Genomic DNA, 57,671 nt, shown 5'->3' with positions numbered 1-57,671 from the left:
GTCTGGCACGACGGTCGAACGCTTGTTCGATCCGGAGCGGCGGGACCGGCCGGCCGGCCTGGCGGGTCGCGCGGGTTCCGGTACAGACTGCACGCGCGGAGTCACCTGTCCGTCACGTCCTGTCGTCGGAGAGACCCGGCCCCGCTCAGTCCCGGTACCTCCCGAAGGGATCTCCGTGCGCTCCTCCCCCCGCACCCGGCGCGTGCTCGCGCGCCGGGCGGCGCTCGGCACCGCCGCCGCGTCCCTGGCCGTCGTCGGTCTCCCCGCGGTCGCCACGGCCGCCCCGCCGACCACGCCCTTCGTCTCCGAGATCCACTACGACAACACCGGCACCGACACCGGCGAGTTCGTCGAGGTGACCTTCCCGGCCGGCTCGGGGACGACCGGCTGGACGGTCGAGCTCTACAACGGCAACGGCGGGCGGCGGTACGCCACCGACGCCGTCGCGCCGGGCGAGGGGGGCGTCGGCGTCGTCCGCTACGCCAACAGCCTGCAGAACGGGGCGCCCGACGGCGTGGCGCTGTTGCAGGACGGCCGGGTCGTCGAGTTCCTCTCCTACGAGGGCGTCGTGACCGCCACCGACGGCGCCGCGGCCGGCCGGACGAGCACCGACATCGGCGTGGCCGAGTCCGAGGGCACCGGCGCGGGCCGGTCGCTGTCGCGCCTGTACGACCCGGTCGCCGACGAGTCGTTCTGGGAGGCCGGCGCGGCGACCCCCGGTGAGGTGAACCCGACGCCCCCGCCGGTGCCCGACGTCTGCGGCACCCCGGTCACCGCCGAGATCGGCCAGGTGCAGGGGACCGGGACCGCCACCCCGCTGGCCGGCCGCACGGTCACCGTCGCCGGGGTGGTCGTCGGGGACGTGCCCGGCCTCGGCGGGTTCTACCTCCAGGACCCCGACGGCGACGGGGACCCCGCGACCTCCGACGGCGTCTTCGTCGCCAGCAACGCGCCGGTGGACCTCGGCGACCGGGTGGCCGTCACCGGCCCGGCCGGCGAGGACTCCGGGCAGACGCAGGTCGCCGCCCGGCGGTCCGTCTCGGTCTGCGCCGAGGGCGGCCCGGCCGACCTGCCGGCGCCCGCGGCCCTCGACCTGCCGGCCGACGACGCCGCCCGCGAGCGGCTCGAGGGCGTGCTCGTGGCCCCCGACGCCGGTCTGGTGGTCAGCGACGTCTTCCCGCTCGTCGGCGGGGCGGCCGGCGGGTTCGGCGAGCTGACGCTGGCGGCCGACCGCGTGCTCCTGCAGCCCACCGAGGTCGCCCGCCCCGGCACCCCGGAGGCCGCGGCCGTCGCCGCGGACAACGCGCTGCGCCGGGTCGTCCTCGACGACGCCTCCACCGCCCGCACGTCGGCCACCGACCGGCCCCACCTGACCGTGGCCGGCCCGGTGCGCGTCGGTGACCCCGTGCGCTTCACCGCCCCGACGGTGCTCGGTTCCGGCTTCGGCGCCTGGCGGCTGCAGCCCGCCGACGGCACGCCGGAGGGCACCTTCGCCGCGCAGGACACCCGCACCGGGGCGCCCGACCCGGTGGGCGGTGACGTCCGGGTCGGCGCGTTCAACGTGCTCAACTACTTCACCACCCTGACCGGCCCGGACGCCCGCGGCGCGACCAGCCCGGCGGAGTTCGAGGAGCAGGCGGCCAAGATCGTGAGCGCCATCGGGGCGCTCGGCGCCGACGTCGTCTCCCTCATGGAGATCGAGGACACCGACTCCACCGGCGCCAGTCCCGGCGACGCCGACGGCGCCCTCGCCGACCTCGTCGGCCGGCTCAACGCCGCCGCCGGGTACGACGAGTGGGCCTACGTCCCGCTGCCCGACGAGCTCTACGACGTCGACCGCGACGTCATCCGCAGCGCGATCGTCTACCGCGACGACGTGGTGCAGCCGGTGGGCGACCCCGTCGGGCTGGTCGACGAGGAGGTCTGGGACAACGCCCGCGAGCCGCAGGCGCAGACCTTCGTCAAGGACGGCGACGCGTTCACCGTGGTGGCCAACCACCTCAAGTCCAAGGGCGCGAGCGGGGCGACCGGCGACAACGTCGACGCCCGGGACGGCCAGGGCGCCTACAACGGCGACCGCACCCGGCAGGCCGCCTCGCTCGCCGCGTTCGCCGACCGGCTGCGCGCCGACACCGGCGACGACGACGTCGTCCTGCTCGGCGACTTCAACGCCTACAGCCAGGAGGACCCGGTCGTCGCGCTCCGCGAGGCCGGCTACGGCGACCTCGGCGAGGACCTCGACCCGGGCCGCTACAGCTACGTGTTCGACGCGCTGTCGGGGTCCCTCGACCACGCGCTGGCCACGCCGGCCATGGCCGGGAAGGTGACCGGCCTCGCGCACTGGAACGTCAACGCCGTCGAGTCGGCGGCCTACCAGTACGACGGCGACCCGGCGCTGTACGCGCCCGACCCGTACCGGTCCAGCGACCACGACCCGCTGGTGCTCGGCATCGACCTCGCCGAGCGCTGCCGGGGCCTGGTCCCGACGATCACCGGCACCGACGGGGACGACGTCCTCACCGGCACCGACGGGGTCGACGTCGTCATGGGGCTCGACGGCGACGACGTGCTCAGCGGTGGCAACGCCGACGACGTGGTCTGCGGCGGCGCCGGCGCGGACACCCTCTCCGGTGACAACGGTGCCGACGTCCTGCTCGGCGGCTTCGGCCCCGACGCCCTCGACGGCGGCAACGGCGACGACACCCTCGTCGGCGGTCCCGGGGACGGCGACGTGCTGACCCAGGGCCGCGGTGCGGGCAGCGCCGAGCAGGAGGGCGCCGAGTCGTGATGGAGGACCCCCTCGCCCCCCGCGCCGAGATCGCCAGGCGTGGGGGGCGAGGGGGTCCTCACTCGGAGCGGGCCTCGCCGCCGGGCTGCTCGCCGAGGGCGTCCTCCTCCGGGTCGCTGGTGCGGGTCACGCCCTCGCCCAGCGTCCGGGCCACCTCCGCCAGCAGCGGGTGTCCTGCCAGGTCCTCCACGAGCACCGGCAGCGGCAGCGACCAGTTGGGCCGCTCGGTGGTGCCGGGCACGTTCGGCCGGCGGCGCTCGGCGACCGCGTCGTCCAGGGTGGCCGACAGCAGCAGCGAGGGCGCCCGCGCCAGCAGCTCGTGCGCCCGCCGGACCGCCGTCTCCGGCTTCGCGTTCCTCCGCAGCCCGGGCAGCCGCTCCAGCAGCGAGCGCCGGCCGCGCTCGAGCTCCTCGTCGGTGCCGGTCCCGTACCGCCGCTGCTCCTCGACGTCGGCGCCGCTCCACAGCCCGGCCACGGTGGGCAGGTCGTGCGTGGTGATCGCGGCCATCGCCGCGTCGGGCCACTCGGTGGGGTCGTCGTCCTCGAACCACAGCAGCCGGTAGGACAGCACGCCGTGCTCGGCCAGGGCCTCGCGGACGCCGTCCTCGACGGTGCCCAGGTCCTCCCCGACGACGACGGCCTGCGCCCGGTGGCTCTCCAGCGCGACGATGTCGAGCAGGTCCTCGGCCGGGTAGCGGACGTAGGCGCCGTCGGCCGCGCTGCCGCCGCTGGGCACCCACCACAGCCGGAACAGGCCCATGACGTGGTCGATCCGCAGCCCGCCGGCGCCGGCCATGGTGGCGCGGATGGACTCGACGAACGGCTCGTAGTCCGCCGCGCGCAGCCGCCAGGGCACCAGCGGCGGGGAGCCCCAGTCCTGGCCCTGGGAGTTGAACGCGTCCGGCGGTGCGCCGACGCTCACGCCCTGGGCGAGCACGTCCTGCCACGTCCACGCGTCGGCGCCGCCGCCGGCCACGCCGATCGGCAGGTCCTGGATGACGGTCATGCCCTCGGTGGCCCGCTCCAGCTGGCGCGACAGGCACCACTGCAGCCAGGCGTGGAAGGCGACGTCGCGCTCGTGCTCGGCGACGAAGGCGCCGACGGCCTCGCTGCGCGGGTCGCGCAGCTCCTCGGGCCAGGCGTGCCAGTCGGGGCCGTGGACGTCGGCCAGCGCGCACCAGGTGGCCCAGTCCTGCAGCTTCTGGCCCTGGAACCACCACCACTCGGGGAAGGCCGGCTCGTCGCGGCCGGTGGCGTCGAACACCCGGCGCAGCGCCTCGCGCTTGCGCGCCCAGACGGCGTCGCGGTCGATCAGCTCGCCGTCGGACAGCGCCCGCCCGGCGTCGCCGTCGACCTCGACGCGGTCGGCGCCGGGCACCTCCTCCACCCGCAGGTAGAGCGGGTTGCGGAAGCGGCGGGTGGCCGGCAGGTAGGGGCTGGCCTCCTGCTCCGGGGTGGGGGCGACGGCGTGCAGCGGGTTGACCAGCACGAAGCCGGCGCCCTGGTCGGCGGCCATCTCGCGGACGGCGCGCAGGTCGGCGAGGTCGCCGACGCCCCAGCTGCCGCGGCTGCGGGTGGCGTAGAGCTGCACCGCCCAGCCCCAGGCGCGGTCCTCGGGCAGCCAGCACCGGCCGGGCGAGACGACCAGCCGGCGGCGCGGGCCGCCGGGCACCTGCAGCCAGTGGTAGCCGAGCGGGAAGTCCTCGGGCAGCTCGCCGTCCACGTGGCGGGTCGAGCCGTCCTCGAGGGTCACCTCGGCCTCGTCGACCTCGAGGGCGTCGCCGGGGCGGGCGACGACGGGTGCGCGGTGGTCGAGGTCCTCCGGGGGCTCGCCGATCACCTCCCGCAGGCGCTCGATGGTGGCCTCGGCGACCTCGTGTTCCTCGTCCAGGGCGTCGAGCCAGGTGGCGTCGATGCCCCACCGGTCGGTGTCGGGGGTGCGTGTCACCCCTCGATCCTCCGGGGCCGAGGAGGTGATCGCAGCAGGGGACGGAGTGGTGCCGCTTACGTCTGGACCCTCCAGCCGGTGGAGGGTGCAGGGTCGGGCGTGTGGAGGCAGTCCTGCTCACCATCGGCGAGGTGGCCGCCCGCCTTGGCGTCCCGGTGCGCACCGTGCGCTTCTGGTCCGACGCCGGGCTGGTCGACCCGCCGGTCCGCTCGGCCGGCGGCTACCGGCTCTACGACGCCGCCGCCGTGGCGCGGCTGGACCTGGTGGCCACCCTGCGTGGCCTCGGGCTGGGACTGCCCGCCGTCCGCGAGCTGCTGGCCGCCCGCCGCACGGTGGCCGACCTCGCCGCCGAGCACGTGCGCGCCCTCGACGCCGAGATCGGCCTGCTGCGGTTGCGCCGGACGCTGCTGCAGGCCGTCGTGCACGCCGGCACCCCGACCGAGGAGATGAGGATCGTGTCCGACCTGGCCGCGCTGTCCGCCCGGGAGCGGCAGCAGATCGTCGACGCCTTCGTCGACCGCGCCTTCGCCGGCCTGCCCGACGACGCCCCCGGCGCCGGGCTGGCCGCGCCGATGCGGTCGCTGCCCGCCGAGCTGCCCGAGGAGCCCACCGCCGAGCAGGTCGCCGCCTGGCTGGAGCTGGCCCGGCTGCTGGCCGACGACGGCTTCGCCGCGCGGGTGCGGGAGATGGCGGTGGCCGGCGCCGGTGCCGTCCCCGGGGACCCCGACCCCGGGGTCGACGCCGGCCGCCTGCAGACGCTGGGCCGCCGCGCGCTCGCCGACGGCGTGCCGCCGGGCGGTGCCGCGGCGGAGGCGCTGGTCGCCGAGCTGCTCGACGACGGCCGGGACGGCGCTCCCGGCCGCCGGGCCGCGCTCGCCGACCGGCTGGCCACCTTCACCGACGCCCGCGTCGAGCGGTACTGGCAGCTGCTCGGCGTGCTCAACGGCCGGCCGCCGTTCGAGCCCTCGGTGCCCGCCGTCGAGTGGTGGGTGGCCGCGCTGCGTGCGGCACCCTGAGGCGGTGGACCGGCTGCTGCTCGTGCACCCGCCGCTGCTCGGCCCGGCGGTGCTCGCCCCGCTCGCCGCGCGGTTGCGTGCCGACGGCGCGTCGGTCGCGGTCCCCGACCTGCGGGCCGCGGTGCAGGACCCGGCGGCCGGCCGCCCCTCGGCCGCCGGGTGGGCGCAGCGCTGGGCGGCCGCGGTGGGCCCGGCCGACGTCGTCGTCGCCTTCTCCGGCGCCGGGATCGCGCTGCCGCTGCTGGCCGCCGCCGCGTCGGCCCGCCGGGTGGTCTGGCTCGACGCGGTCCTGCCGCCGGCCGCGGGGACGGCGGGGTGGCCGGCCGACGTGCGTGAGCGGGTGGCGCCGCTGGTGGGGGAGGACGGCCGGGTCGCCGACTGGACGACGTGGTGGGGCCCCGGCGCCATGGCGGAGCTGCTGCCCGACCCCGACCTGCGGGCCGCCGTCCTCGCCGAGGGGCACCGGCTGCCGGCGGACCTGTGGTCGACCGCCGTCCCCGTGCCGCCGCTGACCGCCGCCCCCCGCTACGTGCACCTCTCACCGGCCTACGACGGCGACGCCGGGGCCGCCCGGGACCGCGGCTGGCCGGTCGCCGGGGACGGCCGCGGCGCGCACCTCGACGTCACCACGGACCCGGCGCGGGTGGCCGCGCTGCTCGGCTGAGGGCGTTGCGGCACACCGCGGTCCCGTGGCCGCGAGCTCCGGGCTGCGGTAGGCACGCACGGTGACCGTGATCGGCTTCCACAACTCGCACGAGCAGGTCCACCCGGCCGAGCTGCTGGCCGCCGTCCAGCACGCGGAGGAGGTGGGCTTCACCGCGGCGATGTGCTCCGACCACTTCGCGCCCTGGAACTCCAACCAGGGGCACTCGGGGTTCGCCTGGTCCTGGCTGGGCGCCGCGCTGGCCACCACCGGCCTGCCCTGCGGGGTGGTCAACGCCCCCGGGCAGCGCTACCACCCGGCGGTCATCGCGCAGGGCGCGGCGACGCTGGCGGCGATGTTCCCCGGCCGCTTCTGGATGGCGCTGGGCAGCGGGCAGGTGATGAACGAGCGGATCACCGGCACCCCGTGGCCGCCCAAGCGGGTGCGCGACGCCCGGCTGCGCGAGTGCGTCGACGTCATCCGCGCCCTGCTGGCCGGGGAGGAGGTCACCCACCGCGGGCTGGTCGACGTCGAGCGGGCGCGGATCTGGTCGCTGCCCGAGCAGCAGCCCGCGCTCATCGGCCCGGTGATGAGCGTCGCCACGGCGCGGCGGCACGCCGACTGGGCCGACGGGTTCATCACCATCAACCAGCCGCACGAGACGCTGCGCGAGCTCGTCGGCGCCTACCGGGACGCCGGCGGGCAGGGCCGGCTCGTGCTGCAGGTGCACCTGTGCTGGGACCCCGACCCGGAGCGGGCCCGGCAGATCGCCTACGAGCAGTGGTTCACCAACACCTTCCCGCCGCCGCTGTGCTGGGACCTCGACGGCCCGGAGGCCTTCGAGCAGGCCAGCGCGTACACGCCGCAGGAGGCCGTCGAGGGCGCCGTCCGGGTGAGCTCCGACCTCGGCCGGCACGCCGCCTGGCTGGCCGAGTACGTCGAGCTCGGCTTCGACGAGGTCTACCTGCACCACGTGGGCAAGGAGCAGAAGCCGTTCCTGGACGCGTTCGGCGAGCGCGTCCTGCCGCAGCTCGGCGTCACCCGGCCCGAGCCCGCGATCGCCCTCGACGGCCCCGGCGGTCCGCGCCGTCCCCGCCAGGAGCCCGAGCCCGGGCCGCCCACGGTGCTGCCCGGGGGCCGGCCCGGCGACAACTGACCTCCGCCGCCGCCGAGTGTGCAGTCGGTGCCGCTCCCGCCGGCGTGTCCGCGCGTGTCGGCGGCCGCAACTGCTCACTCGGCCCGCACGCCGTCCTGAGGGGACCCGAACGTGAAGATCACCGACACCGCCGACGTGTGGTGGAAGACCGCCGTCGTCTACTGCCTCGACGTCGAGACCTACCTGGACTGGGACGGCGACGGGTGCGGTGACCTCGCCGGGCTGGCCCAGCGCATCGACCACCTGGCCGCCCTCGGCGTCACGTGCCTGTGGCTGATGCCCTTCTACCCGACCGCCGAGCGCGACGACGGCTACGACATCACCGACTTCTACGGCGTCGACCCGCGGCTGGGCACCCACGGCGACCTGGTCGAGGTCATCCGCACCGCCAACGACCGCGGCATCCGGGTGATCGCCGACCTCGTCGTCAACCACACCTCGATCGAGCACCCGTGGTTCCAGCGGGCACGGCAGAGCCGGGACGACCCGTTCCACGACTTCTACGTCTGGCGCGACGACGAGCCGCCGGACACCAGCGACCAGGTGGTCTTCCCCGACCAGGAGGACTCGGTCTGGACGTTCAACGAGCCCACGGGGGAGTGGTACCTGCACCGCTTCTACAAGGAGCAGCCCGACCTCGACGTCACCAACCCGCGGGTCCGCGACGAGGTCGCCAAGATCATGGGCTTCTGGCTGCAGCTGGGCCTGTCCGGCTTCCGCGTCGACGCCGTCCCCTTCTTCCTGGAGACCGAGGGCGGCGCCGACAGCGAGGACTTCCCCGACCCGCACGAGTACCTGCGCGCGCTGCGTGCCTACGTCGGCCGGCGCACCGGCAGCGGGGTGCTGCTCGGCGAGGTGAACCTGCCCCACGAGCAGCAGGAGGAGTTCTTCGGCGGGGACGACGGCGACGAGCTGACCATGCTGTTCGACTTCGTCGGCATGCAGGCGATGTACCTGTCGCTGGCCCGCGGCGACGCCGGCCCGCTCGCCACCGCGCTCACCTCCCGCCCCGAGGTCGATCCCGACAGCCAGTGGGCCACCTTCGTGCGCAACCACGACGAGCTCACCCTCGACAAGCTCAGCGACGACGAGCGGCAGGAGGTCTTCGCCGCCTTCGGCCCCGAGGAGCGGATGCAGGTCTACGGCCGCGGCCTGCGCCGCCGGCTGCCCCCGATGCTCGACGGCGACCCGCGGCGGGTCCGGATGGTCTACAGCCTGCTGTTCAGCCTGCCCGGCACGCCGGTGCTCTTCTACGGCGAGGAGATCGGCATGGGCGAGGACCTCCGCGCGGAGGGCCGGCTCGCCGTCCGCACGCCCATGCAGTGGACCCCCGGGCCCAACGGCGGGTTCTCGACCGCCGACCCCGACCGGTTGCCCGGGCCGGTGGTCGACGGCGGGTTCGCGCCGGAGTTCGTCAACGTCGCCGACCAGCGCCGCGACCCCGACTCGATGCTGTCCTTCGTCACGCTGCTCGTCCGGCGCTACCGCGAGTCGCCGGAGCTGGGCTGGGGCGCGTTCCGCGTGCTCGACCAGCCGCACCCGGAGGTGCTGGCCCACCTGTCCACGTGGGACGACGGCACCGTCGTCGCGGTGCACAACCTCGGCCCGGAGCCGCGGGTGGTGCCGCTGACCCTCGAGGGCTGCGACGCCTCCCACCGGCTGGAGGACCTGCTCGACACGCACACCACCCGGGTCGGGGAGGACGGGGCGGTGGAGCTCACCCTCGACGGCTACGGCTACCGCTGGCTGCGGGTGGTGGCCGAGGACAGCCGCCGCCTGCTGTGACGCCGCCGTGACGCCGGTGGGGACGGGCGGTGGGGACGGGCGGTGACGGGCGGTGCGGCCCGGACGACGTCGCGTGGCCGCGCGCCGGGACGCCCCGGTGCCGGCCGCCGCGCCCGGGGGCCTGAGCAGGTCGGTCGGTGGCCCCGCCTAGCGTGATCACCGATGTCCGATCCCACCGCCCCCGCGCCCTCCGCCCCCGCCGCCCCTGCCGGGTCCGTCCCGCAGCCGGGCCCGCCGTCGCCCGTGCCCACCGGCCCGGCCACCGCGCCCGTGTCGGCACCGGCCGGCCGGGCGGGCACGGCCGGGGCGAGCGCCGTCGGCACGGCCCCGGCCCCGGGCGCGCAGCCGCCCGGCACGCCGCCCGCGACCGCGGCCCAGCCCGCGGTCGCGCCCACCGCCAAGCCCACCGCCCAGCCCACCACCCAGCCCGGAGCCCAGCCCGCGGCTGCCGACGCCGGCCCGCACGCCACCGGCCCGGTGAGCGGGCGCCCGCCGGCGCCGCCGGTGGTGCGGCCCCGGCGGAGGGACCCGCTCACCCGCATGGGCCCGTGGGCGCCGGCCGCCGGTGCCGCCCTGGGGCTGGTGGCCGGGCTGGTCGCCGTCTGGGTGCTCGGAGGGCGGGCCGACGGCTTCGCCGAGGGGCTGGCGCTGGTCTTCCTCGTGGTCGGGCTGACCATGCTCGGCGCGGCCGCGGCGCTGCTGGCCGACGAGGTGCGGCTGGTGCGCCGCGGCGCGCGCGAGGCAGCCGTGCGGCCGGCCTGGGTCGAGGTCACCGCCGGGCTGATCAACGGGCTGACCCCGGCCCGGCTGCTGCTGGCCAGCAGCGCGTTCGTGCTGTTCCTGGCGGCCTACACGGGCCGCTGAGCGGGGCGCGGCGGCTCAGTCGCCGCTGACCGGCTCGCGCAGCTCCGCCGGGTCCAGCCGCCCGGAGACGATGTCCTCGGCGACGTCGTCGACCACCCGGCCGGTGGCGAAGGCGTGCGCCCGCAGGACCGCGAGGGTGTCCACGACGTCCAGACCCAGGGCGACCGTGGCCACGCCGGTGGCCTGCCACACCCGGCTGCGGCGCCGGGCGGCGGGGGAGTCCCACCAGCGGCCCGAGCCCTCGTCGCTGGACACCCCGCCGGAGGAGCGCACCAGCTCCTCGGTCATCGTCACCACGACCGCCTCGACGTCGTCGCGTGGCACCGCGGTGAGCGTGTCCAGGTCACGAGCGTAGAGGTCCATGATCACCGTCGGCCCCAGCGGCGGGGCCAGCGGCACCGAGTACACGGCCCGGAACGGCGTCTCGCCGAGCAGGGCCGCGTGCAGCGAGGGCCAGTTGCGGTTGATGTCCTCGATGTCGAAGACGATGGCGCGGCCGGTGTCGTGCGCGCGCAGGCACGGGCCGTCGCCGGTGGTGAACTGCAGCTGCTCGGCGTGCGAGGTGGTCGGGTCGCTGGCGCCGATCGGCGTCCGCAGGCCCGCGCCCTCGTGGATGCTCAGCGCCGCGCCGTCCACCCCGACGGCCTCGGCGCAGGCGCGGCACAGCCGCGAGGGCACCATCTCCGGGCCGTCCTCGCCGGGCTCCGCCGGCCCGCGCAGTGCCTCCAGGAAGCGCCCCGCCGCGTCGCTCATCGTCACCGTCCGCTCCCTCGTGCTCGCCCTCGCGCCCGTCCCCGCGCGCGCGGGGGGGACGCTGACAGCCTGCCCGCGGGGTCCCCGGTCGGTCCACCGGGGTCACCGGTAGGCGTCGACGGCGAGCACGACCGCCAGACCGAGCCCCGCCAGCGCGATCACCCGCCGCAGTGCCCCCTGGGGTGCCCGGCGCACCACCCGCGGGCCGAGCCGCCCGCCCACCAGGCAGCCCGCCGCCAGCGGCAGCGCGGCGCTCCACGCCACGGGGGAGAGCACCACGAAGCCGACCGCGGCCACCGCGTTGGCCGCACCCAGCGTGACGTTCTTGAACGCGTTGCCCCGCGGCAGCGGCTCGCCGGTGCCCAGCAGGAACAGCGCCAGGAGCAGTACGCCGGCGGCCGCGCCGAAGTACCCGCCGTAGACGCCGACCAGCGCGGTGCCGGCCACCAGCCACCAGGGGTCGCCCCGGCGGTGCGCGCGGGCGCCCTCCTCGGCCAGCTCGCGCGGCGGGCGCTGCAGCAGGATGGCCAGCGCCGCCCCGCCGATGAGCACCGGCACCACCCTCTCGAAGGCCTCGGCCGGGGTGAGCAGCAGCAGCGCGGCGCCCGCGGAGCCGCCGAGGACCGCGGCGCCCACCAGCGGCAGCAGCCGCCGGCCCTGCCCGGTCAGCTCCGGCCGGGAGGCGCTGATCGAGCCGACGCTGGTGAGCACCAGCGCGACGGTGTTGGTCACGTTGGCCGTCACCGGCGGCAACCCGGTGGCCAGCAGCGCCGGGTAGCTGACCAGCGAGGCCAGCCCCGCGACGCTGCCGGCCAGGCCCGCGCCCACGCCGGCCAGCACCAGGAGCACCGCCTCGACGGCGCTCACCGCGACACCAGGACGCCGACGGCGACGCAGCCGAGCACGACGATCGCCGTCCGCAGCACCACCGGGGGCAGCCGCCGGCCGTAGCGGGCGCCGAGCGTGCCGCCGACCACCGAGCCACCGGCCACCAGCGCGGCCGCCGGCCAGTCGACCCGGTCGGTGGCGACCACGACGTAGGCGAGCGCGGCGACCCCGTTGACCGCGGAGGTGAGCACGTTCTTCAGCGCGTTGAGCCGCTGCAGCGGCTCGGGCAGCAGCAGGCCGAACAGGCCCACCTGCAGCACGCCCTGGCTGGCGGCGAAGTAGCCGCCGTAGCTGCCGGTGGCGTAGGCGGCCGCGACCAGCCCGGCCAGCCGCAGGCCCCGCGGCGCGGTGCCGCCGGCGACCTGCCGCGCGGCCAGCCGGCGCGACAGCAGCGGCTGGACGGCGACCAGCACGACCGCGAGCCCGACCAGCGCGGGCACCACCGCCTCGAAGGCCGCCGCGGGCAGGTGCAGCAGCAGCACCGCCCCGGTGAGCGCGCCCAGCACGGAGGCGGGCAGCAGCCGCAGCAGCAGCGGGCGCTGCCCGGCCAGCTCGCGCCGGTAGCCCACCGCGCCGCTGACGCTGCCCGGGACCAGGCCGAGGGTGTTGGTCACCGTGGCGGTCACCGGCGGCAGCCCGGTGGCCAGCAGCACCGGGAAGGTCACCAGGGTCCCCGACCCGACGACGGCGTTGATGCTGCCGGCGGCCGCGCCCGCGGCGAGCACCGCCAGCATCTCGGGCACGGTCATGCGGTCACCGCCGTGGAGGGTGGCACACGGCCGGGGTGTGACCGCGCGCACGCACTCGCGGCGCTCAGGCGTCCTTGCGGCCGGCGTCCACCACCCGCAGCACCAGCTCCCCGGCCTCGTCGGAGGCGGCGAGGTCGACCTCGGCGTCGATGCCCCAGTCGTGGTCGCCGGCCGGGTCGTCGACGATCTGGCGCACCCGCCACACGCCGGGCTCGCTGCGGTCCCACACCAGCAGGGCCGGGCCGCGGGCGTCGGCGCCGGTGCCCAGCTCGGCGTGCTCGGCGAAGTAGCCGCGCACCACCTCGCCCCAGCGCTCGGCGTCCCAGCCGGAGCCGGCGTCGAGCCCGCCGAGGTCGTACCAGCGGCGCCGCGCCCACAGCTGGACCCGGGCGAACAGCGCGTTGCGGACCATCGCGGTGAACGCGCGCTCGTTGCCGGTGAGCGGCCGGGCCCGCGCCGGGACGGCGACCGGCTCGTCGAGCGGTGAGTCGGGACTGGTGAGCTGCTCCCACTCGTCGAGCAGCGAGGAGTCGACCTGCCGCACCAGCTCGCCGAGCCACTCGACCAGGTCGGTGACCTCCTCGGTGCGCGCGGCCGCCGGCACCCCCGACCGCAGCGCCTTGACCGCGTCGGACAGGTAGCGCAGCACCGCCCCCTCCGCGCGGGTCAGGCCGTAGGTGGAGACGAACTCCTTGAACGTCATCGCCCGCTCCCACATCTCGCGGACGACCGACTTCGGCGACAGGTGCGCGTCGGCGGCCCACGGGTTGCTGCGGACGTAGACCTCGAACGCGTGCCCGAGCAGCTCCTCCAGCGGCTTGGGGTAGCTCACCTCGTCGAGCAGCTCGATGCGCTCCTCGTACTCGACGCCCTCGGCCTTCATCTGCGCCACGGCCTCGCCGCGCGCCTTGTTCAGCTGCGCGGCCAGCACCTGCCGCGGGTCGTCGAGGGTCGCCTCGACCACGCTGACGACGTCGAGGGCGTAGGTGTCGGAGCCGGGGTCGAGCAGCTCGATGGCGGCCAGCGCGAAGGTCGACAGCTGCTGGTTGAGCGCGAAGTCCGGCGGCAGGTCGACGGTCAGCCGGAAGCGCCGCCCGTCGGGCTCGGGCACCTCCAGCCGCTCCAGGACGCCGGCCTGCAGCAGCGAGCGGGCGATGCCGACCGCCTCGCGGACCAGCCGCAGCTGCCGCTTGCGGGGCTCGTGGTTGTCGGTGAGCAGCCGGCGCAGCGCCGCGACCGGGTCGCCGGGGCGGTCGACGACGTCGAGCAGCACCCCCGTCGTCACCCGCATGTGGCTGGTCAGCGGCTCGGGCTCGGCGGCCACCAGCCGCTCCATGGTCGCCTTCGACCACGGCACCATCCCCTCGGGTGCCTTCCGGCGCACCAGCTTGCGGCGCTTCTTCGGGTCGTCGGCGACCTTGGCGAACTGCTTGAGGTTCTCCACCTCGTGCTCCGGCGCCTGGACGACGACGGTGCCGGCGGTGTCGAAGCCCGCGCGCCCGGCCCGGCCCGCGATCTGGTGGAACTCGCGGGCGTTGAGCAGCCGGGTGCGGCTGCCGTCGTACTTGCTCAGCGCGGAGAACAGCACGGTGCGGATCGGCACGTTGATGCCGACGCCGAGGGTGTCGGTGCCGCAGATGACCTTGAGCAGCCCGGCCTGGGCCAGCTGCTCGACCAGCCGCCGGTACTTCGGCAGCATCCCGGCGTGGTGGACGCCGATCCCGTGGCGCACCAGCCGCGACAGCGTCGTCCCGAAGGCGGAGGTGAACCGGAACCCGCCGATCGTCTCGGCGATCGCGGCCTTCTCCTCCCTGGTGCACACGTTGACGCTCATCAGCGCCTGGGCCCGCTCCAGCGCCTGGGCCTGGGTGAAGTGCACGACGTAGACCGGCGCCTGCCGGGTGTCGAGCAGCTCCTGGATCGTCTCGTGGGCCGGCGTCGTCGCGTAGTAGTGGTGCAGCGGGACCGGGCGCTCCGCGCTGGCGACCAGCGCCGTCGGCCGGCCGGTGCGGCGGCCGAGGTCCTCGCGCAACCTGGTGGTGTCGCCGAGGGTGGCGCTCATCAGCAGGAACTGGGCGCGGGGCAGCTCCAGCAGCGGCACCTGCCAGGCCCAGCCGCGGTCGGGGTCGCCGTAGAAGTGGAACTCGTCCATGACGACCAGGCCGACGTCGGCGTCGGCACCCTCGCGCAGCGCCACGTTGGCCAGCACCTCGGCGGTGCAGGCGATGACCGGCGCCCCGGCGTTCACGCTCGCGTCGCCGGTCAGCATGCCGACGTTGGCCGCGCCGAAGACGCCGCAGAGGGCGAAGAACTTCTCGCTGACCAGCGCCTTGATCGGCGCGGTGTAGAAGCTGCGCCGCCCGGCGGCCAGGGCGGCGTACTGCGCGCCGGTGGCCACCAGGGACTTGCCCGAGCCGGTGGGCGTGGCGAGGACGACGTTCGCCCCGCTGACCAGCTCGATCAGCGCCTCCTCCTGGTGCGGGTACAGCGGCGTGCCGCCCGCGTCGGCCCAGGCGGCGAAGGAGGTGAACAGCTCGTCGGGGTCGTCGCCGCGGGTCCGCAGCGCCGAGAGGTCGCCGGGGTCGTCGAGCAGGGGCAGGGGAGCGGTCGCGGTCATCGTGGGGGACAGCGTGCCCGACGCGCCGGACCTTCCCCGGAGGAGCCCGCCGGTCACGACACGGTCACGACGGGTCCAGGACGTGCTGGCGCGTGCCGACGTCCCGGGTGAAGATGAACGCCAGGTGAACGAGAGGTGGCGCGACGATGCGTGTCGAGGAACGTCCGATGGTCCGCTGGGTGCCGGTGACCGACCCGTCCGGCCGACGGCACATGGAGATGCGCTGGGAGCTGCCCCCGGTGGCGGCCACCCCGGCCCCGCGCACCGCCTGACACCGGGCGGCGGGTTCCCCGCGCGGGTGCACGGGTAGGCGGGACGGCGACGCGGTGCCGGGGGAGACGACCCCGGCGGCCGCGCGCGCCCCGACCTGAGGAGAACCCGTGTCGTCACCCCGCCCCGAGAGCCAGCCCGAGCAGCAGCAGACCCCGCCCGGGACGCTGGGCGAGATGGACCCCAAGCCCGACCACGGGGAGGAGACCTACCGCGGCTCGGGCAAGCTCACCGGCAAGGTCGCCGTCATCACCGGCGGCGACAGCGGCATCGGCCGCGCGGTCGCGATCGCCTTCGCCCGTGAGGGTGCCGACGTCCTGATCTCCTACCTCGACGAGCACGAGGACGCCGAGGACACCGCACGGTACGTCCGCGACGCCGGCCGGACGTGCGTGCTGGTGCCCGGCGACATCTCCGACCGGGCGCACACCAAGACGATCATCCCGAAGGCCGTCGAGGAGTTCGGCCGGGTCGACGTCCTGGTGAACAACGCCGCGTTCCAGATGACCCACGAGACGCTCGAGGAGATCCCGGACGAGGAGTGGGACCACACCCTGGCCACCAACCTCACCGCGATGTTCACCCTGTGCAAGGACGCGCTGCCGCACATGCAGCCGGGGGCGTCGATCATCAACTCGTCGTCGGTGAACTCCGACACGCCCAGCCCGCAGCTCGCGCCCTACGCGATGACCAAGGCCGCGATCGCCAACTTCACCGCGAGTCTCGCGCAGATGCTGGCCGAGAAGGGGATCCGGGCCAACAGCGTGGCGCCCGGGCCGGTGTGGACGCCGCTGATCCCCGCGACCATGCCCGAGGAGAAGGTCGAGAGCTTCGGCCAGCAGGTGCCGATGGGCCGCGCCGGGCAGCCGGCCGAGCTCGCGCCGGTGTACGTGCTGCTGGCCAGCGACGAGGCGTCCTACGTCTCCGGTGCCCGCATCGCCGTCACGGGCGGCAAGCCGATCCTGTGAGGGCCCGCGACGACCAGGTCACCTGATCGTCGCCGCGAGCGCGGTGATGCCGGCGGGGCCCACCCGGCAGCAGCCGCCGACCAGCCGGGCGCCGGCGCCGACCCACCCCGGGACGGCGCCGGCGTCGACCCCGCCGGTCCCGGTCCACCGCCGCCCGGCCGCGTCCCAGCCCTCGCCGCTGTTCGGGTAGGCCACCAGCGGCCGGCCCGACGACGCCGCGGCCGCCAGCGACGCGCCCACCGCGCCGGGCGGCACGCAGTTGACGCCCACGGCCACCACGACGTCGACGCCGCGGGCCATCGCGAAGACGTCCACCGCCGGCTCCCCGCGCCGGGTGCGGGCCACGCCGTCGGCGCCGACGGCGGTGGTGAGCGACAGCCACACCGGCACACCGAGGTCGGCGGCCTCGGCCAGCAGCGCCTCGGCCTCGGCGGCCGCCGGCACGGTCTCGCAGGCCAGCACGTCGGCCCCGGCCTCGGCGAGGGCGGCCATCCGCGGCCGGTGGAACGCCCGCAGGTCGGCCACGGACAGCCGGTCGCAGTAGGCGCCGGTGTACTCCGACCCGTCGGCCAGCGCCGCGCCGTAGGGACCCACCGAGCCGGCCACCCACCCGTCGGGCGCGCCGCGGCGGGCCAGCTCCACCGAGCGGGCCACCAGCGCCAGCGCCTCGTCGCGGGCCACCCCGGCGGCGGCGAACCCCTCGACGGTGGCCTGGTAGCTCGCCGTCGTCGCCACCTGCGCGCCGGCGGCGGCGAAGGCGGCGTGCGCCGCGACCACGGCCTCGGGCTCGTCGCGGAGCAGCCGGGCCGACCACAGCGCCGAGGACACGTCGTGGCCGCGCGCCTCCAGCTCGGTGGACAGCCCGCCGTCGAGGACGACGGGACCCGCGGCGAGGGCATCGGTGAGAGGGGGGAGCACGCCGTCCATCCTGCGCGCGGCGCAGGCGGCCCCCAGGATCGGGCGCATGGTGTTCATCTGGAGCAGCGGCTGGGGTCCCCGCCGTCGTCGCCGCGGGGGGTACGGGCCGCCGCCGGGCTGGGGGTACCGGGGCGGCTACGGCCCGCCCCGGGGCTACGGACACCGCCGCGGGTACGACCGCGACGGCAGCTGCCTGCGCGACCTGCTGTTCCTCAACACCGGCTGCTGCCTGGCCAACGCCATCGGCTGCGGCGTCGACGGCCTGTTCCTCGTGCCGACGACGGCGCGGCACGTGCACGCCGCCGGCACCGGCCCCCGCGGGTCCCGCCTGGCCGAGCGACTGGTGGCCGCCGTCCGCGTCTACCAGCGCGAGATCAGCCCGCGGCGGCCGCCGTGCTGCGCCTTTTCGCCCACGTGCTCGACCTACGCCGTGGAGGCGCTGGAGCGGCACGGCGCCCGCCGCGGCACCTGGCTCACCCTGCGCCGGCTGGCGCGCTGCCACCCGCGCGCGACCGGCGGCGCCGACCCGGTGCCCGCAGCGGCCTGAGCCGGCCCCGGCACACTGCACGCGTGCCCGCCAGCGACGACGCCTCCGGCGACCTGCCGGTCACCGGCGCGCTCGCCGTCCCCGCGGCGGCGCTGTCCTGGCGGTTCTCCCGCTCGTCGGGGCCGGGCGGGCAGGGCGTGAACACCGCCGACTCGCGCGTCGAGCTGTCGGTGGCCCCGCTGGAGCTGCCCGGCCTCACCGAGGGCCAGCGGGCCCGCCTCGCCGAGCGGCTGGGCCCGCGGCTGGTCGACGGCGTGCTCACCGTCGCGGCGAGCGAGCACCGCCAGCAGCTGCGCAACCGGCAGGCCGCCCGCGAGCGGCTGGCCGCCGTGCTGCGCGCCGCGCTCGCCCCGCCCCCGTCGGCCCGGCGCCGGACCCGGCCCACGCGCGGCTCGCAGGAGCGGCGGATCACCGCCAAGAAGCAGCGCGGGGAGCTCAAGCGCCAGCGCCGTCGCTGGGACTGACCTCGGCGCGGCGCCGCGCCAGGAAGGCACGCTCGGCGGCGTTCCCGGCCAGCGCGAGCGCCCGGTCGTAGGCAGCGGCCGCCTCGGCGCGGCGGCCCAGCCGGCGCAGCAGGTCGGCCCGGACGGCGGGCAGCAGGTGGGAGCGCGGCAGGTCGAGGGCGTCGACCAGCGCCAGGCCCGCGGCCGGGCCGGACACCTCGGCCACCGCCACCGCCCGGTTGAGCGCCACCACGGGGGAGGGGGTCAGCGCCAGCAGGTGGTCGTAGAGGGCCACCACCTGGCGCCAGTCCGGAGGCGGGTCGCTGTGCACCGCCTGGATCGCCGCCTGCACCTGGTAGGGGCCGGGCGCGTCCCGGCGCAGGCAGCGCCGCACCAGGTCCTGCCCCTCGGCGACCAGGTCGGCATCCCAGAGCCGGCGGTCCTGCCCGGCCAGCGGCACCAGCTCCCCCGACGGCGAGACCCGCGCCGCACGGCGGGACTCTCCCAGCAGCAGCAGGGCCAGCAGGCCGAGCACCTCCGGCTCGTCGGGCATGAGCTCGGCGAGCTCGCGGGCCAGCCGGACCGCCTCGGCGCACAGGTCGGTGCGCACCAGCCGGTCGCCGGAGGAGGCGGTGTGCCCCTCGGTGTAGACGAGGTAGACGACGGCCAGGACGCCGCCGAGCCGGTCGGGCAGGTCGGCCTCGCGCGGCACCCGGTAGGGGATGCGGGCGTCGCGGATCTTGGCCTTGGCCCGGACGATCCGCTGGGCCGTGGTCGCCTCCGGCACGAGGAAGGCGTGGGCGATCTCCGCGGTGGTCAGGCCGCCGACCAGCCGCAGGGTCAGCGCGACCCGGGCGGCGGGGGCCAGGGCCGGGTGGCAGCAGGTGAACAGCAGGCGCAGCCGGTCGTCGCGCACGGCGCCCTCCTCGGGCGGTGGTCCCGGGTCCTGCAGCAGCAGGGCGGCGCGGTGGCGGGTGTCGCGGGTGGACTCCCGGCGCACCCGGTCGATCGCCCGGTTCCGGGCGGTGGCCACGATCCAGCCGGCCGGGCTGGGCGGCACCCCCTCGGCCGGCCAGCGCTGCAGCGCGGTGGCGAAGGCGTCCTGCACCGCCTCCTCGGCGGCGTCGATGTCGCCGAGGAGGCGGGTGAGGACGGCGACCGCCCGCCCGTAGGACGAGCGGAACACCGCCTCGACGGCGGCCGGCCCGGGACCGGTCACACCCCGTTGCCGGCGACGGGGCGCACCTCGACGGGCAGCGTGGTCGCCCGCGCCAGCCGGCGGCCCCACTCCAGCGCGGCGTCCAGGTCGGGCACGTCGACGACGGTGAAGCCGCCGACGTGCTCCTTGCCCTCCGCGTAGGGGCCGTCGGTGACCAGCACGTCGTCCCCGGCCGGGCGCAGCACCGTGGCGGTGGCCGGCGGGAACAGGGCGGCGGCGAACACCCAGGCGCCGGCGGCCCGGATCTCGTCGTCGACGCGGGTCACGTCCCGCATGATCGGCCCGAGGACCTCGGGCGCGGGCGGGTCGCCCGCGGGCTGCTGGATGCTGAGCAGGTACTGCGCCACGTCGGCCTCCTGTGTCCGGCGGACGGCCGGTCGCCGGTCCGCTCACCCCCTGGACGAACGGGGACCGCGCGGATCGACACCCCGGCCGGGACTCACAGCTCCGGCATCGGGACGCCGGGCGGCCGCACGGCCACCCACAGCGGCAGCTGCCCGTCGGCCGAGCGGGTCGCCGCGGTCACCTCGAAGCCCAGCGCCCGCGCCCAGCGCACCACCGCCCAGGCCGGCGCCACCAGCGCGGCGGGTACGCCGTCGGCGTCGCAGCGGTCCAGCACCGGCGCCAGCACCGCGCCGCCCAGCCCCCGTCGCCGCGACCGCGGCCGGGTGGCCAGCGCGCGCAGCCGCCAGTGCGGCCCGTCGGGCAGCGCGGCGGCCAGCGCGGCGTCGGTGCGGGCGACGGCGTCGGCGCGGTCGGCGTGCAGCCGGGGCACCTCGCGCTCCAGCGCCGTCCGCACGTCGCGCGGCAGCGGTGCCGCCGCCCCCTCCGGCGCCTCCCACGAGGCGACGGCCTCGACGTCCTCGCTCACCCAGGCGGTGCCCGTGGCGACGGCGCGGTGGGCGTCGAGCTCGGCCAGCCGGGTCAGCCGCTGGGTCCGGCCGTCGACCGGCAGCGCCCAGCGCACCCAGCGGGACTCGGCGAGGGACACGGTGAGGGTGGCCGCGATGCGCGGCACGTCGCGCGGCTCGGCCGGCCGGACGACGGGGACGCCGAGGTGGACCGTCGGCCCCGTCTCGCTGCTGCCCGGCTCGCTCATGGCTGCCATGACACCACGGGCGCCCGGACCCGGCCGCACGGTCGGTCCGGGGGCGCCGTGAGGTCACCGGAACGCAGGGTTGACGTCGTCGTGGCGGTCGGGAAACCCGGCCCCCGCAGCCTCTACAGGCGTGCCCGCAGCCCTCGTCCCCGGTGCCGTCCCGGCCGGTCCCCGCACGCGGACCACCGAGACCCACTGCCCCTACTGCTCGCTGCAGTGCGGCATGGCGGTGACCGCCGGCGACCGGCCGCCGACCCTGGTCCCGCTGGACTTCCCGACCAACCGCGGCGGGCTGTGCGCCAAGGGCTGGTCGGCGCACGAGCTGCTCGACCACCCCGAGCGGCTGACCCGCCCGCTGGTCCGGGCGGTGCCCGGCGACCGCACCAGCCCACTCGTGGAGTCGACCTGGACGGAGGCCCTCGACCGGGTCGTGGCGGCGATCGGGGCGACCCAGGCCCGGCACGGCCGCGACGCCGTCGGGTGCTTCGGCGGCGGGGGGCTGACCAACGAGCAGGCCTACGCGTTCGGCAAGTTCGCCCGCGTCGCGCTGCGCACCAGCGCGATCGACTACAACGGCCGGTTCTGCATGTCCTCGGCGGCGGCCGCGGCCACCCGCGCCCTCGGCCTCGACCGCGGGCTGCCCTTCCCGCTGGCCGACGTCGCCGGGGCCGACGTCGTCGTGCTGGTGGGCAGCAACCCGGCCGACACCATGCCGCCGGCCGTGCAGCACCTGCAGGCCGGCCGCGAGCGCGGCGCGCTGCACGTCGTCGTCGACCCCCGGCGGACGGCGACCGCCCGCGCCGCCGGCCTGCACCTGCAGCCGCTGCCGGGCACCGACCTGGCGCTGGCCAACGGGCTGCTGCACACCGCCGTCGCCGAGGGGCTGGTCGACGAGGCGTACGTCGCCGCCCGCACCACCGGCTTCGCCGCCGTCCGCGAGGCCGTGGCCGGCTACTGGCCCGACCGGGTCGAGCGGCTCACCGGCGTGCCGGTGGACCGGCAGCGGCAGGTGGTGCGGGCCCTCGCCCGGGCGGAGAAGGCAGTCGTGCTCACCGCCCGCGGCGCCGAGCAGCACCGCAGCGGCACCGACACCGCCACCGCGTGGCTGAACCTGGCGCTGGCGCTCGGGCTGCCCGGCCGGCCCGGCAGCGGCTGGGGCACCGTCACCGGCCAGGGCAACGGGCAGGGCGGCCGCGAGCACGGGCAGAAGGCCGACCAGCTGCCCGGCTACCGCCGGCTCGCCGACCCCGCCGACCGGGCGCACGTGGCCGCCGTCTGGGGCGTGGACCCCGACGACCTGCCGCGGCCGGGCCGCAGCGCCTTCGAGCTGCTCGACGCCCTGGGCACCGACGGCGGTGTGCGCACGCTGCTGGTGCTCGCCTCCAACGTCGCCGTCTCCGCGCCCGACGCCCGCCGCGTCGTCAGCCGGCTGCGCGACCTGGACTTCCTCGCCGTCAGCGACTTCTTCCTCTCCGAGACCGCCGAGCTCGCCGACGTCGTGCTGCCCAGCGCGATGTGGGCCGAGGAGTCGGGGACGATGACCAACCTCGAGGGCCGGGTGGTCCGCCGCCGGCGGGCCCTCGACCCGCCCGAGGGGGTCCGCGACGACCTGCAGCTGCTCGCCGAGCTGGCCGAGCGGCTCGGCGCGCCCGGCTTCTCCGCCGACCCGGAGACCGTCTTCGCCGAGCTGGGTCGGGCCAGCGCCGGCGGCACCGCCGACTACTCGGGCATCACCTACGACCGGATCGACGCCGAGCAGGGCGTGTTCTGGCCGTGCCCGGCCACCCCGGACGACGAGCCGGCGCACCCGGGGACGCCGCGGCTGTTCACCGAGCGGTTCGCCACGCCCGACGGCCGCGCCCGGTTCGTGCCGGTGCACCACGTCGACGCGCACGAGCAGCCCGACGCCGGGTACCCGCACGTGCTCACCACCGGCCGGGTGCTCGCGCAGTACCAGTCGGGCACCCAGACGCGGCGGTCGCGCAGCCTCGCGCTGGTCGCACCCACCCCGCGGGCGGAGATCCACCCCGACCTCGCCCGCCGGCTGGGCATCGCCCACGACGACGTCGTCGAGCTGGCCACCCGCCGCGGCCGGGCCCGCTTCGCCGCCGCGGTCACCGACGCCGTCCACCCCGACGTCGTCTTCGTCCCCTTCCACTGGGGCGGCGGCTCCAGCGCCAACGCGCTCACCGACCCCGCGCTCGACCCGGTCAGCCGGATGCCCGCCTTCAAGGTCTGCGCCGTCGCCGTCACCCGGGTCGGCGGCCCCGCGGAGCGCATCCCCGCGCCGGACGCCGCGACCCAGCCCGCCCCGCGGCCGCACACCCGACCTGCACCGCACCAGCCCCGGCAGCCGTCCCGGAGCACGAGGAGGAGTCACCCCGTGAGAAGCAGCCCGAAGTTCCTGCAAGGCGTGTTCCCGCTGACCGGCGAGGGCCTGGGCAAGCCCGGGCCGGTCGACCCCGCCCTGCGCTACCAGGTGCCCGCCGGCGCCACCGCCCAGGCGCTGTACTTCCGCGGCGGGAACTCGACCGCGGAGCTGGTCTGCGTCCTGCTGGTGCGCGACGGCGAGCCGGTGCGCTGGTTCCCGATCGGCGCGAAGGGCGACGTGCACGTGCCGCTGCGGGTGGTCGAGGACCTGCCCGGCGGCTGCCTCGTCGAGCTGCACGCCGCCGCGCCCGAGGGCGTCACCGGCGAGCTGGTCGTCGACCTGGGCCTGGTGGAGGTCTGATGACCGTCCTCGGCGGCCGCCCGCACGGGCTCACCTCCCTGGCGGTGGACGACGACCTCGACCCCCGCCCGCGGCTCGTCGTCGTGGGCACCGGCATGGCCGGCGCCCGGTTCGTCGAGGAGGTGCTCGAGCGCGGCGGCGGGGAGCAGTTCCGGATCACCGTCCTCGGCGACGAGCCGCACGGCACCTACAACCGGATCATGCTCAGCCCGGTGCTGGCCGGGGAGACGGGCGAGGACGAGATCGTCCTCAACAGCCACGACTGGTACGCCGACAACGGGGTGCAGCTGCGGGCCGGCGTCCGCGTCGAACGGCTCGACACCGCCGCCAAGCTCGCGTACGCCTCCGACGGCACCGCCGCCCCCTACGACCACCTGGTGCTGGCCACGGGCTCGTACTCCTTCGTCCCGCCGATGGCCGGGGTCCGGCGCGGGGACGGCGAGCTGCTGCCCGGCGTGCACGGTTTCCGCACCATCGACGAGACCCGCGCCATGCTCGACGCGGTCGGCCGGTGCCGACGCGCCGTCGTCCTGGGCGGCGGGCTCCTGGGCCTGGAGGCCGCCCGCGCGCTGCAGGGCCACGGCGTCGACGTCGACCTCGTGCACGCCGCGCCGTGGCTGATGAACGCCCAGCTCTCCCGGGAGGCCGGCGCGGTCCTCGAGCGCAGCGTGGCGGCGCTCGGCATCCGCGTGCACCTCGACGTGCTGGCCACCGAGGTGCTCGGCGAGGGGCACGTCGAGGGCGTGCTGCTCCGGGACGGGCGGCGGCTGGACTGTGACCTGCTGGTCGTCGCCGCCGGCGTGCGCCCGCACACCGACGTGGCCGTCCGGTCGGGGCTGGAGGTCGAGCGCGGGGTCGTCGTCGACGACCAGCTGCGCACCGACGACCCCGACGTCTACGCCATCGGCGAGTGCGCCCAGCACCGCGGCGAGGTGTACGGGCTGGTCGCGCCCGCCTGGGAGCACGCCCGGGTGCTCGCCGACGTGCTCACCGGCACCGACCCGGCGGCGGAGTACCACGGCAGCCGGACGGCGACCAAGCTCAAGGTGGCCGGGGTCGACGTCGCGACCATGGGGATGAGCGCCCCCGAGCGGGACTCCGACGAGCTCCTGGTCGTCTCCGAGCCGAAGCGGGGCGTGCACCTGTCGGTGGTGGTCCGCGACGACCGGCTCGTCGGCGCCACGCTGCTCGGCGACACGCGCAGGGTCGCGGCCCTGACCCAGGCGTTCGACCGCGGCAGCGCGCTGCCCGAGGAGCGCATCCGGCTGCTCGTCGACCTCGCCGACGGGCCCGCCGAGGTCGCCGTCGCCGACATGCCGGCCGACGCGCGGGTCTGCAACTGCAACGGCGTCACCAAGGGCGCGATCTGCGGGGCGGTCGCCGACGGCTGCGGCAGCGTCGGGGCGGTCATGGACCGCACCCGCGCCGGCCGGGGCTGCGGCTCGTGCAAGGCGCTCGTCGCGCAGGTGGTGGAGTGGGCCGCCGACGGCGACGTCGCCGAGGACCCCGCCGCGGCGTGGTACGTGCCGGGCGTCCCGCTGGCCAAGCCCGACCTCGTGGCCGCGATCCGCGAGCGCGACCTGCGCAGCGTCTCGGCGGTCTTCGCCGCGCTCGCCCCCGGCGGCAAGGAGGACGCGCGGTCGAAGACGGGCCTGACCTCGCTGCTCAAGACGGTGTGGGGGGTGGACTTCCTCCCCGAGAAGGACGGCGAGTTCATCAACGACCGCGTGCACGCCAACATCCAGCGCGACGGCACCTTCTCCGTCGTCCCGCAGATGAAGGGCGGCGTCACCACGCCCGCGCAGCTGCGCCGCATCGCCGACGTCGCCGAGAGGTACGAGGTGCCGATGGTCAAGGTCACCGGCGGGCAGCGGATCGACCTGCTCGGCGTCCGCAAGGAGGACCTGCCCGCGGTGTGGGCCGACCTCGGCATGCCCTCCGGGTACGCCTACGGCAAGACCACGCGCACCGTGAAGACCTGCGTGGGCAGCGACTTCTGCCGCTTCGGCCTGGACGACTCCACGGCGCTGGGCATCGCGATGGAGACGCGCTTCCAGGGCATCGAGAGCCCCGCGAAGGTCAAGATGGCCGTCGTCGGGTGCCCGCGGAACTGCGCGGAGGCCTACGTCAAGGACGTCGGCGTGGTCGCCGTCGGCACCGGGCGCTGGGAGGTGTACGTCGGCGGGGCCGCCGGGGCCTCGGTCCGCAAGGGCGACCTGCTGGCCACCGTCGGCTCCCCGGAGGAGGTGCTCACCGTCGCCGGCCGGTTCGTGCAGTACTACCGGGAGCACGCCAACTGGCTCGAGCGCACCTACGACTTCGTGCCCCGGGTGGGACCGGCGCGGATCCGGTCGGTGGTGGTCGACGACGCCGACGGCACCTGCGCCGACCTCGACGCCGCGCTGCAGCGCTCGGTGGACGCCTACACGGACCCGTGGGGCCAGGACGGGCCCGAGCCGGCGACGCCCGGGCAGTTCGCGACGTCGCTGCCGCTGCTCCCGCTGCCGCAGGTGCCGGTCCGGTGAGCGTCACCGACACCCGCCCCGTCGCCCCTCCCGGCGTCCGGGCGCACACCGTCGGGCGGGCCGAGGACGTGCCGCCGGGGGAGGGGCGGGCCTTCGTCGCGGGCGGCGTGCAGGTCGCCGTCTTCCGGCTGCGCGACGGCTCGCTGCACGCCACCCAGGCCGCCTGCCCGCACGCCGGCGGGCCGCTCGCCGACGGGCAGACCGACCCCGACGTGCTCGTCTGCCCGCTGCACCTCCACGGGTTCCGGTGGCGCGACGGGTCCTCGACGGGCGACGCCGGGCCGCTGACGGTCTACCCGGTCCGCGAGGTCGACGGCCTGCTCGTCGTCGACGCCTGACCCGATCCGGGCAACTCCGCGGACGTGCACGGGGCGACTCCGCGGATCTGCACGGAGGGGCGGTCAGTCCTCGATGACGTCGAGGCCCTGCTCCCGCAACCGCGCCAGGCCGTCCAGCATCGCCCGGACCGCCTCCGGCGAGTGCCCCTCCCAGTCCTCGACCTCGCCGACGACGCGCAGCGGGGACCGGGTGCGGTAGGACCGCGTCGGGTTGCCCGGGAAGCGCTTGTCGGTGACGTTCGGGTCGTCCTCGAAGGGACCCAGGGGCTCGACGACGTAGACGTGCCCCCGCTCCTCGCTCCCGGCCAGCGCCGTCGCCAGCTGCGCTCCCCAGGCGGCGGTCTCGACCAGCGCCGTGAAGTAGACGTGGTTCATCACCCGGCCGGCCTGGAAGTTCGACCCGCGGCCGGGGACCAGCTCGTCACCGACGGCGAGGTCGGCCCGCGTCCCGTGGAAGAACGGCCCCGGCACGTGGTCGCAGTGGTCCGGGGTCACCGGGTCGCGGGCGCCGTCGTCCACACCGGCCATGGTGCCCGAGGGGCCCCGCTCAGGCGGGGCGCGCCTCGAGCACGTGCACGCCGGCGTCGGTCGGCACGTCGCGGGTGAGCCGCAGCCCGGCCGCCGCGCACAGGGCGGCGTACTCGGTCGCGGTGCGCTCGCAGCCGTGCAGCAGCAGGAGCATGTGCAGGTCCATGCGCACCGCGGCGGCGTCGTCGGCGGCCCGCTCGGGCAGCACGGCCTCCACCACGAGCAGCACCGAGTCCGGCCGCATCGCCGCCCGACAGGTGCGCAGCACGCGCAGCGCGTCGCCGTCGTCCCAGTCGTGCAGCACCCGGGACAGCAGGTAGGCGTCGGCGCCGGCGGGCACCGCGGTGAAGAAGTCGCCGCCGGCGGCCGGCAGGTCGCTGCCGGCCACCACCTCGGGCAGGTCGAACAGGACGACGTCGGCGCCCGGCGCCCGCTCGCGGACGGCGCGCAGCAGCGTCCCGCGGCCGCCACCGACGTCCACGACCGAGGAGAACCCGCCGGCGTCGTAGGCGGCGACGACCGCCCCCGCCTCGCGGGCCGACCGGTCGGCCATCGCCGCCTGGAACGTCGCCAGCCGCGCCGGGTCGGCCGACAGGTGCGCGAAGAAGGGCAGGCCGTGGACCGTCTCGTACGGCGTGCTCCCGTCCCGCACCGCCGCGGGCAGCCCGGCGGCCGCGCCGAAGTAGAGCCCGCCACGCGTGGCCACCCAGTCGCGCAGCGAGCCGGGCACCCCGGCGCACAGCAGCCGGCCGGTGTCGGTCAGGGCGAACCGGCCGTCCCCGGTCTCGGCGAGCACCTCCTCGGCGGCCAGCCCGCGCAGCACCCGGTGCAGCGGGCCGGGCCGCGCACCGAGCTCGCCGGCCAGGTCGACGGCGTCGCGCGGCCCCCCGGCCAGCGCGTCGGGCACGCCCAGGACGACGGCGGTGTGCAGCAGCTGGGTGACCAGGTAGCCGTCGGCCTGCCGGGCCAGCCGATCGGCGGCGGAGCCGGACACGACGGCGATGGTGGCACCGCGCCGGAGCCGGGATCAACGGGCCGGCGCGCGGCGGGGCTCAGCCGAGGTCGGCCAGCGCGGCTGCGACGGCCTCGTCGCGGACGAAGTCCAGCACCAGCAGCCGGTGCACCAGCACGCCGCGGCGGGTCAGCCGCAGGTCGGCCGGGCGCAGCCGGGGGAGCGCCGCCCCGCCGGGCCGGGGCCGGGCCGGCGGGGGGTCGAGCAGGCCGCGGTGCTGCAGGTCGGTGAGGTCCTCGAGCGCGCCCCACGCCGTCCACCCGCGGGGGTCCTGCGGCACCGGCGTCATCGGCAGCGGCAGCCGCTCGCGCCGGCCGACGGCGGCGAGCAGCACCAGCTGCCGGCCGGTCAGCTCGCCGGCCAGCCGCAGCCCCAGGCGCACGACGGCGGCGTCCAGGTCGGGGGAGACGGCGGCCTCGGCCAGCAGGTAGCCCAGGTGCCGGACCCGCCACTCCTCGGTCGTGTCCGCGGCCGCCCGCACCACCGCCTCGGCCAGCTCGTCGGCCGGGGCGCGCTCGCCCGGGCCGGGGGCGAGGAAGCCGTCGGAGCGCACCGACCGGCCCTGCGCGGCGCGGGTGACCGACAGCTCGGCGGCGAAGGCCAGCGCCGCCCCGGCCCGGCAGCGCCCGCGGCGGGGGACCGGGGCCGGCAGGTCGGCGTCGGCCGCCGTCGCCGTCCGCCGGAGCCACGCGGCGAGCCGGTCGTCGAGGCGCACGCGCGCCGCCTCGCCGTCGAACAGCAGCCCGGCCGCCGAGCGCGCCATCGAGCCGGCCACCAGCTCACCGGACTCCACCAGCGCGCGCCCGGGCGCGACCTCCACGTGGTCCACGCACTGATCATCGTCGTTCCCGCCCGGTCCTGTCGGCCGGTGGCCGGGACCCTCACCACAGCGGGGCAGGGCCGGTGCGCACAACGGAACACGGGGTGCGCCCGCAGGCGACGGCGGGGAAACCGCGGCCCTCGACGCTGCTGGTCCATGGCCGCCCCCACCCGCACCGCAGCACCCACCGCCGCAGCACCCACCGCCGCACCACCCACCACCGCACCACCCACCGCCGCACCGCCCACCCGGCCGCGCCGCGGCCGCTGGATCGACGACTGGCGCCCCGAGGACCCCGCGTTCTGGGAGTCGACCGGCCGGCGGGTCGCCCGCCGCAACCTGGTCTTCTCGGTGTTCTCCGAGCACGTCGGCTTCTCGATCTGGAGCCTGTGGTCGGTCCTCGTGCTGTTCCTGCCGGAGGCCGTGTACGGCATCGACCCGGCCGGCAAGTTCCTGCTCACCACCCTGCCGACGGCGCTGGGCGCGTTCGTCCGGCTGCCCTACACCTTCGCCGTGGCCCGGTTCGGCGGCCGCACCTGGACGGTCGTGAGCGCCGCCCTGCTGCTGGTGCCGGCGCTCGCCACCGCCGTCGTCCTCGAGCCCGGCGTCTCCTACACCACGCTGCTGGTCGTCTCCTGCCTGGCGGGGGTGGGCGGGGGCAACTTCGCCAGCTCGATGGCCAACATCAACGCCTTCTACCCCGACCGGCTCAAGGGCTGGGCGCTGGGCGTCAACGCCGGCGGCGGGAACCTCGGCGTCCCCGTCGTGCAGTTCGTCGGCCTGTTGGTCCTGGCCACCGCCGGCGCCGAGCACCCCCGGGTCGTGCTGGCCGTGTACCTGCCGCTGGTCGTCGTGGCCGCCGTCGGCGCGGCCTGGGTGATGGACGACCTGGCGACGGCGCGCAACCAGCCGCGGGCCCTCCGCGAGGCCACCCGCGAGCCGCACACCTACGTGGTCTCGTTCCTCTACGTCGGCACCTTCGGCTCGTTCATCGGCTTCGGGTTCGCCTTCGGCCAGGTGCTGCAGAACCAGTTCGCGCAGGACTTCGCCACCCCGCTGGCCGCGGCGTCGCTGACCTGGCTGGGCCCGCTGCTGGGCAGCCTGGCCCGCCCGCTCGGCGGCTCGCTGGCCGACCGCCTCGGCGGCGCCCGGATCACCTGCTGGGCCTTCGTCGCGATGGCCGCCGGCGCCGGGCTCGTGTTCGCCGCCAGCCGGGCGGGGTCGCTGCCGCTGTTCCTCGCCGGGTTCGTGCTGCTGTTCGTGCTCAGCGGCCTGGGCAACGGCTCGACCTACACGATGATCCCGGCGGTCTTCCGCACCCGGGCGCGGCGGGCCGTCGCGGCCGGTGTGGACGGCGCCACCGCCGACCGGCACGCGCTGCGGATGTCGGGGGCGCTCATCGGCATCGCCGGCGCGGTCGGCGCCTTCGGCGGGGTGCTGGTGAACCTGGCGTTCCGCCAGTCGTTCCTCACCACCGGCAGCGGGGAGGCGGCCTACCTGGTGTTCATCGCCTTCTACGCCGCCTGCGTCCTGCTCACCTGGGCGGTCTACCTGCGCCCGGGCGCCCGCTCGGCCGGCGTGTGAGGGTGCGCGTCCGCGGACGTGCACCGGGCACCTCCGCGGACGTGCACCGGCGGTCAGGCCGCGAGGCGGTACCCGCGCTTGACCACGGTCTCGACCACCCCGGGCCCGAGCGCGGCGCGCAGCCGGGTCACCGCCATCTCGACGGCGTGGGCGTCCCCGCCGCCGGGCAGCCCGCCCACCAGGTCGGCCTTGGCGACGACGACCCCGGGCCGGGCCGCCAGCGCCCGCAGCACCGCGATCGGGCCCGGCGGCAGCTCGACCAGCCGGCCGTCGAGCACCGCCGCGTGCCCCCGCACCTGCAGCGTCGCCCCGCCCACCGCCAGCACCGGGCCGCGCTCGGGCAGCCGGGCCACCACCTCGCGGGCCAGCGCCCCCAGCCGGGACCGCTCCGGCTGCACGGTGCGGATCCCGGCCGCCTCCAGCGGCGCCGCCGTCACCGGGCCCACCGCCACGGGCAGCACCGGCCCGGTCAGCGCGGCCACCACGTCGGCGTGCAGCCCCAGCCCGCGCGCCTCCGACAGGAGGCTGGCCGCCGCCGGGGCGCTGGTGAAGGTCACCGCGTCCACCGCCCCGGCCGCCACCGAGCCGACCAGCCGGCGCAGCGGGCCGACGTCCTCGGGCAGCACCCACCGGTACACCGGCACGGTCAGCACGTCGGCGCCGGTGGCGCGCAGCGCGGCGACGAACTCCGGCAGCGGGTCGCCGTGCAGCTGCACGGCCACGCGCCGCCCGGCCAGCGGCCCCTCGGCCCCCGACAGCAGGTGCTCGAGCACCTCCGCCGACGACTCCGACGGCGGCGACCACGCGTCCACCAGCCCGCCGCCGCGGATGGCGCCGCGCGCCTTGGGGCCGCGGGCCAGCACCCGGGCACCGCGCAGGTGCCCGACCAGCGGCAGGTCCCACGCCTCGGCGGCCTCGAGCCACCCGCGGAACCCGACGCCGGTGGTGGCCACGACGAGGTCGACCGGCGCGGCCAGCACCGCCTCGGTGGCCGCGACCAGCTCCGCGTCGTCGGCCAGCGGCACGATCCGGATCGCCGGCGCGTAGACGACGCGGGCGCCCCGCCGGTCGAGCAGCGCGCCGAGCTCCTCCCGGCGCCGGGCGGCGGTGACGGCCACCGTGTAGCCGGCCAGCGGGGCCGGCCCGGCGGCCTCGTCGCAGGGAGGGACGGCGGGGGAGGAGGGCACGTCCCCATCGTCCGCGACGGTCGTTGCGGGCGTGTGACGTGCCCGCGCGGGTGGCCCCGGGGTCAGCGGGCGGCCCACGAGGCGACGAGGATGCTCGCGTCGTCCTGGAGCACGCCGTCCTGGTGCTCGAGGACGGCGTGCACCAGCCGGCGGACCGTCTCCGGCGGCGGCTGCCCGGCCGCCGCCGCCCGGGTCAGGAACTCGACCAGCCGCTGCTCGCCGAACCACCGCCCGGCGGAGTCCCGCGCCTCGGTGATGCCGTCGGTGTAGAGGACCAGCCAGTCCCCGGGCTCGAGCACCTCCTCGGCCACCGCGAAGCCGGCGGTCGCCAGCCCGAAGGGCACCCGCCCGCTGCCGCTGAGCTCCTTGACCACCCGCCCGTCGCGCAGCAGCAGCGGCGGCGGGTGCCCGGCCCGGACGTAGCGCAGCCGCCCCGAGGCCACGTCCAGCTCGGCCAGCACGCCGGTGACGAAGGCGCTGCCGGGGAACGTGGCGGCGACCACCTCGTCGATCGCGCGGGCCTGGTCGTGGATGCCGCGCCCGTCCCGCCGGGCGCTGCGGGCGGTGGCGAGCGTGGCGGCGGTCATCAGCCCGGCGCCCAGACCGTGTCCCATGGCGTCGAGGACGGTCATCCACACCGTGTCCTCGCCGAGGGCGTAGTCGAAGGCGTCCCCGCCGACGTCCGCGCTCGGCTCCAGCAGGCCGGCCAGGACGAAGTCGTCGGTCGCGGCGGTGAGCGGCGGCAGCTGCTGCCAGACCAGCTCGGCCGACGGCGACCGCGGGCGGCCGCGCCGGGTGCGCTCCACGGCGTCGCCGTGGAGCCCCAGCGAGACCACCAGGTGGGCGATCATCGCGGCCAGCCACCCGCACTGCTCCCGCAGGGTGGGGTCCTCGAGGTCGCGGGCCCTCGCCGTGCGCACCTCGAGCACGCCCACGCGGTCGGCGCCGTCGAGCAGCGGCAGCCACAGGCGGGGGACACCGCCGGCCTCCGAGGGCAGCAGCCGGCCGGACTGGAAGACGCGGCCGGGCAGCGTGCCGTCGACGGCGATCGGCTCGCTGCACGCCCGGCCGTGGGGGAGCCGGACCAGCGAGCGCTGCTCGTGGTCGACGACGTGCACGGCGACGTCGACGCCGAGGGCCCGGCCGGCCTTGGCGGCGAGCGGCGCCAGCCGGTCCGGGGGCGCGGTCCGGGCGGCCTCGAGCAGCTGCACCAGGGCGGCCAGCGGCCCGGCGGTGGGCCGCGGCGGGCGCAGCGGACGCGAGAAGGGCACCCGGCGGGCCGCGGAGAGCTCGTCGAGCCGCTCGTTGACCGCGACCGCCAGCAGGTCGCCGTCGACGTCCGGCAGGCACGCCAGCCCGTCGAGGTGCGTCTCCAGGTCGAACAGGTCGGCGTCGCCCCCCAGCTCGAAGTACCGCAGCCACAGCTGCTCGAGGGTGAGGTCGGCGTACCCGAACGCGGCCCGCAGCAGGGCCCGCCGCTCCTCGGCGGGGCCGTCGACGGGCCGCGTCATCAGCGCAGCCGGCGGACGGCCGAGTCGACCACCGCCCGGGCCGCCTGCCGCAGCGTGCCGGCGTCCCCTCCGGAGCGGGACAGCAGCATGGCCAGTGCCGTCTCCTCGCCGATGCCGTGCCGGGCCATCAGCACGCCCTTGGCGGTGCTCACCACGTCCCTGGCCGCCACGGCCCGCCGCAGGTCGTCGCTGGCCCGGCGGGCCCGCTCCCGGGCGGTGACGTGGGTGACCAGCAGCGCGGCCTGCGCCGCGGAGAGGGTGAGCACCCGGGCGTCGTGGGCGGTGAAGCCGCCCGCACCGCCGCGGTAGACCTTGAGCGCGCCGAGTGCACGGTCCCCGGCCACCAGCGGGGCGCTCGCGCACGACACCAGCCCCAGGTCGACGGCGGCCGCCGCCCAGCGCGGCCAGCGGCCGTCGGTGCGCAGGTCCTCGACGCGCACCAGGGTCCGGCCGGCGACGGCGGCCAGGCACGGCCCCTCGTCGAGCTCGTACTGCAGCGCGTCGGCGCGCTCGACCCGGGGGTCGGTCGCCCCGGACGTCCGCCGCCCGGACCGGTCGACGATGGTGACGCCGGCGCCGGCGGCCTCCGGGACGGTCTCGAGCAGGAGCGAGCTGACCAGGCCGAGCGCGGCGGCCACGGTCTCCTCGGACAGGAGCAGGCCCGACACGCGGGCGGAGACGACCGACAGCTCGTCGGCCAGCGGCATGGGTTGGGGGGCGTCCTGGCGCACGGGCACCTCGCGGGCAGCGGCCGTGGCGACCCCGTCGTCTCGAGGTCCCCGGCCTGCGGGACCCAGGCTAGTGCCCGGTCACCGCAGCCGCGCTGCGCTCCAGCGCGGCACCGCGCCGCCGTCCCCGGCCACCAGCCCCCGGCCGGCCAGCAGCCGCACGTGCGCGTCGGTCTCGGTGACGGCGAAGATCCGCATCCGCCGCTCGTAGTCCGCCCACGGGCGCGACCAGGTCAGGTGCGCGGCCAGGTCCCACGGCGTGCTGCCCGGGTGCTCCCGGACGGCGGCCAGCAGCTCGGCCAGCCGTCGCTCGTGGTGGGCGCGCAGCTCGCCGGTCCGCTCGGCCAGCCCGCGGAAGCGCCACTCGTGCCCGGGCAGCACCTCCTCGACCTCCCGCCCGGCGACCGCCTCCAGCGACCCGAGGTAGTCGCGCAGCGGGTCGGCCAGGCCACCGGCGTGCGTGGAGATGTTCGGGCTGATCCGCGGCAGCACGTGGTCGCCGGAGAAGAACAGCCCGGTCGCCTCGTCGGCGAAGCACAGGTGGCCGGCGGTGTGCCCCGGCGTGTGGACGGCGCGCAGCGACCAGCCGGGCAGGTCCGCCCGGTCGCCGTCCTCCAGCAGCCGGTCGGGCCGCACCAGCCGCCGCCAGGAGGCGCGCTCCTCGGGGGTGCCGGCGTCGGCGCGCGCGTCGTCCTCCGGCGCGCCGAGGGAGACCAGGAAGGCGACCTCGCGCTCCGTGGACTCCTCCGGGGAGGCGTCGGTCATCGACCGGAGGTCGGCGACGTCGGCCGGGTGCATCGCCACCCACGCGCCCGAGGCCTCGCGCACCCGCTGGGCCAGGCCGACGTGGTCGAAGTGCAGGTGGGTGACCAGCACGCCGCGCACGTCGGCGACGTCCCCGCCGATCGCGGTGAGCCCCGCGCACAGCGCGTCCCAGCTCTCGTCGGCGCCCCAGCCGGTGTCGACGAGACCCAGCCCGCCGCCGGCGAGCTCGAGCACGTAGGCGTTCACCCAGCGCAGCGGTCCGCCCATCGGCACGGGCACCGACCACAGGCCGGGCCGCACCGCCTCGACCGGCGGCACCGACCGCTGCTGCCAGGCCGCCCGCTGCGCGGCGCCGGTCACCTCCACGGCCCGCACTCTGCCAGCCGCGGCCCGGGACGACCGGCCTGGGACCCGATCGGCCTGGGACCATGGCGGGCGTGCCCACCCCGCCCGCCGCACCCGACCGCGTCACCGCCGTCCCGCGCCGGCTCCGGCTGGCCTGCGCGCTGGTCGCCGCGGGGATCGTCGCCGCGATGACCGTGGTCGCGCTGCTGCTGACGGAGTCATCCACCGGCGTGGTCGTCTTCGGCCCGGCCGACCAGGTGGCCATGGCGGGCCTGGGCCTCTTCCTCGGCGCCGGGGTCCTCGCGCTCGGCCGCCCCCGGGTGGACGCCGACGCCGCCGGCGTGCGGGTGCGCAACCTGCTCGGCCGCGCCGAGCTGCCGTGGGAGGCCGTCCGCGCCGTCCGCTTCGACCGCGGCGCCGCCTGGGCGAGCCTGGACCTCACCAACGGCGACGAGCTGGCCGTCGTGGCCGTGCAGGCCGTCGACGGCGAGCGGGCGGCGGTCGCCGTCGAGGGGCTGCGCGCCCTGCACGCGGCCGCCCGGGCCCGGCAGCCCGCGCCGCCGCCGCTGCTCTACGACGACTGAAGAAGGACCTCCTCGCCCCCCGCCACTCGCTCCGCTCGCGGCGGGGCCCTGCGAGGAGGCCGTTCCAGCACGTCACCAGGGCCGTTCCAGCACGTCGGCGGGGCCGTTCCAGCACGTCACCCCCGGGAATGACCGGGGCGGGCGCGACGCTGTAGCATGGGCGAGCCTCCCCGCTACACGAGGCGCGCGAACCACCTTCCAGCGGCCCTGCCCCGGGCCGCTGACCAAGAGGAGCCCGCTCCCACCTGGCGCCGCTGAGGCGCCCAGGTCCCGGATAGCGAGAGCACGGCCGGCCCCGGCCGTCGCTCCGCGACCGGCACGACCCCCGGGTCGTGCCGCACCGGCGGACGGGCCCTGTGAGCACCTGCTCACGGGGCCCGCGTCGTACCGGTGCCCGGTCGGGCGCGGCTCCTCCCGTGGAATGAGCAGAGGAGAGGCCATCACCGAGCCCCGTATCAACGACCGTATCCGCGTCCCCGAGGTCCGCCTGGTCGGCCCCGAGGGCGAGCAGGTCGGCATCGTGCCGATCGGCGAGGCGCTGCGCCTGGCGCAGGACTCCGAGCTGGACCTCGTCGAGGTCGCGCCGATGGCCCGTCCGCCGGTCGTCAAGCTGATGGACTACGGGAAGTTCAAGTACGAGTCCGCCCAGAAGGCCCGCGAGGCCCGGCGGAACCAGGCGCTCACCGTCATCAAGGAGATGCGGCTGCGCCTGAAGATCGACCCGCACGACTACGAGACCAAGAAGGGCCACGTCGAGCGCTTCCTCAAGGGCGGCGACAAGGTCAAGATCACCGTGATGTTCCGCGGGCGCGAGCAGTCGCGACCCGAGATGGGCTACCGGCTCCTGCAGCGGCTGGCCCAGGACGTCTCCGAGCTGGGGGTCGTGGAGTCCAACCCCAAGCAGGACGGCCGGAACATGGTCATGGTGATCGCCCCGCACCGGAACCAGGCTGCGACCGACGGCGCCCGCCGCCAGGCCAAGGCCGAGCGGGCCGCCGAGGGGCAGACCCCGACGGCCTGACCGGTCGCACGCGCAGGACCGCACCACCGACACGGCCGGTGCCGTGCGGCAGCTGGACGCTGCCGCGCGGCGCCGTGGCCGCTGAACCGACGGACGAACAGGACGACGAGGACATGCCGAAGCAGAAGACCCACAAGGGCACCGCCAAGCGGGTGCGCGTGACGGGCACCGGCAAGCTCATGCGCGAGCAGGCCAACAACCAGCACAAGTTCGAGCACAAGTCCTCGCGGCGCAAGCGCCGGCTGGAGAAGGACCAGGTCCTCGCCCCGGCCGACACCAAGACCCTCAAGAAGCTGCTGGGCATCTGAGCCCCCGCCTCCGCAACCTGTACGAAGGAGTTCTCACGTGGCACGCGTGAAGCGGGCGGTCAACGCCCAGAAGAAGCGCCGGACCGTCCTCGAGGCCGCCAGCGGCTACCGGGGTCAGCGGTCGCGGCTGTACCGCAAGGCCAAGGAGCAGATCCTCCACTCGGCCACCTACAACTACCGCGACCGCAAGGTGCGCAAGGGTGACTTCCGCAAGCTGTGGATCACCCGCATCAACGCCGCGGCCCGCCAGAACGACATGACCTACAACCGGTTCATGCAGGGCCTGAAGCTGGCCGGCATCGAGCTCGACCGCCGCGTGCTCGCCGAGCTCGCGGTCAACGAGCCGGCCGCGTTCGCCGCGCTGGTGGAGACCGCCCGCGCCGCCGTCGCCGCCGCCCCGGCCGGCGGCGAGCAGGCCGCCTGAGCCGTTCCGGCACGCTCCCGACGCCGCCGGCGTCCGGTCCACCAGGGCCGGCGCCGGCGGCGTCGGCGTGTACGGGACTGGGTGCTCCCGGTCGAGATCGCGCGGTGCTCCCGGTCGAGATCGCGCGATCTCGGCACCGGGAGGCCCCGGGAGCGCCGAGATCGCGCGATCTCGACCGAGACGGGAGGACGACGACGTGACCGAGCTGCTGACCGAGCGGTCGGGGCGGGTCGCCGCGGCGCGCAAGCTGACCCGGCGGGCCGGCCGCGACACCGCCGGCGCGTTCCTCGCCGAGGGCCGCCAGGCGGTGTCCGAGGCGCTGGCGGCCGCCGGGGAGGACGTCCGGGAGGTGTTCGCCACCGAGGCCGCCGCCGCCGCGCACCGCGACCTGCTCGCCGCGACCGCCGTCCCCGTCCGGCTGGTCACCGAGCGGGCGGCCGCCTCGCTGTCGGAGACGGTGACGCCGCAGGGCCTGGTCGCCGTGTGCGCGCTGCGCGACGTGCCCGCCGACGCGCTGGCTGCCGCGCCGCCGCCGCTGGCCGTCGGGCTGGCCGGCCTGGCCGACCCGGGCAACGCCGGCACCGTGCTGCGCACCGCCGACGCCTGCGGGGCGGGCGCGGTGGTGTTCGGCGCCGGGTCGGCCGACCCCTTCGGCGGCAAGGCGGTGCGCTCCAGCGCGGGCAGCCTCTTCCACGTCGACGTCGTCCGCAGCGCCCCGCTCGGGCCGCTGGTGGCCGCGGTGCGGGAGCGCGGTGTCACCGTGCTGGCCGCCGACGGCGGCGGCGAGACCGCCCTCGACGAGCTGGGGACGGCGCTGGCCGGGCCGGTGCTGTGGCTGTTCGGCAACGAGGCCCGCGGGGTGCCCCCGGAGCTGGCGGCGGCCGCCGACGCCCGGGTGCGGATCCCGATGCGCGGCCGGGCCGAGAGCCTGAACCTGGCCGCGGCCGCCGCCATCTGCCTGTACGCCACCCAGCTGGCCCAGGGTTGACTCACGGCGTGGACGACGACGCCGCCAAGGCCACCCTCCTGCAGTACCTCACCTCCGCCCGCGAGGCGCTGCTGTGGAAGCTCGAGGGGCTCTCGGAGTACGACGTCCGGCGGCCGCTGACGCCCACCGGCACCAACCTGCTCGGCCTGGTCACGCACCTGGCCTGCGTGGAGGCCGGCTACCTCGGCGGCGTCCTGGGCCGGCCCTTCCCCGAGCCGATGCCCTGGGACGACCCCGACGCCGAGCCCGACGACGACCTGTGGGCGCGCCCCGAGGAGAGCCGCGAGGACGTCCTCGGCCGGTACGCGCGGGCCACCGCGCACGCCGACGCCACCGTCGCCGCGCTCGACCTCGACACCACCGGCGAGGTGCCGTGGTGGCCCGAGGACCGGCACCGGCCCACGCTGCACACCCTGCTGGTGCACGTGCTGGCCGAGGTCGCCCGGCACGCCGGGCACGCCGACGTGCTGCGCGAGGGTGTCGACGGCGCCGCGGGCCTGCGCCGGGGCAGCGACAACCTCACCCGGCCCGACGCCGCGGCGTTCGCCGCCCACCGGGAACGGGTCGAGCAGGCCGCACGGCGGGCCGCCGGCCGCTGACTCACACGCCGGCGGTCTGCCGCTCCTCCAGCTCGGCGAACGAGGTGACCGTGCCGTCGCGGGCCAGCCCCCGGGTGGTCCGGGCGCGCAGCGCGAAGCGGGCCACCGCGAGCACCAGGTAGACGCCGGAGAGCACGAGGACGAGCACCCGGTCGGCGTCGGCGGGCAGCAGGATGCTGCCGGCGAACTGCACGGCGAAGAGCACGAACAGCGCGACCGCGCCGGTCGTGGTGAGCCGCAGGCCGACCAGCAGCGAGACGGCGAACAGCGACTGCGCCGCGGTGAGCAGCAGCTCGGTGCGCTGCTGGGTGTCCAGCGGCAGCCCCGAGAACGAGGTCGAGCTGAGCGCGAAGACCAGCGGGATGGTGCCCACCAGCAGCGTCCACTGGTTGACCTTGCTCGACAGCAGCGTGCCCAGGGAGTCCGAGGCGCGCAGCCGCGCGGCGTAGAGGCAGGCGACGATCAGCTCGGGCGCCTCGCTGGCCAGCGGCGCCACCCACTGCACCAGCAGGAACTCGTCCACGCCGAGGGTGGTGCCGGTCTCCACCAGCGACTCGGCGAAGTGCTCGGCCGACAGCAGGATCACCACGGCGGCCACCGCGAAGACGCCGACCACCCAGGTCCGCCGGCGCCGCTCCGGCTGCTCGCCGAGCCAGGCGGAGGTGCCGATGAGGTCGGGGTCCTCGGCCGGGGCCTGCGCCAGCCGCCGGGCGTAGAGCACGAAGACGGTGACGAGGACGACGGCGTCGACGATCGTCAGGCTCGAGCGCAGCGGGAGGTGCAGCGAGTACAGGGTGGCGATGCCGAGGAACACGACCTCCGGCGACATGGACGGCGCCAGCCGCACCTCCCCGCGGGGCAGCCGCTGCGCCTCGGCCTCCCCGGCCCGGCGCCGGCGCGCGACGGCGACCGCCGCCACCAGCACGACCAGCGGCCAGCCCACGCCGACGAGCACCCGGTTCGCGCCGGTCATGTTGGCCAGCGCCAGCCCGCAGGCGTCCTCCCCGCCGCCGGGGGGTGTGCACGAGCCGGTGTCGCCGAACGTCGTCCCGGCGGTCCAGGTGAACACGAAGTCGACGGCGTACTCGGGCAGCACGGCCAGCAGCGCGAGCAGTGCCAGCGCCAGCCCGGCGCTGATGTCGACCTGCGCGGCCTCGGCGGCCCACGACAGCAGGAACGCCGCCCCGACGATCGCCGTCCCGTAGAGCAGCGCCTGCAGCGGTGCGGGCAGGTCCGGCGCGGGCAGGCCCAGGTAGGCGGCCGCACCCAGGTAGACGCCGGGCAGGGTGACGAGGGCCGCGGCCGCCAGCGGCCCGGGCGGCCGCCGTCGGGAGGGCGCAGCGGGATCGGGCACGGGCGGACCTCCGGGGACGGCCGTGGGGACGGCAGCAGGGGACGGCGCCGGGCGCGCCGGCTCCCGCTCCTACCCCTCCCGCGCCCGGCTGCACGCCGGGCGGCCGGTCAGCCCAGCGGCACCGGGGACGCCGGGACCGGCACCTCCCGGCCCGCCGCCCGGCGCTGCGCCTTCTGCTCGTACATCCGCAGGTCGGCGGCGTGCAGCAGGTCGGCGAACGCCACGCCGTCGGCCGGGCAGACGCTCACGCCGACGCTCGCGCCCACGGTCACCTCGGTGCCGCGCAGCGCCACCGGCCGGCCGAGGGAGGCGGCGAGCTCCTCGGCCACCCGGCCGGCCTCGGCGACCGCGGTCTCCGGCGCCAGGTCGGGCAGCGCCACGAGGAACTCGTCGCCGCCGAGCCGGGCCACCAGGTCGCGGCGGCGGACCCGGTCGCGCAGCCGCCGCGCCACCTGCTGCAGCAGCTCGTCGCCGGCGGCGTGGCCGAGGCGGTCGTTGACCGCCTTGAACCCGTCGAGGTCGACGAACAGCAGCCCGAGCGCGTCGCCGCGGGCACGCGTCTCCCAGATCGCCGCCTCCACCTGCTCCTCCAGCCGGCGCCGGTTGAGCAGGCCGGTGAGCGGGTCGGTGTAGGCCAGCTCCTGGATGCGGGCCAGCGCGGCCGACGTGCGGTCGCGCTCGCGGACGAGCGCGCGCTCGGCCTCGACCCGCGCGGTGACGTCGACCTGCACGCCGATGTACTGCACGACCGTGCCGTCGGCGTCGTGCACCGGCGCCAGGTGCAGCTCGTTCCACCACGGCGTGCGCTCGGGGCCGCGCAGGTTGAGCACCGTCTCGCGGCAGGCCCGCCCGGCGGCGACGGCGGCGCGGATGCGGTCCACGGCGGCCGGGTCGGTCTCCGGGCTCTGCAGCAGCCGGCAGTTGCGGCCGAGGATGTCCTCCGACGGCAGCCCGGCGAGGTCCCGGAACGCCTGGTTGGCGTAGACGATCGGCTGGTCGGGCAGCCGCATGTCCACCACGGTCACCCCGCTCGGCGTGGCCTCCAGGGCGCGGCGCAGCAGCACCTCGGCGTTCGTCGTCCCCACGGCCAGGCCGGCGGCCGGCCGGCTCGCGGTCCCGGCGGGCGGAGGGCCTGCGGGGGCCGCCGTCGCGGGGGCCGGGCCGGTGCGCGGCGCGACCCGGGACAGCAGGGACGACGCCGCACGGGACACGGTGCCGCGCTCGTAGGTGAGCGCGTACTCGAAGGTGCGCTCCAGGTCGGGACCGTCGTCGCCCAGGTCGCGGGCGAGCAGGGCCGCGCTGAAGTGCGGGGACAGCACGGCGACGTCCCACTCGCCGCGCACCGGGTCCTCCGGCGACAGGGCGGCGCCGCGCAGGTCCGGCAGCGGCTCGACCGGCAGGTCCTCGCCGAGCGCGCACACGAAGCCGGTCCGCTCGACCAGGTCGCGGTAGCGCCGGGTGGTCGACGGGGTGAAGTGGCGGGCCTCCTGGAACGTCGCGGCCACCACGCAGGTCTCGCCCAGCCGCGCGGCCTCCCGCTCCAGCTGCTTGGACAGCTCGATGAGCAGCGCCTTGGGTGCCCGCCGCAGCGGGACGTCGTCGGGCAGGCAGGCGAAGGGGGACACCGCGCCGAGCGCGCCGCTGGTCCGGCCGGCGCCGGGCAGCACCAGCTCGCCCACCGGCAGCCCGTCGGCGGGGCCGGGCGCGGGACGCCCGAAGTGCCAGCCCTGGCCGAGGGTGGCGCCCAGGCCCCGGGCGGTGCGCAGGTGTTCCTCGTGCTCGATGCCCTCGGCCAGCACCACGGCGCCGGTGCGCTCGGCGTGGGCGTTGACCGCGTTCATGATCTCGGCGACGGCGGGACCGGGCCGCTCCTGCACCAGGCGCAGGTCGAGCTTGACGACGTCGGGGCTCAGCAGCGGCAGGAAGGCCAGCGACATCGACTCCGCGCCGACGTCGTCGACGGCGATCGCCCAGCCCAGCTCGCGCACCCGCTCCACGGTGCGCAGCAGCTCGGCCGGGCGCGCGGCCAGGGCGCGCTCGGTGATCTCCATGACCACCCGCAGGTGGCCGGGGGCGCGCTCGGCGATGGCCAGCAGGTCGGCCAGCGGCGCGGTGTCGAGCACCTCGGGCTCGACGTTGACGAACAGCGTCAGCGGGGCGACCAGCGCGGCGTCGACGGCACCGCGGAAGGCGGCGGCCCGGCAGGCCTCGTCCAGCTCGGCCAGCCGGCCGGCGGCGCGGGCGGCGGCGAACAGCGCGTCGGGGCGCTCGAGCGGGCCCACCGGACCCCGGGCGAGCGCCTCGTAGGCCACCACCCGGCCCGTGTCGAGCTCGACGATCGGCTGGAACACGCTGTGCACGCCGCGGACGGCGTCGGCGAGCACGGGGTCGGCGGGGAGAGGCGTCCGTGCCTCGGCGGGGGAGCTCACCCCGTCCTCTTCGGCACGCGGAGGCCGGTGGACGCATCGGGGCGGTGCCGGTCCACCCGGAAGGGGCAGTCCGCCGAGGCGGGCCGCGGCTCGGGGAACCCGGGGGCGGGGCGGGGCGCGTGCCGGGCAGAATGGCCTCCCGTGTCCGGCGCCAACGACCCCTACGACCCCAAGCAGGTCGCGGCCCTGTCGGCCGAGGCCCTCGACGCCGCGGTCGCCGCGGCCCGCGAGGCCTTCGCGACGGCGGCCGACCTCGACGCGCTGGCCGCCGTCCGCCCGGCCCACCTCGGCGACCGCGCGCCCGTCCCGCTGGCCCGCCGCGAGCTCGGGGCGCTGCCGCCGGCCGCCCGCGCCGACGCCGGCAAGCGGGTCAACGCCGCCCGGGTCGCGGTCACCGAGGCCCACGAGGCGCGCAAGGCCGCCCTCGAGGCCGAGCGGGACGCGCGGGCGCTGGCCGAGGAGCGGGTCGACGTCACGCTGCCCTGGGACCGCCGCCCGCGCGGTGCCCGGCACCCGCTGACCACACTGCAGGAGCGGATCGCCGACGTCTTCGTCGGCATGGGCTACGAGGTCGCCGACGGCCCCGAGCTCGAGGCGGAGTGGTTCAACTTCGACGCGCTCAACATCGGCCGCGACCACCCGGCGCGCACGATGATGGACACCTTCTTCGTCGCGGGCGGGCGGGACCGGGACGAGGACTCCGGCCTGGTGCTGCGCACGCACACCAGCCCGGTGCAGGCCCGGACGCTCCTGTCGCGCACGCCGCCGGTGTACGTCGTCGCGCCCGGGCGGGTCTACCGCACCGACGAGCTCGACGCGACGCACACCCCGGTGTTCCACCAGGTCGAGGGCCTGGCCGTGGACCGCGGGCTGACGATGGCGCACCTGCGCGGCACGCTCGACCACCTGGCGCGGTCGCTGTTCGGCCCCGAGGCGGTCACCCGCTGGCGGCCGTCGTACTTCCCGTTCACCGAGCCGTCGGCGGAGTTCGACGTGTGGTTCCCCGAGCACCGCGACGGCCCGCGCTGGGTCGAGTGGGGCGGCTGCGGGATGGTCAACCCGCGGGTGCTGGTGGCCTGCGGTGTCGACCCGGAGGAGTACAGCGGCTTCGCCTTCGGCGTCGGCATCGAGCGGGCGCTGCAGTTCCGCTCGGGCGTCGGCGACATGCGCGACATCGTCGAGGGCGACGTCCGGTTCACCGAGGCGTTCGGAGTGGAGCTCTAGATGCGGGTCCCCGTCGGCTGGCTGGCCGAGTACGTCGACGTCCCCGCCGGGAGGACCGTCGAGGAGCTCGACGCCACCTTCGTCCGGCTGGGCCTGGAGGTCGAGGAGGTGCACCGCCCGGCCGAGGTCACCGGCCCGCTGGTGGTCGGCCGGGTGCTCGACGTCGAGGAGCTCACCGGCTTCAAGAAGCCCATCCGCTGGTGCCAGGTCGACGTCGGCGAGGCCGCGCCGAGAGGCATCGTCTGCGGGGCGACCAACTTCGCGGTGGGCGACACCGTCGTCGTCGCGCTGCCCGGTGCGGTGCTGCCCGGCGGGTTCGAGATCGCCGCGCGGAAGACCTACGACCACGTCTCCGACGGGATGATCTGCTCCGCCCGCGAGCTGGGCATCGGCGAGGACCACGCCGGGATCCTGGTGCTCGGCGACGGCTTCGAGCCGGGCGCCGAGGCGCGGCCGGTCGTGGGCCTCGACGACGTCGTCGTCGAGCTCGCCGTCACCCCCGACCGCGGCTACTGCCTGTCGATGCGCGGCATCGCCCGCGAGGTGGGCACCGGCCTGGACGTCGCGTGGCGCGACCCGGGCGCGGCGGAGGTCCCCGGGTGGTCCGGCGAGCCGGCGTGGGAGGTCACCGTCGCCGACGCCGGCCGCTGCGACCGGTTCTCGATGGTGGCGCTGGAGGGCCTGGACCCGGCGGCGCCGAGCCCGTGGTGGATGCGCCGCCGGCTGGCCCAGTCGGGCATCCGCTCGATCTCGCTGGCCGTCGACGTCACCAACTACGTGATGCTCGAGCTCGGCCAGCCGATGCACGCCTTCGACCGGGACGCGGTGACCGGCCCGATCGTCGTGCGCCGGGCCCGCGAGGGCGAGCGGCTGACCACCCTCGACGGCGCCGACCGGCAGCTGTCCGGCGACGACCTGCTCATCACCGACGACACCGGCCCGATCGGCCTGGCCGCCGTGATGGGCGGGGCCTCCACCGAGATCGGCGACGGCACCCGCGCCGTGCTGCTCGAGGCCGCGCACTGGGAGCCCACCGGCGTGGCCCGCACCGCCCGGCGGCACCGGCTGCCCAGCGAGGCCGCGAAGCGCTTCGAGCGCGGCGTCGACCCCGCGATGACCGTGGCCGCGCTGGCCCGCGCCGCGCAGCTGCTGGCCGAGCACGGCGGCGCGCGGGTCGTGGGCGGGCTCGTCGACGTCGACACCCGCCGCCCGCCGCCGTCGATCCCGCTGGACGCCGCGCGCCCGGGCCGGGTGTCCGGCGTGCCGTACCCGCCGGCGCAGGTGGTCGGGCTGCTGGAGGCCGTCGGCTGCGCCGTGGACGCCGACGGCGACCGCCTCGCCGTCACCCCGCCGTCCTGGCGCCCCGACCTCACCGACCCGGCCGACCTGGTCGAGGAGGTCGTCCGGCTCGCCGGCTACGACGACGTCCCCTCGGTGCTGCCCACCGCCCCGCCCGGGCGCGGCCTGACCGAGACCCAGCGCCGCCGCCGCGCCATCGGCCGTGCGCTGGCCGAGGCCGGCCACGTCGAGGCCCCGGCCTACCCCTTCGTCGGGCTGCCCGCCCTCGACGCCCTCGGCCTGCCCGAGGACGACCCGCGCCGCGAGGTGCTGCTCGTGCGCAACCCGCTCCGCGAGGAGGAGCCGGCGCTGCGCACCACGCTGCTGCCCGGGCTGCTGGCCACGCTGGCCCGCAACCTCGCCCGCGGCCGCCGCGACGTCGCGCTGTTCGAGCACGGGTCGGTGTTCACCGGCGGGGTGCGGGAGCCCGCGCCGCTGCCCGGCGTCGACACCCGGCCCGACGAGGAGACGCTGGCCGCGCTGCTGGGCGCGGTGCCCGACCAGCCCTGGCACGTCGCCGTCGCGCTGACCGGTGCCCGCGAGCCGCGCGGCTGGTGGGGTCCGGGCCGCCCGGCCGGGTGGGCCGACGCCGTGCAGGCCGCGCGGCTGGTGGCCGCGGCCGCAGGCGTGCAGCTGTTCGTCCGCCCGGGTGAGCAGGCGCCCTGGCACCCGGGCCGGTGCGCGGAGCTGGTCGTCAGCGAGGCCGGTGGCGACCGGGTCGTCGGGTACGCCGGCGAGCTGCACCCGCGGGTGTGCGCGGCGCTGGAGCTGCCGGCCCGCACGTCGGCGATGGAGCTCGACGTCGACGCGCTGCCGCCGGCCGCCGTGCCGGTGGGCCCGCGGATCTCCACCTTCCCGCCGGTCTTCCTCGACCTGGCCTTCGTCGTGCCCGACGAGATCACCGCCTCGCACGTGGAGTCGCTGGTGCGCGGGGGAGCGGGGGAGCTGTTCGAGGCGGTGCGCCTCTTCGACGTGTACTCCGGCCCGCCGGTGCCGGCCGGGTCCCGCTCGCTGGCGTACTCGCTGGTGCTGCGCGCCCCGGACCGCACGCTGACCGCCGAGGACGTCGCCCGGGTGCGGGAGGGCATCGTCGCCGTCGTCGAGCTGCAGGGGATCAGCCTGCGCAGCGGTGCCTGACCTCACCGGCCTCGTCGCGCTGGTCACCGGGGCGTCGGCGGGCATCGGCCGGCACCTCGCCGAGGGGTTGGCGGCGCGCGGCGCCGCGGTGGCCGGGCTGGCCCGGGGCGCCGAGCGGCTGCGCGCCGCGATGGACGACGTCGCGGCCGCCACCGGCGCCCGCACGCTGGCGCTGCCCGCCGACGTCACCGACCGGGCCGCGGTCGACGCCGCCGTCGCCGAGGTGGCGCAGGTCCTCGGGCCGGTCGGCCTGCTGGTCAACAACGCCGGCCTGATCGACGCCGCCGAGGTGCCGCTGTGGGAGGCCGACCCCGAGCAGTGGTGGGCCGTGGTCGAGAGCCAGGTGCGCGGGCCGTTCCTGCTCGCCCGCGCCGTGCTGCCCGGCATGGTCGCGGCGGGCGGTGGTCGGGTGGTCGACCTGGCCAGCGGGATCAGCACCCGCGCGAACCCCCGCTACAGCGCCTACTCGGCCGGCAAGACCGCGCAGCTGCGGCTCACCGAGGCGATCGACCTGGCCGGCGCCGCGCACGGCGTGCGGGCCTTCGACCTGGCGCCGGGCGTGGTGGACACCGCGATGACCCGCGCCATGCCGATGCACGCCGGCCGCACCGAGTGGACCCGCCCGGAGGACGTCGTCGACCTGGTGGTGGCCATCGCCGCCGGCGAGCTCGACCAGTGGTCGGGCCGGTTCGTCCGCGCCGGTGTCGACGACCTCGCCACGCTGCGCGCCACCACGCCGTCCGGCGACGCCCGTCGCCTGCGGCTGGTGCCCTACGGCGACACCGACCCGCTGGGCTGACCCGCTCAGCCCGCGCCCAGGGAGCGCGCGGCGAGCACCAGGGCGGCGTTGCCCGGCGCGGGGCTCCCGTCGGGCAGGACGAGGGTGTCCTCGAGCCCGACCCGGGTGGCCAGCCCCCACCGCAGCGCGCACCGCAGCGCCGGCCAGGCGGTGCTGCCCTCCCCGTGCAGCTGCACCGGCACCCCGCCCGGGGTCCAGCCGTCCGGACCCGTGCCGACCGCGGCGAGCAGCTGCACGGCGAGCTCCTCGGCCGCCGTGGCGCCCGGGCCGTCGGGCAGCTCGACGAGCACCCGGCAGCACCGGTCGCGCAGCCGGGAGGCCCGCCAGGCGCGGACGGCGTCGGCGTGCCACAGGCCGGCCTCCACCCCGACGCCCCGGTCGAGCAGCGCGGCGGCGACCGCCTGCGCGCCGTCCTCGTGCCAGTTGACCGAGGCGGTGTCGGGCAGCGCGGTCCAGGACCGCACCGCGGCCACCCGGGCCACCGCACCGGGTGCGGCCCAGGCGCCGGTGGTGACACCGACCGGCAGCCCGGGCGCCGCCGCCCGCACCGCGGTGAGCGCGGCGGCCAGGGCGACCGCGTCCAGCGTGTCCGCGCCCGCGGCGTCCTTGGGGTGCAGGTGCACCGCGCCCGCCCCGGCGGCCCGGACGGCGACGGCGTCGGCGGCCAGCTCGTCCGCGGTGACGGGCAGCGCCGGGTGCGCGCCGGGACGGCGGGCGCCGTTGAGGCAGGCGTGCAGCACCGGCCCATCCTCGGCCCCGGGGTCGCCCCGAGCGCAGTCGTGCTCTGCCCACACCGGCGGGGCAGAGCACGAAGGTGGGCGGCAGGGGGTGTCCGGCCGGATCTCGTGCTCTGCCCACGTCAGCGGGGCAGAGCACGACCGCGCGCGAGACGACACCGAGCGCCCCTGCTGATGAACGGTCATGCACGGACATGTATGGTCATGCACCGTGAACACAGGGCAGACGTGGACGGTCGGGGTCACCGGCGCCACCGGGTACGCGGGGGGTGAGGTGTGCCGGCTGCTGGCCGGGCACCCGAGCCTCCGGCTGGCCGGGGTGCACGCCAACTCGAGCGCCGGTCGACGCCTGGGCGAGCTGCAGCCGCACCTGCTGCCCTACGCCGACCTCGAGGTCCAGCCCAGCGACCCCGGGCTGCTGGCCGGCTACGACGTCGTCGTGCTCGCCCTGCCTCACGGCGAGTCCGCGGCTGTCGCCGCGCAGCTGGCCGAGGACACCCTCGTCATCGACTGCGGCGCCGACCACCGGCTCAACGACCCCGCCGCCTGGGCGCGGTGGTACGGCTCCGCGCACGCCGGCACCTGGCCCTACGGCCTGCCCGAGCTGCCCGGCCAGCGGGAGCGGCTCGCCGGCGCCCGGCGGATCGCCGTCCCCGGCTGCTACCCGACGTCGGTGACCCTCGCCCTCGCCCCCGCGCTGGCCGCGGGCCTGGTCGCGCCCGAGGTCGTCGTGGTCGCCGCCAGCGGCACCTCCGGGGCCGGGAAGTCGGCCAAGCCGCACCTGCTCGGCAGCGAGGTGATGGGCTCGGTGAGCGCCTACGGCGTGGGCGGCGTCCACCGGCACACCCCGGAGATGGTGCAGAACCTCTCGCAGGCCGCCGGCCGGGACGTCACCGTCAGCTTCACCCCGACGCTGGTGCCGATGAGCCGGGGCATCCTCGCCACCTGCTCGGCACCGCTGGCCGCGGGCGCCGACGAGGCCGCCGTCCGAGCCGCCTACGAGAAGGCCTACGCCGACGAGCCGTTCGTCCACCTGCTGCCCGAGGGCCAGTGGCCGACGACGGCGCAGGTGCTCGGCGCCAACACCGTCGCCCTGCAGCTCGCCGTCGACCCCGACGCCGGCCGGCTGGTGGTCGTCGCCGCGGTCGACAACCTGACCAAGGGCACCGGCGGAGCGGCGGTCCAGTGCGCCAACCTCGCCCTCGGCCTGCCCGAGACCACCGGCCTGCCGATCGTGGGGGTGGCCCCGTGAGCGCCACCGCCCCGCAGGGGTTCCGGGCGGCCGGGGTCGCCGCCGGCCTCAAGTCCTCCGGCGCGCCGGACGTCGCGCTGGTCGTCAACGACGGCCCGCACGACGCCGCGGCCGCCGTCTTCACCACCAACCGATTCCCGGCCGCCCCGGTGCAGTGGAGCCGGCAGGTGCTGGCCACCGGCCGGGCGCGCGCGGTCGTGCTCAACTCCGGCGGGGCCAACGCCTGCACCGGCCCGGAGGGCTTCGGCGACACCCACGCCACCGCCGAGCACGCGGCCGCCGAGCTCGGCCGTGCCGGTCTGGAGCTCGGCGCGATCGACGTGGCCGTCGCCTCCACCGGCCTGATCGGCGTCCGGCTGCCCATGGAGAAGCTCACCGCCGGGGTCACCGCGGCGGCGGCGGCCCTCCGCGCGGACGGCGGGGACGACGCCGCCCGGGCGATCATGACCACCGACAGCGTGCCCAAGACGACGGTCCAGCACCGCGACGGCTGGACCGTGGGCGGGATGGCCAAGGGCGCCGGCATGCTGGCTCCCAGCCTGGCCACGATGCTCGTCGTCCTCACCACCGACGCGGTGGTCGACGCCGGCACCCTGCAGGCGGCACTGGAGCAGGCCACCGCGGTCAGCGTCGAGCGGGTCGACTCCGACGGCTGCCTGTCCACCAACGACACGGTGATCGTCCTGGCCAACGGCGCCAGCGGCGTCACGCCGAGCGCGGAGGAGGTCGCCGAGGCGCTCACCGCCGCGGCCACCGACCTGGCCATGCAGCTGCTCGCCGACGCCGAGGGCTCCACCAAGGACATCGCGATCACCGTCCGCAACGCCGCCAGCGTCGCCGACGCGCTCACCGCCGGCCGCGCCTGCGCCCGCAACAACCTGCTCAAGACCGCGCTGTTCGGCAACGACCCCAACTGGGGCCGGGTGCTCGCCGCGATCGGCACCACCGACGCCGCCTTCGAGCCCGACCGGGTCGACGTGACGATCAACGGCGTCACCGTCTGCCGCGGCGGCGCGATCGGCGACCCCCGCGAGGGCGTCGACCTCACCGGCCGCGCGATCACCATCGACGTCGACCTCCGGGCCGGCGACGAGCAGGCCACGATCTGGACCAACGACCTGTCCATCGCCTACGTGCACGAGAACTCGGCCTACTCCACATGAGCAGCGAGAACGCCCAGGACCCCACCCCGCCCGACGTGGCCGTCGACGAGGTGCCCCCGCCCCGGCGGCGGATCGGCACCAGCCGGGTCATGCGCACCCACGACCCCGAGGGCGACGCCCGCCGGATCGCCGTCCTCACCGGGGCGCTGCCGTGGCTCAAGGAGTTCCACGGCAACGTCGTGGTGATCAAGTACGGCGGCCACGCGATGGTCGACGACGAGTGCCGCCGCGCCTTCGCCGACGACATGGTCTTCCTGCGGACCTGCGGCATCCTGCCCGTCGTCGTGCACGGCGGCGGCCCGCAGATCACCGAGATGTTGACCCGGCTCGGCATCGCCAGCGAGTTCCGCGGCGGCCTGCGGGTGACCACCGAGGAGACCATCGAGGTCGTCCGCATGGTGCTCACCGGCCAGGTCACCCCCGAGGTGGTCGGGCTGGTCAACCAGCACGGGCCGCTGGCGGTGGGCCTGTCCGGGGAGGACGGTGGCCTGTTCACCGCCGAGCGCACCGCCGCGGTCGTCGGCGGCGAGCCGGTCGACGTCGGCCTGGTCGGCGACGTGGTCGCCGTCGACCCGACGCCGGTCACCGCGCTGCTCGAGCGCGGCAAGATCCCGGTGATCGCCACCGTCGCCCCCGACCGCGCCGGCGTGGTGCACAACGTCAACGCCGACACCGCCGCCGCCGCGGTGGCCGTGGCGCTGGGCGCGGTGAAGCTCGTCGTGCTCACCGACGTCGAGGGCCTCTACGCCGACTGGCCCGACCGCGACTCGCTGGTGCAGCAGATCGACGCCGCCGAGCTGGCCGAGATCCTCCCCGACCTGGACGCCGGGATGGTCCCGAAGATGGCCGCCTGCCTGCGGGCGGTCGAGGGCGGGGTGAAGCGGGCGACCGTCGTCGACGGCCGCACGCCGCACGCCCTGCTGCTGGAGATGTTCACCACCGAGGGCACCGGGACGATGGTCGTCCCGGCCGGGAAGGAGGCGGCCGAGTGACGCGCACCGAGGAGCTGGCCGGCCGCTGGTCGGCGGTGATGATGGGCAACTACCGGACGCCGCCGGTCGCGCTGGCCCGCGGCGAGGGCGCCACCGTGTGGGACGTCGACGGCCGCGAGTACACCGACCTGCTCGGCGGCATCGCGACGACGATCCTCGGCCACGCCCACCCGCGCGTCGTCGAGGCGATCACGAAGCAGGCGCAGACCCTCGGGCACGTCTCCAACCTGGCGATGCACGAGCCCGGCGTGACCCTGGCCGAGCGGCTGCTGGAGCTGGCCGGCCGGCCCGGGCGGGTGTTCTTCTGCAACTCCGGTGCCGAGGCCAACGAGGCCGCGTTCAAGATCAGCCGGCTGACCGGCCGGGCCGAGGTGGTCACCGCCGAGGGCGCCTTCCACGGCCGCACCATGGGCGCGCTCGCGCTCACCGGCCAGCCGAGCAAGGCCGCCGCGTTCGCCCCGCTGCCCGGCGGCGTGCGGTACGTGCCCTACGGCGACGCCGGGGCGCTGGCCGACGTGGTGTCGGAGCGGACGGCGATGGTGCTGCTGGAGCCGATGCTCGGCGAGGGCGGCGTGCAGCCCCCGCCGCCGGGCTACCTGGCCGCCGCGGCGGAGACCGCCCGGGCCGCGGGCGCGCTGTTCGCCGTCGACGAGGTGCAGACCGGCACCGGGCGCACCGGCCACTGGTTCGCCCACCAGGCCGACGGGCTGCAGCCCGACCTGGTCACCCTGGCCAAGGCGATCGGCGGCGGGCTGCCGCTGGGCGCCACGCTGGCCTTCGGCGACGCCGCGGAGCTGATGACCGCCGGCTCGCACGGCTCCACCTTCGGCGGCAACCCGATCGCCGCCGCGGCCGCGCTCGCCGTCCTCGACACCATCCGCGACGAGGGCCTCCTGGAGCGGGCCAAGGAGCTCGAGCACCGGTTCACCGCCGGCATCGAGGGCCTCGGCCACCCGGTGGTGTCCGGCGTCCGCGGGCGCGGCGCGCTGCTCGGCGTCGTCCTCACCGCCCCTGTCGCGGCGGCGCTGGAGACGGCGCTGCGCGACGCGGGCTTCCTGGCCAACGCCGTCGCCCCCGACGTGCTGCGGCTGGCCCCCTCGCTGGTGCTCACCGACGCCCAGGTCGACGCCTTCCTCGCCGCGCTGCCCGCGGCCCTGGACGCGGCGGCGCAGGAGTGACCCGCCACCTCCTGCGCGACGACGACCTCACCCCGGCCGAGCAGGCCGAGGTGCTGGCGCTGGCCGCCGAGCTCAAGCGCACCCGGCACACCGACGCCGCACCGGTCCCGCTGCGCGCGGCCAACGGCGTGCCCCGGGCGGTGGCGGTGCTGTTCGACAAGCCCTCCACCCGCACCCGGGTCAGCTTCTCGGTGGGCGTCGCGGAGCTCGGCGGGTACCCGCTGGTGATCGACGCCGGCACCAGCCAGCTCGGCCGCGGCGAGCCCGTGGAGGACACCACCCGGGTGCTCGACCGGCAGGTCGCCGCGATCGTCTGGCGCACCTTCGGCCAGGAGCGCATCGAGGCGATGGCGGCGGTCAGCCGGGTGCCGGTGGTCAACGCGCTCACCGACGCCTTCCACCCCTGCCAGATCCTCGCCGACCTGCAGACGGTGGCCGAGCACAAGGGCTCGCTGCCCGGCCGGTCGCTGAGCTACCTCGGTGACGGCGCCAACAACATGGCGCACTCCTACCTGCTCGGCGGGGCGACCGCCGGCATGCACGTGCGGATCGGCTCACCCGAGGAGTACCCGCCCGACCCGGCGGTGCTCAAGCGCGCCGCGGAGATCGCGGCGGAGACCGGCGGCTCGGTGCTGTGGACCGCCGACGCCGCGGCCGCCGCCGACGGCGCCGACGTCCTGGTCACCGACACCTGGGTGTCGATGGGGCAGGAGGAGGAGTACGACGCCCGCGTCGCCCCGTTCCTGCCCTACGCGGTGGACGACGCCGCGCTCGCCCGCGCCGCCGACGACGCCGTCGTGCTGCACTGCCTGCCGGCCTACCGCGGCAAGGAGATCGCCGCCTCGGTGATCGACGGGCCGCGGAGCGCGGTGTGGGACGAGGCGGAGAACCGCCTGCACGCCCAGAAGGCCCTGCTCACCTGGCTGCTGGAGCGGTCGGGGTGACGACGGCGCTGACCCGCTCGGCGCGCCAGGCCCGCATCCGCGAGCTCGTCGCGGCGCATCCGGTCACCTCGCAGACCCAGCTCGCCGCGCTGCTGGCCGCCTCGGGCATCGAGGTCACCCAGGCCACGCTCTCGCGCGACCTCGAGGAGCTGGGCGCGGTCAAGCTGCGCGGGTCCGACGGCGCCCCGGCGTCCTACGTGCTGCCGCCGGAGAACGCACCCCTGCGCCCGGCCCAGGCCGCGCCGGCCAGGCTCACCCGGCTGCTGGCCGACCTGCTCACCAGCGCCGAGGGCAGCGCCAACCTCGCCGTCGTCCGCACCCCGCCGGGCGCGGCGCAGTTCCTCGCCTCCGCCCTGGACAAGGTGGGCCTGCCCGACGTCCTGGGCACCATCGCCGGCGACGACACCCTCCTCGTCGTCTCGCGGGAGCCCGACGGCGGCGCCGCGCTGGCCGACCGGCTGCGGACGCTGGCCTCCCGCAGCACGCCGGCCGACCCCCCGGCCGACCCCTCCGGCGGCGTGGGGGAGAGTGCACCGTGACCTCGGAGACCTCCCCGGCCCCCTCCTCGACCCGGCTGTGGGGCGGCCGCTTCGGCGGTGGCCCCTCGCCGGCGATGGCGGCCCTGTCGAAGTCGACCGACGTCGACTGGCGGCTGGCGCCCTACGACCTCGCCGGCTCCCGCGCCCACGCCCGGGTGCTGCACCGCGCCGGGCTGCTCACCGCCGACGAGCTCGAGCAGATGGTCGGTGCGCTCACCGAGCTGTCGGCCGAGGTGGCCGCGGGCACGTTCGCGCCGGTGGAGGCCGACGAGGACGTGCACGAGGCGCTCGAGCGCGGCCTGATCGCCAAGCTCGGCACGCTCGGCGGCAAGCTGCGCGCCGGCCGCAGCCGCAACGACCAGGTCGCCACCGACCTGCGGCTCTACCTGCGGCACAACGTCCGGGCGCTGGTCGGTGAGCTCGCGTCGCTGGAGTTCGCGCTGATGGGCCTGGCCGAGCGGTACCTCGACGTCCCGGCGCCCGGGATGACCCACCTGCAGCACGCCCAGCCGGTCCTCGTCGCCCACCAGCTGCTCGCCCACGCGCACGCCTTCGCCCGCGACGTCGACCGCCTCCTCGACTGGGACCGCCGCGCCGCCGTCAGCCCGCTCGGCTCCGGCGCGCTGGCCGGCTCCTCGCTGCCGCTGGACCCCGACGCCGTCGCCGCCGAGCTGGGCTTCGACCGGGCCGCGGAGAACTCGATCGACGCGGTCAGCGACCGCGACTTCGCCGCCGAGTTCTGCTTCGCCGCCGCGATGGTCGGCGTCCACCTGTCCCGGCTGGGGGAGGAGGTGGTGCTCTGGACGTCGACGGAGTTCGGCTGGGCCCGCCTCGACGACGCCTGGGCCACCGGGTCGTCGATCATGCCGCAGAAGAAGAACCCCGACATCGCCGAGCTGGCGCGCGGCAAGTCAGGCCGGTTCGTCGGCAACCTCACCGGCCTGCTGACGATGCTCAAGGGCCTGCCGCTGGCCTACGACCGCGACCTGCAGGAGGACAAGGAGCCGGTCTTCGACTCCCTGGAGCAGCTCCTCCTCCTGCTGCCCGCCGTCACCGGGATGGTCGCCACGCTCGCCCTGCGCCCCGAGGTGCTGGAGGCCGCCGCGCCGCAGGGTTTCGCGCTGGCCACCGACGTCGCCGAGTGGCTGGTGCGCACCGGCGTGCCGTTCCGCTCGGCGCACGAGATCTCCGGCGCGGTGGTGTCCTTCTGCGAGGAGGCCGGCGTCGAGCTCGACCAGCTCGACGACGACCAGCTCGCCGGCATCGACGAGCGGCTCACCCCCGAGGTGCGCGCGGTGCTGTCGGTGCGCGGCGCCCTCGAGGCCCGCAGCACCCGCGGCGGGACGGCGCCCGACCGGGTCGCCGACCAGCTCGCCTCGCTGCAGGACGTCGTCGCCGCGCACGGGCGCTGGGCGGCCGGCTCGCCCGTGGCGGCCGCGCTCTGAGCACTCCCGGCCGGCTGCTCACGGCACCCGAGCTGGCCGGCCCGGTCGACGTCGTCGCGCCGGCGCTGCTCGGCTGCTGGCTGGTCGCCGACCGGCCCGAGGGCACCGTCGCCGTCCGGCTGACCGAGGTGGAGGCGTACTCGGGGGAGGGGATGGACCCCGCGGCGCACTCCCACCGCGGCCCCACCCCGCGGGCGGCGATCATGTTCGGCCCGCCGGGGCGGCTCTACGTCTACTTCAGCTACGGCGTGCACTGGTGCGCCAACGTCGTCGTCGGCCCCGAGGGCACCGGGTCGGCGGTGCTGCTGCGCGCGGGGGAGGTGGCGGTGGGGGAGGACCTGGCCCGCGTCCGCCGCCCGGCCGCCCGCGCGGCGCGCGACCTCGCGCGCGGTCCGGCCCGGCTCGCCGCGGCGCTCGGCATCGGGCCGGGCGACCTCGGCACCGACCTGCTCGACCCGGCCGCCCCGGTCCGGCTGCACGCCGGGCAGCAGCCGGACGCCGTCTCGGCCGGACCGCGGGTCGGGATCACCAAGGCCACCGAGCTGCCCTGGCGCTTCTGGGAGACCGGCGCGCCGTCGGTGAGCCCGTTCCGTGCGGGCGGTCCGCGTCGCCGCCGTCCCGCCGGGCAGGATGGTGCCCCGTGACCGACGTCCTCTCCGAGCTGCACCGCCGGGGCCTCATCGCCCAGTCCACCGACGAGCAGGCGCTGCGCGCGGCGCTCGCCGAGGGGCCGGTCACCTACTACTGCGGCTTCGACCCGACCGCGCCGAGCCTGCACGTCGGGCACCTGGTGCAGTTCATGGTGCTGCGGGCGCTGCAGCGGGCCGGGCACCGGCCGGTCGTGCTGGTCGGTGGCGCCACCGGGCTGATCGGCGACCCGCGGCCCACCGCCGAGCGGCAGCTCAACGACCGGACGACGGTGGCCGGCTGGGTGGACAGCATCCGCCGGCAGGTGGCGCCGTTCCTCGACCTGCCCGCCGAGCGCGACGGCCTGGCGACGCCGGTCTATGTCGACAACCTCACCTGGACCGAGCCGCTGTCGGCGATCGACTTCCTCCGGGACCTCGGCAAGCACTTCCGGGTCGGCCGGATGCTGGCCAAGGAGGCGGTCTCGGCCCGGCTGAACTCCGAGGCCGGGATCAGCTACACCGAGTTCAGCTACCAGATCCTGCAGGCCCACGACTTCCTCCAGCTGCACCGCCGGCACGGGGTGACGCTGCAGACCGGCGGCTCGGACCAGTGGGGCAACCTCACCGCCGGCATCGACCTCGTCCGCCGGGTGGAGGGCGCGAGCGTGCACGCGCTGTCGACCCAGCTGGTCACCAAGTCCGACGGGCAGAAGTTCGGCAAGAGCGAGGGCGGCACGGTCTGGCTCGACCCGCAGCTCACCTCGCCCTACGCCTTCTTCCAGTTCTGGCTCAACGCCGACGACGCCGACGCCCGCACCTGGCTGCCGCTGTTCTCCGAGCGCCCCGCCGAGGAGGTCGCGGCACTGCTGGCCGAGAGCGAGGAGCGCCCGGCCTCCCGCGCGGCGCAGCGGGCGCTCGCCGAGGAGCTGACGCTGCTGGTGCACGGGGCCGACGAGCTCCGCCAGGCCGAGGCCGCCGGGCGGGCGCTGTTCGGCCGCGACGACCTCTCGGCCCTCGGCGCCGACACCCTCGGCGCCGCGCTCCGGGAGGCCGGCAGCGTGACCGTCGACGGCGGGACGCCCTCCGTCGCCCAGCTGCTGCAGCAGACCGGCCTCGCCTCGAGCCTGTCCGACGCGCGCCGCACCGTGAAGGAGGGCGGCGCGTACCTGAACAACGAGCGGGTGACCGACGCCGACGCCGTCCCGGGGGAGGAGGCCTGGCTGCCCGGCGGGTGGCTGGTGCTGCGCCGGGGCAAGCGCGCGGTGGCCGGCGTCCAGCGGGCGACTCGGTAGGCGGTCCGCCGTGTGAACGGCGTGTGACACGCCGGTTCCGGAACGGTGTCCGTCGTCACGGCCGCACCGGTTTGACACGGTCCCGACAGCCACGTAACTTTCTCTCTGCGCGCCGCACAGCCCGGGAGGGCGAGCGGGGAGGCCCCAGCAGGAGCCGCCCGTTGGGGGCGCAGGGTAGGACAACAAGGCCTCCGACAGAGCCCGAGAGGGTCGAGTTGGTGTGCGTCCGCTCCTTGAGAACTCAACAGCGTGCCGAAAGTCAGTGCCAAGTAATACCCCGTCCGTGTCCGTCAGGGCGCGGTGGGATTCCTTTGGTTGATTGATATCGCGATCTGTCAGGTCGCGGTTCTCAGCTGGTATCAAGCATCTACGGAGAGTTTGATCCTGGCTCAGGACGAACGCTGGCGGCGTGCTTAACACATGCAAGTCGAACGCTGAACTCCGCTTGCGGGGGGATGAGTGGCGAACGGGTGAGTAACACGTGGGCAACCTGCCCCCGGCTCTGGGATAACTCCAAGAAATTGGGGCTAATACCGGATGTTCACCGGCT

General features: G+C 76.7%; 50 protein-coding genes and 1 rRNA gene. 32 read left to right on the top strand and 19 right to left on the bottom strand.

What is annotated here, in order from left to right; genetic code table 11:
- Positions 1-175: 175 nt before the first annotated feature.
- Positions 176-2,788 (top strand): ExeM/NucH family extracellular endonuclease, encoded by a 2,613-nt coding sequence (locus BLQ97_RS16140; protein WP_091367060.1) that lies wholly within the window; start codon positions 176-178, stop codon positions 2,786-2,788.
- Positions 2,789-2,846: 58 nt separating this feature from the next.
- On the opposite strand, the gene malQ is transcribed toward BLQ97_RS16140, so the two are convergent.
- Positions 2,847-4,736, bottom strand: coding sequence for a 4-alpha-glucanotransferase (gene malQ, locus BLQ97_RS16135; RefSeq protein ID WP_091367059.1), 1,890 nt, complete (start codon positions 4,734-4,736; stop codon positions 2,847-2,849).
- Between the two features lie 101 nt (positions 4,737-4,837).
- Between malQ and BLQ97_RS16130 the strand changes: the two genes are divergently transcribed.
- The 5 genes from BLQ97_RS16130 to BLQ97_RS16110 all read left to right on the top strand — a co-directional run bounded on the left by BLQ97_RS16130 (position 4,838) and on the right by BLQ97_RS16110 (position 10,200).
- Positions 4,838-5,752, top strand: coding sequence for a MerR family transcriptional regulator (locus tag BLQ97_RS16130; RefSeq protein ID WP_091367058.1), 915 nt, complete (start codon positions 4,838-4,840; stop codon positions 5,750-5,752).
- 4 nt (positions 5,753-5,756) lie between these two features.
- Entirely contained in the window at positions 5,757-6,416 is a 660-nt protein-coding gene (locus tag BLQ97_RS16125; RefSeq protein WP_139173709.1) for an alpha/beta hydrolase, read from the top strand.
- Positions 6,417-6,477: 61 nt separating this feature from the next.
- Positions 6,478-7,551: a TIGR03885 family FMN-dependent LLM class oxidoreductase gene (locus tag BLQ97_RS16120; protein ID WP_091367056.1), complete on the top strand. Its 1,074-nt coding sequence runs from the start codon at positions 6,478-6,480 to the stop codon at positions 7,549-7,551.
- A gap of 111 nt (positions 7,552-7,662) precedes the next feature.
- Positions 7,663-9,336 (top strand): alpha-amylase family protein, encoded by a 1,674-nt coding sequence (locus BLQ97_RS16115; protein ID WP_091367055.1) that lies wholly within the window; start codon positions 7,663-7,665, stop codon positions 9,334-9,336.
- Positions 9,337-9,498: 162 nt separating this feature from the next.
- Complete coding sequence (locus tag BLQ97_RS16110) at positions 9,499-10,200, top strand: hypothetical protein (protein WP_245692390.1); 702 nt, start codon at positions 9,499-9,501, stop codon at positions 10,198-10,200.
- Between the two features lie 15 nt (positions 10,201-10,215).
- On the opposite strand, the gene BLQ97_RS16105 is transcribed toward BLQ97_RS16110, so the two are convergent.
- From BLQ97_RS16105 to BLQ97_RS16090, 4 genes are all read right to left on the bottom strand, one after another.
- On the bottom strand, positions 10,216-10,953 hold the full coding sequence (locus tag BLQ97_RS16105) for an ANTAR domain-containing protein (RefSeq protein WP_091367054.1): 738 nt from the start codon (positions 10,951-10,953) through the stop codon (positions 10,216-10,218).
- 102 nt (positions 10,954-11,055) lie between these two features.
- Positions 11,056-11,820: a sulfite exporter TauE/SafE family protein gene (locus BLQ97_RS16100; protein WP_091367053.1), complete on the bottom strand. Its 765-nt coding sequence runs from the start codon at positions 11,818-11,820 to the stop codon at positions 11,056-11,058.
- Entirely contained in the window at positions 11,817-12,590 is a 774-nt protein-coding gene (locus tag BLQ97_RS16095; RefSeq protein WP_091367052.1) for a sulfite exporter TauE/SafE family protein, read from the bottom strand. The genes BLQ97_RS16100 and BLQ97_RS16095 overlap by 4 nt, the downstream gene beginning before the upstream one ends.
- A 64-nt stretch (positions 12,591-12,654) precedes the next feature.
- Positions 12,655-15,207, bottom strand: coding sequence for a DEAD/DEAH box helicase (locus BLQ97_RS16090; protein ID WP_091367051.1), 2,553 nt, complete (start codon positions 15,205-15,207; stop codon positions 12,655-12,657).
- Positions 15,208-15,587: 380 nt separating this feature from the next.
- On the opposite strand from BLQ97_RS16090, the gene BLQ97_RS16085 reads away from it, so the two are divergent.
- The gene (locus BLQ97_RS16085) at positions 15,588-16,445 is read left to right on the top strand and encodes a glucose 1-dehydrogenase (RefSeq protein WP_245692282.1); all 858 of its coding nucleotides are present in this window, start codon (positions 15,588-15,590) and stop codon (positions 16,443-16,445) included.
- 18 nt (positions 16,446-16,463) lie between these two features.
- Here BLQ97_RS16085 and mmuM read toward each other — a convergent pair whose 3' ends face one another.
- Positions 16,464-17,372, bottom strand: a complete 909-nt coding sequence (mmuM, locus tag BLQ97_RS16080) for a homocysteine S-methyltransferase (protein WP_091367345.1) — start codon at positions 17,370-17,372, stop codon at positions 16,464-16,466.
- A 37-nt stretch (positions 17,373-17,409) separates the two neighbouring features.
- On the opposite strand from mmuM, the gene yidD reads away from it, so the two are divergent.
- Both yidD and arfB read left to right on the top strand, forming a co-directional pair.
- Positions 17,410-17,910 carry a membrane protein insertion efficiency factor YidD gene (gene yidD / locus BLQ97_RS24005; protein WP_245692280.1) on the top strand — a complete coding sequence of 167 codons (501 nt, stop codon included), beginning with the start codon at positions 17,410-17,412 and terminating at the stop codon, positions 17,908-17,910.
- 23 nt (positions 17,911-17,933) lie between these two features.
- Complete coding sequence (gene arfB, locus BLQ97_RS16070) at positions 17,934-18,374, top strand: alternative ribosome rescue aminoacyl-tRNA hydrolase ArfB (RefSeq protein ID WP_091367050.1); 441 nt, start codon at positions 17,934-17,936, stop codon at positions 18,372-18,374.
- Here arfB and BLQ97_RS16065 read toward each other — a convergent pair.
- The 3 genes from BLQ97_RS16065 to BLQ97_RS16055 form a co-directional block, all read right to left on the bottom strand.
- Complete coding sequence (locus BLQ97_RS16065; protein ID WP_091367049.1) at positions 18,346-19,572, bottom strand: RNA polymerase sigma factor; 1,227 nt, start codon at positions 19,570-19,572, stop codon at positions 18,346-18,348. The genes arfB and BLQ97_RS16065 overlap by 29 nt on opposite strands.
- Positions 19,569-19,919, bottom strand: coding sequence for a YciI family protein (locus BLQ97_RS16060; RefSeq protein ID WP_091367048.1), 351 nt, complete (start codon positions 19,917-19,919; stop codon positions 19,569-19,571). The genes BLQ97_RS16065 and BLQ97_RS16060 overlap by 4 nt, the downstream gene beginning before the upstream one ends.
- Positions 19,920-20,011: 92 nt before the next feature.
- Positions 20,012-20,671 carry an N-acetyltransferase gene (locus BLQ97_RS16055; RefSeq protein WP_091367047.1) on the bottom strand — a complete coding sequence of 220 codons (660 nt, stop codon included), beginning with the start codon at positions 20,669-20,671 and terminating at the stop codon, positions 20,012-20,014.
- Between the two features lie 130 nt (positions 20,672-20,801).
- On the opposite strand from BLQ97_RS16055, the gene BLQ97_RS16050 reads away from it, so the two are divergent.
- Genes BLQ97_RS16050 through BLQ97_RS16040 form a run of 3 tightly spaced genes read left to right on the top strand, consistent with a single transcriptional unit; the run spans position 20,802 to position 26,265 of the window.
- Positions 20,802-23,402, top strand: a complete 2,601-nt coding sequence (locus tag BLQ97_RS16050) for a molybdopterin oxidoreductase family protein (protein ID WP_245692277.1) — start codon at positions 20,802-20,804, stop codon at positions 23,400-23,402.
- Complete coding sequence (gene nirB, locus BLQ97_RS16045; RefSeq protein ID WP_091367046.1) at positions 23,402-25,927, top strand: nitrite reductase large subunit NirB; 2,526 nt, start codon at positions 23,402-23,404, stop codon at positions 25,925-25,927. Before BLQ97_RS16050 ends, nirB begins: the two co-directional genes overlap by 1 nt.
- On the top strand, positions 25,924-26,265 hold the full coding sequence (locus BLQ97_RS16040; protein WP_091367045.1) for a Rieske (2Fe-2S) protein: 342 nt from the start codon (positions 25,924-25,926) through the stop codon (positions 26,263-26,265). Before nirB ends, BLQ97_RS16040 begins: the two co-directional genes overlap by 4 nt.
- A 63-nt stretch (positions 26,266-26,328) precedes the next feature.
- On the opposite strand, the gene arr is transcribed toward BLQ97_RS16040, so the two are convergent.
- The 3 genes from arr to BLQ97_RS16025 are packed head-to-tail and all read right to left on the bottom strand — an operon-like array spanning position 26,329 to position 28,634.
- Positions 26,329-26,784 carry an NAD(+)--rifampin ADP-ribosyltransferase gene (gene arr, locus BLQ97_RS16035; protein WP_245692274.1) on the bottom strand — a complete coding sequence of 152 codons (456 nt, stop codon included), beginning with the start codon at positions 26,782-26,784 and terminating at the stop codon, positions 26,329-26,331.
- Between the two features lie 28 nt (positions 26,785-26,812).
- A complete protein-coding gene (locus BLQ97_RS16030) occupies positions 26,813-27,787 on the bottom strand; it encodes a methyltransferase (RefSeq protein WP_139173707.1) in 975 nt (324 codons plus the stop codon).
- A 58-nt stretch (positions 27,788-27,845) separates the two neighbouring features.
- On the bottom strand, positions 27,846-28,634 hold the full coding sequence (locus BLQ97_RS16025) for a hypothetical protein (protein ID WP_091367042.1): 789 nt from the start codon (positions 28,632-28,634) through the stop codon (positions 27,846-27,848).
- Between the two features lie 147 nt (positions 28,635-28,781).
- On the opposite strand from BLQ97_RS16025, the gene BLQ97_RS16020 reads away from it, so the two are divergent.
- Positions 28,782-30,209 (top strand): MFS transporter, encoded by a 1,428-nt coding sequence (locus tag BLQ97_RS16020; RefSeq protein WP_091367041.1) that lies wholly within the window; start codon positions 28,782-28,784, stop codon positions 30,207-30,209.
- Between the two features lie 53 nt (positions 30,210-30,262).
- On the opposite strand, the gene BLQ97_RS16015 is transcribed toward BLQ97_RS16020, so the two are convergent.
- From BLQ97_RS16015 to BLQ97_RS16000, 4 genes are all read right to left on the bottom strand, one after another.
- Positions 30,263-31,396 (bottom strand): uroporphyrinogen-III synthase, encoded by a 1,134-nt coding sequence (locus BLQ97_RS16015; protein WP_091367040.1) that lies wholly within the window; start codon positions 31,394-31,396, stop codon positions 30,263-30,265.
- A 62-nt stretch (positions 31,397-31,458) separates the two neighbouring features.
- Positions 31,459-32,907 (bottom strand): PP2C family protein-serine/threonine phosphatase, encoded by a 1,449-nt coding sequence (locus tag BLQ97_RS16010; protein ID WP_091367039.1) that lies wholly within the window; start codon positions 32,905-32,907, stop codon positions 31,459-31,461.
- Positions 32,907-33,614, bottom strand: coding sequence for a GAF and ANTAR domain-containing protein (locus tag BLQ97_RS16005; protein ID WP_091367038.1), 708 nt, complete (start codon positions 33,612-33,614; stop codon positions 32,907-32,909). Before BLQ97_RS16005 ends, BLQ97_RS16010 begins: the two co-directional genes overlap by 1 nt.
- A 102-nt stretch (positions 33,615-33,716) precedes the next feature.
- A complete protein-coding gene (locus BLQ97_RS16000) occupies positions 33,717-34,766 on the bottom strand; it encodes an MBL fold metallo-hydrolase (protein ID WP_217637229.1) in 1,050 nt (349 codons plus the stop codon).
- Positions 34,767-34,828: 62 nt separating this feature from the next.
- Here BLQ97_RS16000 and BLQ97_RS15995 point away from each other — a divergent pair, with 62 nt between their 5' ends.
- From BLQ97_RS15995 to BLQ97_RS15970, 6 genes are all read left to right on the top strand, one after another.
- Positions 34,829-35,329, top strand: a complete 501-nt coding sequence (locus BLQ97_RS15995; protein WP_091367037.1) for a PH domain-containing protein — start codon at positions 34,829-34,831, stop codon at positions 35,327-35,329.
- A 421-nt stretch (positions 35,330-35,750) separates the two neighbouring features.
- The gene (gene infC / locus BLQ97_RS15990; RefSeq protein WP_091367036.1) at positions 35,751-36,350 is read left to right on the top strand and encodes a translation initiation factor IF-3; all 600 of its coding nucleotides are present in this window, start codon (positions 35,751-35,753) and stop codon (positions 36,348-36,350) included.
- A gap of 113 nt (positions 36,351-36,463) precedes the next feature.
- Positions 36,464-36,658 carry a 50S ribosomal protein L35 gene (gene rpmI, locus BLQ97_RS15985; RefSeq protein WP_091367340.1) on the top strand — a complete coding sequence of 65 codons (195 nt, stop codon included), beginning with the start codon at positions 36,464-36,466 and terminating at the stop codon, positions 36,656-36,658.
- 37 nt (positions 36,659-36,695) lie between these two features.
- Positions 36,696-37,082, top strand: coding sequence for a 50S ribosomal protein L20 (gene rplT / locus BLQ97_RS15980; protein ID WP_091367035.1), 387 nt, complete (start codon positions 36,696-36,698; stop codon positions 37,080-37,082).
- 196 nt (positions 37,083-37,278) lie between these two features.
- Entirely contained in the window at positions 37,279-38,070 is a 792-nt protein-coding gene (locus BLQ97_RS15975; RefSeq protein WP_091367034.1) for a TrmH family RNA methyltransferase, read from the top strand.
- An 8-nt stretch (positions 38,071-38,078) separates the two neighbouring features.
- Complete coding sequence (locus BLQ97_RS15970) at positions 38,079-38,669, top strand: DinB family protein (RefSeq protein ID WP_091367033.1); 591 nt, start codon at positions 38,079-38,081, stop codon at positions 38,667-38,669.
- 1 nt (position 38,670) lies between these two features.
- Here the strand turns inward: BLQ97_RS15970 and BLQ97_RS15965 are convergent, their stop codons facing one another.
- The gene (locus BLQ97_RS15965; protein WP_091367032.1) at positions 38,671-40,023 is read right to left on the bottom strand and encodes a sodium/calcium exchanger protein; all 1,353 of its coding nucleotides are present in this window, start codon (positions 40,021-40,023) and stop codon (positions 38,671-38,673) included.
- Positions 40,024-40,130: 107 nt separating this feature from the next.
- The gene (locus BLQ97_RS15960) at positions 40,131-42,452 is read right to left on the bottom strand and encodes a diguanylate cyclase domain-containing protein (RefSeq protein WP_245692272.1); all 2,322 of its coding nucleotides are present in this window, start codon (positions 42,450-42,452) and stop codon (positions 40,131-40,133) included.
- Positions 42,453-42,593: 141 nt separating this feature from the next.
- Between BLQ97_RS15960 and pheS the strand changes: the two genes are divergently transcribed.
- The 3 genes from pheS to BLQ97_RS15945 are packed head-to-tail and all read left to right on the top strand — an operon-like array spanning position 42,594 to position 46,950.
- On the top strand, positions 42,594-43,676 hold the full coding sequence (gene pheS, locus BLQ97_RS15955) for a phenylalanine--tRNA ligase subunit alpha (protein WP_091367031.1): 1,083 nt from the start codon (positions 42,594-42,596) through the stop codon (positions 43,674-43,676).
- The gene (gene pheT / locus BLQ97_RS15950) at positions 43,677-46,151 is read left to right on the top strand and encodes a phenylalanine--tRNA ligase subunit beta (RefSeq protein ID WP_091367030.1); all 2,475 of its coding nucleotides are present in this window, start codon (positions 43,677-43,679) and stop codon (positions 46,149-46,151) included.
- On the top strand, positions 46,144-46,950 hold the full coding sequence (locus BLQ97_RS15945) for an SDR family NAD(P)-dependent oxidoreductase (protein WP_091367029.1): 807 nt from the start codon (positions 46,144-46,146) through the stop codon (positions 46,948-46,950). The genes pheT and BLQ97_RS15945 overlap by 8 nt, the downstream gene beginning before the upstream one ends.
- A gap of 5 nt (positions 46,951-46,955) precedes the next feature.
- Here BLQ97_RS15945 and BLQ97_RS15940 read toward each other — a convergent pair whose 3' ends face one another.
- Positions 46,956-47,690, bottom strand: coding sequence for a 3-keto-5-aminohexanoate cleavage protein (locus BLQ97_RS15940; RefSeq protein WP_217637228.1), 735 nt, complete (start codon positions 47,688-47,690; stop codon positions 46,956-46,958).
- Between the two features lie 208 nt (positions 47,691-47,898).
- Between BLQ97_RS15940 and argC the strand changes: the two genes are divergently transcribed.
- From argC to BLQ97_RS15890, 10 genes are all read left to right on the top strand, one after another.
- On the top strand, positions 47,899-48,939 hold the full coding sequence (argC, locus tag BLQ97_RS15935) for an N-acetyl-gamma-glutamyl-phosphate reductase (RefSeq protein ID WP_217637227.1): 1,041 nt from the start codon (positions 47,899-47,901) through the stop codon (positions 48,937-48,939).
- Positions 48,936-50,102: a bifunctional glutamate N-acetyltransferase/amino-acid acetyltransferase ArgJ gene (argJ, locus tag BLQ97_RS15930; RefSeq protein ID WP_091367026.1), complete on the top strand. Its 1,167-nt coding sequence runs from the start codon at positions 48,936-48,938 to the stop codon at positions 50,100-50,102. Before argC ends, argJ begins: the two co-directional genes overlap by 4 nt.
- Positions 50,099-51,094, top strand: coding sequence for an acetylglutamate kinase (argB, locus tag BLQ97_RS15925; protein WP_091367025.1), 996 nt, complete (start codon positions 50,099-50,101; stop codon positions 51,092-51,094). Before argJ ends, argB begins: the two co-directional genes overlap by 4 nt.
- Entirely contained in the window at positions 51,091-52,272 is a 1,182-nt protein-coding gene (locus tag BLQ97_RS15920; RefSeq protein WP_091367024.1) for an acetylornithine transaminase, read from the top strand. Before argB ends, BLQ97_RS15920 begins: the two co-directional genes overlap by 4 nt.
- A complete protein-coding gene (gene argF / locus BLQ97_RS15915) occupies positions 52,269-53,216 on the top strand; it encodes an ornithine carbamoyltransferase (protein ID WP_091367023.1) in 948 nt (315 codons plus the stop codon). Before BLQ97_RS15920 ends, argF begins: the two co-directional genes overlap by 4 nt.
- The gene (locus tag BLQ97_RS15910; protein WP_091367022.1) at positions 53,213-53,755 is read left to right on the top strand and encodes an arginine repressor; all 543 of its coding nucleotides are present in this window, start codon (positions 53,213-53,215) and stop codon (positions 53,753-53,755) included. Before argF ends, BLQ97_RS15910 begins: the two co-directional genes overlap by 4 nt.
- Positions 53,752-55,200: an argininosuccinate lyase gene (gene argH / locus BLQ97_RS15905; protein WP_091367021.1), complete on the top strand. Its 1,449-nt coding sequence runs from the start codon at positions 53,752-53,754 to the stop codon at positions 55,198-55,200. The genes BLQ97_RS15910 and argH overlap by 4 nt, the downstream gene beginning before the upstream one ends.
- On the top strand, positions 55,164-55,844 hold the full coding sequence (locus BLQ97_RS15900) for a DNA-3-methyladenine glycosylase (RefSeq protein WP_342670514.1): 681 nt from the start codon (positions 55,164-55,166) through the stop codon (positions 55,842-55,844). The genes argH and BLQ97_RS15900 overlap by 37 nt, the downstream gene beginning before the upstream one ends.
- Positions 55,841-57,121 carry a tyrosine--tRNA ligase gene (gene tyrS / locus BLQ97_RS15895; protein ID WP_091367020.1) on the top strand — a complete coding sequence of 427 codons (1,281 nt, stop codon included), beginning with the start codon at positions 55,841-55,843 and terminating at the stop codon, positions 57,119-57,121. The genes BLQ97_RS15900 and tyrS overlap by 4 nt, the downstream gene beginning before the upstream one ends.
- A gap of 366 nt (positions 57,122-57,487) precedes the next feature.
- Positions 57,488-57,671, top strand: a 16S ribosomal RNA gene (locus BLQ97_RS15890); the annotation flags it as partial.

This window comes from Geodermatophilus telluris (assembly GCF_900102745.1).
Lineage (GTDB): Bacteria > Actinomycetota > Actinomycetes > Mycobacteriales > Geodermatophilaceae > Geodermatophilus > Geodermatophilus telluris.
This window is presented reverse-complemented; position numbering and strand designations above follow the sequence as displayed.

Coding starts and splice junctions, on each gene's coding strand:
- BLQ97_RS16110 (WP_245692390.1), top strand. CDS start 9,499: ATGTCCGATCCCACCGCCCCCGCGCCCTCCGCCCCCGCCGCCCCTGCC.
- BLQ97_RS16105 (WP_091367054.1), bottom strand. CDS start 10,953: ATGAGCGACGCGGCGGGGCGCTTCCTGGAGGCACTGCGCGGGCCGGCG.
- BLQ97_RS16095 (WP_091367052.1), bottom strand. CDS start 12,590: ATGACCGTGCCCGAGATGCTGGCGGTGCTCGCCGCGGGCGCGGCCGCC.
- BLQ97_RS16090 (WP_091367051.1), bottom strand. CDS start 15,207: ATGACCGCGACCGCTCCCCTGCCCCTGCTCGACGACCCCGGCGACCTC.
- mmuM (WP_091367345.1), bottom strand. CDS start 17,372: ATGGACGGCGTGCTCCCCCCTCTCACCGATGCCCTCGCCGCGGGTCCC.
- yidD (WP_245692280.1), top strand. CDS start 17,410: ATGGTGTTCATCTGGAGCAGCGGCTGGGGTCCCCGCCGTCGTCGCCGC.
- BLQ97_RS16055 (WP_091367047.1), bottom strand. CDS start 20,671: ATGAGCGAGCCGGGCAGCAGCGAGACGGGGCCGACGGTCCACCTCGGC.
- nirB (WP_091367046.1), top strand. CDS start 23,402: ATGACCGTCCTCGGCGGCCGCCCGCACGGGCTCACCTCCCTGGCGGTG.
- BLQ97_RS16020 (WP_091367041.1), top strand. CDS start 28,782: ATGGCCGCCCCCACCCGCACCGCAGCACCCACCGCCGCAGCACCCACC.
- BLQ97_RS16010 (WP_091367039.1), bottom strand. CDS start 32,907: ATGACGCGGCCCGTCGACGGCCCCGCCGAGGAGCGGCGGGCCCTGCTG.
- BLQ97_RS16005 (WP_091367038.1), bottom strand. CDS start 33,614: ATGCCGCTGGCCGACGAGCTGTCGGTCGTCTCCGCCCGCGTGTCGGGC.
- BLQ97_RS15995 (WP_091367037.1), top strand. CDS start 34,829: ATGGCGGGCGTGCCCACCCCGCCCGCCGCACCCGACCGCGTCACCGCC.
- infC (WP_091367036.1), top strand. CDS start 35,751: ATGAGCAGAGGAGAGGCCATCACCGAGCCCCGTATCAACGACCGTATC.
- rpmI (WP_091367340.1), top strand. CDS start 36,464: ATGCCGAAGCAGAAGACCCACAAGGGCACCGCCAAGCGGGTGCGCGTG.
- pheT (WP_091367030.1), top strand. CDS start 43,677: ATGCGGGTCCCCGTCGGCTGGCTGGCCGAGTACGTCGACGTCCCCGCC.
- argB (WP_091367025.1), top strand. CDS start 50,099: ATGAGCAGCGAGAACGCCCAGGACCCCACCCCGCCCGACGTGGCCGTC.